Here is a 57,671-nt window from a genome sequence, read left to right as displayed (position 1 = left end):
CGACTGCCGCCATAGCTCACGGGAGGCATTGAGCGCGCCGAACCAGACGCCCCCGGAGGTCTTCAGGACGGGAATCCGGAGCGCGGGGTTGCCGCCATAGTCCGCCGGGTCCCTGGACAGGAGGTCTCGCACCGCCTGGAAGGAATGGTCGACGTGCAGCTCCGCCGCGAAGAGCCGGGCAATGCGCGTGAAATGCGAGCTTGAACGGCCGATGATGACGGGCTTGTCGAGCGTGGACATGGTGCCCTCCGAGCGGAATCCCGTGGCAGGCTACCGCACCCCGGGCCGACGAAATTTGAATCCGTCGTACTGCCTGTCAGGGTAGGGCCAGCTCCCCCGTGACTCCCTCCCACAGGAATTTACCTGCGAGGGGGCGCAATGCAGGCTGCCGCGCCGCCACGCGCAATTGAGGGGGAATCCATCATGGAACGGTTTGGGGAACCAGGCTCGACAGCCCGGCGTCAGCGATTGCACTTCATCAAACAGGCGCGCTCGTGGTGCGTGCTCATCCTGGCCATCGCGGTCAGTGCCTGCGGCGGAAGCTCGACTTCCACCGACACCGTGGCGTCCATTGTCATCGGCGGTGCGCCCGCCGAAGCCATCCTCATCGGTGAGCGCGTGCAGCTCACCGCCACGCCGAAGGACGCGGCCGGTGCCACGGTGGACAGGCCCGTGGCCTGGGTTTCCAGCAACACGGCTGTCGCGGAGGTGAGCGCCCAGGGACGGGTACTCGCTGTGAGCGTGGGCGATGCGGCCATCTCCGCCACGAGCGAACGCGCCACCACCACCGTCATGATCCGGGTGTCGAACCCAACGGAACCCGCGGACACAGTGGCGGCTGTCGTCATCAGCGGCGCGCCCGTCGAGCCCATTGTCACCGGAGAACGCGTGCAGCTCACCGCCACGGCGAAGGATGCGTCCGGCGCCACGGTGGACCGTCCGGTGACCTGGAGCACCAGCAACAGCGAGATCGCCGAGGTGAGCGCCCAGGGCCTGGTGCGGGCCGTGAGCGCGGGTGAGGCGTCCATCTCCGCCACGAGCGAGCGCCATACCGCCACGGTCGCGGTGCGGGTGAAGGTGCCGCAGGTCGCTTCCGTGACGCTCGAGGGCGTGCCCACCGGACCGGTGCGAACCGGCACCACGGTGCGACTCTCCGCCATCCCGAGGGATGCCCAGGGGGCTGCGCTCGCTGACCGCGTCGTCACCTGGAGCTCGGGCGACACGACCCGGGCCCAGGTGGATGCCACCGGCCTAGTGACGGCGCTGAAGGCGGGCCAGGTGCTCATCACCGCGACCAGCGAGGCGAAGAGCGCGTCCGCGACCCTGACTCTCGAGTCTCCTGACATCGCCTCGGTCGCGGTTCTGGCTGACTCTCCCGGGCTCTACGTCGCCCAGGAAGTCCAGCTCCAGGCAGTCCTGAAGGACGCCAGCGGCCGCGTGGTGACGGGTCGTGTGGTGACCTGGACGAGCTCGGATGCCTCCCTGGCGGTGATTGACGCGAATGGCAAGGTCCTGGGCGTGGGCTTGGGCGCGGTGACCGTCACCGCCACCTGCGAGGGCACCTCCGGCACGGCCCAACTGCGCGTGCTCCCCAGGCCCGCGGCCTCATGGACCCAGACGGCCGACTGGGCCACGTTCCAGGGGACTGGCCGGCACACCGGCGCGGTGGAGGCGACGTTGGATCCGCCGGCCTTCCGTTCGCTCTGGTCGCGCCAGCTGGTCCTGGGGGGCGGTGGGCTGAATCCAGTCACCGAGGGCGACGGCGTCGTCTTCGCCTCCAACCCGAGCGGCTACAGCACCCATGGCCAGCAGCTCTTCGCCCTCCAGGCTCGCACGGGCGCGTCGCTGTGGACCTACAGCTTCAACCCCATCGCCTCGGTCCATCCGCCCGCCTACAGCGACGGGTCGGTCTACCTCACCACGGGAGGACACGGGGACTCGTTCCTCTACGCATTCGATGCCGCCACCGGCGACGTCCGGTTCCGCAGCGCGTACGGCAATCAATGGTCGAACTACTACGCCCCCGTCGTCCTGGACGGGACCGTGTTCATGGCCGGCGGCTACTATGGAGGCATGTATGGCTTCAACGCCTCCAGCGGGGAGCACCAATGGTTCCTGGAGACCAACCAGTACGATGCGTGGACGCCCGCGGTGGAGGACAACCAGGTGTTCGCCTACACCGGCAGCTACCAGCCGAAGTTGCAGGTGGTGGATGCCCTCAAGGGCACCGTCACCTATGAGATCGCCGACCCCGGCTTCCAGTGGAACGGCTGGAGCATGAACACGGCGCCGGTGTTGGGCAGCGCTCAGAACGTCCTCGCCATTCAGGGCAAGCGGTTGCTGTCCTTCGACCTGCGGAACAAGCAGGTGGGCTGGACCCGGACGGCCACGTTCACGGGGACGGTCACCGTCGCGGAAGGGGTGTTGTATGTGTTCAACAACCGGCAGGTGGAAGCCCGGTCGGAGGCGGATGGCGCCCTGCTGTGGACCTGGATTCCGCCGGAGGGTGAGCCCCGGGGCACGACCGTCGTGACGGACAACCTGCTCTTCGTCAGCACGGCCTCGAACACGTACGCGGTGGACCTCGCCGCCCGGGTGCAGACGTGGAAGTACCCTGCCGGCGGCCGCCTCGCGCTGGGCAAGGACGGCATCCTGTTCATCGCGCAGGAGAACGGCGTCCTGGCCGCCATCGCGGTGAAGTAGGACGTCAGCCCAAGGCGCGGGTGCGGGCCCCTCTCTGGGATTAGACTTCTGCCATGAATCTCATCCCGGACGAGAAACCGTCTCCCACACAGCAGCTCCATGCGGCAATCACTGGCTACTGGCGCACCCAGGTCATTGGCACCGTGGCCCGTCTGGGAATCGCGGACCTGCTCGCGACAGGCGCCCGTGAGAGTGGTTCGCTGGCGGCCGAGCTCGGCGTCCACCCGGGCGCCTTGTTCCGGCTGATGCGAGGCGGCATCTCCGCCGGCATCCTCGAGGCCGTCTCCGAGCGGACCTTCGCCCTGACACCGATGGGCGAAGGGCTTCGCTCGAACGTTCCCGGCTCGCTGAGGCAGATGGCCATCACCCAGAGCGCCCCGTCGCACTGGTTGCCCTGGGGTCTGCTTCCCGAGGCGGTTCGCACCGGAAGGTCCCCGGTGCAAGCCGCCCTCGGCTCCGACATCTGGGGACACTTCGCCCGGCATCCCGAGGAGGCGGAGCACTTCGCCCAGGCCATGGGCAATCTGTCCGGCCTGGTGGCCAGCGAAGTGACGCACCACATCGACTTCGCCCCCTTCGCCCGCGTGGCGGACATTGGAGGAAGCCACGGCGAGCTGCTCGCGCAGGTGCTGCACGCCCATCCCTCCTGCCGGGGCATCCTCTTCGACCTGCCCCAGGTCGCCGAAGGCGCGAAGACGGTGCTGGAATCCCGAGGCCTCGCCAGCCGGGTGGACGTGGTGGCCGGGAGCTTCTTCGAGCCCGGCATGCCCTCCGCCGAAGCCTACCTGCTCAAACACATCCTCCATGACTGGGAGGATGACCCCTCGCTCACCCTCCTGCGCCGGCTCCACGAGGCCGCCCCCTCCGGGGCCCGGCTCTTCGTGGTGGAGCTGGTGATTCCGGACAACCGGAATCCAGATCCGACCCACCTCATCGACCTCAACATGTTGGTGGTCGCCGACGGGCGCGAGCGCACCACGGACGAGTTCCGGGCGCTGCTCGCCGCGACCTCCTGGAAGGTGGAGCGCATCATCCCCACCCGGAGCGGAGTCAGCATCATCGAGGCGGTGAAGGCCTGAGCGGTTGAACCCGCACGGAAGGGCCGCACTCCTCAAGCGTCACATCCCGAGGAAGGCCTTCACCGCGCCGTCCGCCCCGGTTCCAGGGGCGCTGACGCGCACACGGCCGCTTGAAATAGGTTCACCCGCAGTCATGCAAGTAATCACCCATGGTATTCTCCAGTCCACTGCTCGACACTTCGAGGTCTGGAAAATGCCTGTGGTTCATGGAGCCTTACGGCTCGGGTTGTGCCTGCTCACGTTCGTTCTGGCCTGCGGTTCCACCGAACCCGACCCGAGGCCAGGGGAGGACGACGACAACGACAAGGTCGCCGCCCTCACCCTCTCGCCGAACGGGGCGACGCTCCTGGTGGGCGAAGCGTTGACCCTGGCCGTCCTGGCGGTCGACGACACCGGCCGCGTGCTCAATAACGCCAAGGTGACCTGGTCCTCGTCCCCGCCCGGGCCTGTCACGGTGGCCCGCGGCCGGATGGAAGGCGTGGCCCCTGGCGTCTCGGTCATCACCGCCAAGGCAGGGCTGGCGAGCGCGACCCTGTCCGTGCGCGTGTTGCCTGCCGACCCGTTTCGTCCGTCGAGCGACGAGGTGCTGATGTCCGCGCGTGAGGTCGGCCTCATCAACGACGAAGAGCTGCTGGCCTACCGGGTCTACGCGACGTTCAACGATCCCCGGCTGCCCTCCCAGTACAAGGCCCGGGTCGAACCGGGGGTCCATGCCAGCGCGCTCGAAGCACTGCATGCGCGCTTCGACAGCCTCTCCGCGCCCACGCAGAACGCGCTCGGGATGTACCTGCTGCGCCCGGCGGACCCGGGAAGCTGGCTCAACGCGCCCTTTCCCGACGCCCGGCTGCGCGGCATGGGTCGGCCGAGTTGCAGCTCCACGCCCACCGGATGGAACTACCAGTCGGCCTCCAGCGCGAAGGTCCGGGTCTGGTACCAGGGCACCGCCAAGGTGGAGCGCGAGAAGGCCATGATGCTCTTCGCGGCGATAGAGAATGAAATCTGGCCCAGGCTGACGCGGCTGGGGCTCAAGGCGCCGCTCACCGACGAGGCCTACGACGGCTGCAACGGGGGAAGCCCCCAGCTTGACGTCTACCTGGTCCGCAACATGACCCAGGGTGGACTGACCGTGTCGGAAGACCGCTTCAATCCCAAGCAGGCGGCCACCCACATCCTGCTGAGTGCGGAGCTCGATGAGCCATCCCTCAAAGGTTCGGCGGCGCATGAGCTGATGCATGCCATCCAGTGGTCCTACGCGTCGAAGGGCTCGCAGCTTGAACAGGGATGGATCCGCGAGGCGATCGCGACCTGGGCCATTGATTACGTCTATAACACGCTGCTTGTTGGGAAGACAGACGTGACGCCGTATCAGCTCGAACACGAATTCGCCGCCTGTTTCATGAAAACCCCATTCCTGGCGCTGGAGAGCCGCGAAAAATGTCAGGGTGGCGTTGGCCGCGACTACGGCGCCTATCTGTTCTTCCAATTCCTGTCGAAGAAGTACGGCCCGATTTTCGTGGCGACGACGCTGACGAATCTGACCACGGAGGCCTCCAGCCTCACCGCGTTGGACTCCGCCGTCCCTGACAACCTGTGGCAGGTCTGGCCCTTGTTCGCGAAGGCGCTTTGGAACCAGGCGCCCATCGACACCCAGGCGGAGTCCTTCAATCAATGGGACGCCCTCACGCAGAAGGTGCAATCCATGAGTGGCAGCGCCGACCTGAACGGCCTGCCCGAAAAGCAAGACGACTTCCCTGACGAATTGAGCAACCTGTCCAACCGCTACGTCCAGTTCACGTTCAGCGATCCGGACACGCGCTCCGTGCTGTTCCACAACGGGTGGTTCAAGAACGTCACCGCGTCCGGAGAACCCATCAAGGTGCTCGCGTTCTGGAGCGACGCGAACGGGACGTGGCACGAGGAGGACTGGAGCAGATACGAGTACATCGGCTTCTGCCGCGACCTGAAGTCGCAGCGGGTGCAGGAGCTCGTCATCATCTTCAGCAACGCGAAGTTCGAGCCCGGCGGCGGCGGGACGCTGAAGGCGGCGGCGACGCCCTACCTCAAGCGAAACAACGTGGGCTGCTGGAAGTACCAGGGCTCCTCGAAGTCGGTCTTGAAGGCAGCGAGCTGGTCGGGCCCGGGGACGACCCTCGACGCGAACCTGGAGTTCAAGGTGATGGGAGGCTTCGCGACTGCGGACTTCGCTCATCCGAGCCTTCCGTACACGAAGCGGCTGGGGGCCTTCATGCTCATGCCGTACCAGGGCGATTTCACGATCGACATCGACTACGTGTCCGGAGAGTGCCGGTACACGCACGGGCCCGCGTCGTACGCGGGCATTCCCGAGGGCGGGGCGATGCAGTTGAACCCCTTCAACGAATTGAAGTCACCGGATCCCACCATCCAGGCCTGGCTGTCGCGCCCGGCGCGCGCGTACACGACGGCCATCACCGATGGGCGCCTCGTGAACCTCACGGTCAGCGGTGGCGAGGAGTGCCGGAGACCCGCGATGGATGAGTTCGGGAGCATCCTCGTCACGGACACGGGCTCACCGCCGCTCGTGAAGGCCAATGGCGAGATGTCCGGGACGCTCGTCACCGGGGACACCAGCTATAGCTGGACGCTGAAGCCCCAGCGCGAACCCTGAACAACGGAGAGGGCGCCTTCCCAGGGGGCCGCTCACTCCGCCCGCTTGCGGCGCCGTGACATGATGCGGCTCAGGGCCACCTCGGTGATGCCGAGGTAGGCCGCCACGTCGCGCTGGGGAATTCTTCCCTTCAGGTGGGGATGCTCCTCCCAGAACTTCACGAGGCGCTCCTCCGCGGACAGCTCCAGGAACTCCTGCTCACGGCGCTCCTTGAGGACGAAGTGCTGCTCCGCCACCCGGCGCGCCAGCCGCTCCCAGCACACGTGGCCCGGCTCCATCGCTTCAATCGCGGTCGTCTGACTTCAGTGCGCCGCCGACGCCGCAGGGGCGAGCTGCGGGGCACAGAGGGATTGATGCCGTGAATTCCCCGGGGAAGCCGTGCTACGAAGACGGCATGAACCCACAGGGTTTGTGCCTGCTGCTCCTGACAATGCTTTGCGTCGGATGTGCGCCCCCTCTTCCCACCTTCGCGGGGGCGGTCCTGGCGGCGGAGCCCCATGCCATCTCGGTGGCTGGGACCCTCTGGAAGGTCGCCGCTGGCGCATCCGACAAGGACCTGGTGCAGGTCTACAACAGCGTGAAGGCAGCCCCTGGGTATCCGTCCCGGTTCGAGGCCGTCGAGAAGGGGACGACCCGGAACAAGGTGTCCAACAAGGAGCTGTTGGAGAAGCTTCGGAAGGTCGAGCGGGGGACCTAGCTCAAGGTCTACAAGGACGGCTGGGTGGGCGAAAAGAAGGTGTCACTCCACTACTTTGAAAGTCCCTCCGGGAAGGTTTTCGACTTCAAGGTCAAGCCTGGATGGAGCAACCTGTGAGTGCCCTGGACCCCATGACGCTCCAGGCAACGGAGCCCGAGGAAGTCCAACGCTTCGTGGCGATCACCGCCCTGGGGATGTGCCGTGCAATCCTCCAGGGTGCGGTCTCGCCAGCGTATGCATGCAGCCGGCTCTTTGGACCGGCGCTGCTCACCCGCCTGGAAGCGATGGAAGTGCATCCTGAGCTGCGCCACGCCATCCACCTGGCGACGGAGTTGGAGGACGTGGATCAACTCGTGCCAGAAGCCCTGACCCGCTCCATCGCGGAGATCGAGGACAGGCTCCTGAAGCTGCTCGCGACCCTGCCAGCTCCTACCGCCGATGGCGAAAGGTGGCTGGGAAGGCTTCCTTCCCGGGGGGAGTGAAACCTTCTCAGCCCTGTTTCTCCGCCCCAGCTGTCAGTCGCGGAGGAGCGCTCGCAGGCTCGGACCGGGCCCGATGTGGACCTGTGTCACGACCTGCGTTTCGTTTCCCGCCGCATCCGTGGCGCTCACCAGCAGCGGGACAAAGCCCCGATTGACCATGTCCACCGTGTGGGTGACCGTGCCCGTGCCGCTGTCCACCATGCTGGTTTCCAGCCACTGGGTCGTCACTCGTGTGGGCGTGGCGTCCTGGATGGAGGAGGTCACGACCACCAGGGGACTGGAGAGCGTTTCATCCCCCTGCGGCGACAGGATGGCGAGGACGGGAGGCGTGAGGTCCACCGTCACCGGCATCTGCTTTCGCGTGACGACACCATTCGCATCGGTGGCGGCCAGCTCCACGACATGGGGGCCTTCCTCCAGGTTCAGGAAGGTGAGGACAAAGCCTCCGCTGAGGTCTGGCGTCACGGGGATGGGCAGGCCCCCGTCCACCTGGAAGAACGCCTGGGTGACGGGCGCGCCACCGGGACGGGGCGTGGTCCAGCCGCAGGCCATGAGGGTCGTCTCCCGCGTGTAGCGCGGCAGGCTGCACATCGTGATGTTCAGCACATCGTCCGGTGGCTCCTGCACGGTGACGTGGAAGCCGCACGAGGAGGTATTTCCAGCGGCGTCCCGGGCGTCCACCACCGTCAGCGTCTGGCCCACGGGAAACAGGCTCCCGGACGCGGGCCGGTAGCTCACCGTGACGGCCGACACCGCGTCGGTGGCGGAGGCCGCCGGATAATCCACCGTGGCGCCTTCGGCACTGGCCGCCACCACCGTCATGTCCTGGGGACAGGTGAGCCCGGGCGCGGTGGTGTCCACCACCGCGACGGTGAAGACGCAGGCCGCGGTATTGCCCGCCTCGTCGCGGGCCGTGGCCGTCACGGCCGTCTCCCCCAGCGTGAACGGTCCTCCGCGCGCGGGGCTGTAGCTCACCCCCGGCTCCGGCGTGACGTCGTCCGTGGCCACGGCGTCGGGCCAGGTCGCGGTGGCACCCGCACCGCTCGTGGCCTCCACGATCACGGCCGGAGGACAGGTCACGGCCGGCGACGTCGTGTCGTCGATGCCCTCTCCCACCCGCCACAGCTCGGTGCCCGTGCGCCCGTCATCGGCGGTGAAGTACAGGACGCCTCCGCTGACGGTCAGCTGCTGCGGCGCCGACGAGGCCGGTCCCTCCTGGAGGTCCGCCAGCAGCCGGGTGCCAGCCTCCGTGCCATCGGTCACCCACAGCTCGCGGCCGGAGGTCCCGTCATCCGCCGTGAAGTAGAGCAGGTCCCCCAACACCGTGAGGTCCGCGACAGAGGCCCCCTGTGTGCCGGGACGGATGTCCTTCACGAGCTCCAGATTCGTCGTGCCATCCGTCCGCCACAGCTCCGGCCCGAACGTCGCGTCGTCCGCGACGAAGTACAGCCATTGCCCCACGGACAGCCGCTCACTCGGAAACGCGCCGCTAGGCCACTTCCTCGGCAGCGACATGAGGCGCTCGGTCCCCTCGGACGTGCCATCCGTCCTCCACAGCACGGGCACTCCGTTCTCCAAGCTGATGAAGTACAGGCCTCCCTGTCCGGGCGTCAGGTAGTCGTAGCCAAAGGACTGGGTGGACGGCCACGGCACGACGTTCGTGACCTTGACCGTCCCGGCCTCGGTGCCGTCGGTCCGATAGATGAAGGGACCGCCTCCGCCGTCGTAGGCCACGAAGTAGAGCAGGCCCTCGTAGGGCGTGAGGTCGCTGGGGGAGGAGGGAGCGTTTCCCGGCTGGAGGTCCTTCACGCGCACGGTCCCTTGCGGCGTGCCGTCCGTCTTCCACAGCTCCAGGTCGCCCGTGCCTTCATAGGGCGTGAAGAAGAGCGTCCCATTCAGCGGGGTGAGGTTCTGGGGCACGGAGTGGCCTGGCCCCGGAACGAGATCCAGGACGAGCCGGGTGCCCCCTTCCGTCCCGTCGCTTCGCCACAGCTCCGAGCCCGTCGTCCCGTCGCTGGCCCGGAAGTAGAACGTCCCGTCCCCCATCCCCACGAAGCCATCCGGCGCGACGCCGCTCGCAGGCCCGGGGAGGATGTCCTTGAGCAGGCGCGTGCCTGCCGCGGTGCCATCGGTGATCCATGCCTCGGGGCCTGAGACGCCGTCGTCGGCGCTGAAGACCGCCTTCCCGCCCACGCTCCACATGCCTCCAACGGTGGAGGCCAGCTGGCCCGGCCGGACGTCCTTGATGAGCGCCGTGCTCCTGGGCGTGCCCCGGCTCTTCCACGGCTCCATGCCGAAATCCGGCGTGTAGCCGCGAAGGAAGAGCGTGCCGTCGACGTCCACCAGGCTTACCGGTCCCGAGCTGTGGACCGGCGACGTCACGATGTTCCGCACCAGCCGGGTGCCAGCCCCCGTGCCATCCGTCCGCCACAGCTCGCGGCCCCAGACGCCGTCATCCGCGGAGAACCACGCGAAGCCGTCCGCGGCCCTGGCCAGGGTCGGGCCGGAGCCGACCGCACCGGGCCAGATGTCCTGGACCAGCACTGTGCCCGCTTCCGTCCCGTCGCTCTTCCAGAGCTCCGTCCCGTGGACGTCATCCTGTGCGGAGAACAGCAGCATCCCGTCCAGGCCCACCAGCGGCACGGGCGAAGCGCTTCCGGCGCCGGGCAGGACGTCCCGGATCAGCACGGTGCCCGCTTCCGTCCCGTCGCTCGTCCACAGCTCCGTCCCGTGGACGGCATCTGTGGCGCCGAAGAAGAGCCTTCCGTTCGAAGTCATCAGGTTCGAAGGATTGGAGCCCGTCGCGCCCGGGAAGACGTCCTTGAGGCGCCGTGTGCCGTCGGGCGTACCGTCCGTCACCCACGGCTCCTGGCCGGACGTGCCGTCGTCCGCGGTGAAGAAGACGCGCGAGCCCAGCGCCACCAGGGAAGAGGGCAGGGCGCCCACTGCTCCCGGTTGGATGTCCTTGAGGAGGAAGGTGCCCGCCGGCGTCCCGTCGCTCCGCCACAACTCCACGCCGTGGGTGCCGTCGTTCAGCGAGACGTAGAGCACTCCATCCAGCACCACCGACGCGAGCACGGAGATGCTCGAGTTGGGACCCGGACGGACGTCCTTCACCAGCGTGGTGCCGTTCACGGTGCCATCGCTCCGCCACAGCTCATAGCCCGTGGTGCCGTCGTTGCCGAAGAACAGCAGCGTGCCATTCACGTCGCGCAGCCCGGAGATCAGGGCGCCGGGAGCGTTGCTCCCCGGGTAGATGTCCTTCACCAGCACGGTGCCGCTCGTGGTGCCGTCGCTCTTCCACAGCTCCACGCCGGTGGCGCCACCGTTGGCGACGAAGAACAGCATTCCATTCACCGCCGTCAGCGCCGCGGGCTGGGAGTCGCCCGAAGCGTGGATGTCCTTCACGAGGACCGTGCCGGCTTCGGTCCCGTCGCTCTTCCACAGCTCATCCCGCGAGAAGAACACCGTATTTCCCACGCGGATCAGGTTCCGGGGCTCGCTGTAGAACCCCTGCGGCCAGGGACCGCCCAGGCGCGTCGTCCCGCCCTCGGTCCCGTCGCTCTTCCACAGCCCGGAGTAGGACGGCGTTCCAGTGGAGGCTGTGAAGAGAAGCAAGTCTCCCAGGCGCACCGGGTTGTTTGGAGAGGCGTCGGAGTCTCCAGGCCAGATGTCCTTCACCTGGGAGACCGGCGCCTCCAGGCGCTGGCGGGTGGAGACCGACACGGGCGCGGCCTCCTCCTGCGTTCGTGTCTCGCCGCATCCCGCCCCGACAAACACCGCCACACTCCACCCCCACCACCAACGACAGCCGTCACGCATCGGTTCCTTCTCTCCCTGGATGCGGCCGGCTGGCCCCCTCGTTCGTGCAACCGCCGACCGTGCCCGGAAGCATCTACTCCGACTGTCGACTTCAGGACAACTCGACCTGAAAAGCCAGACATGCACGTTATCAGGGTTGTCCGGTTGGGTTTGCAGCCCATGCGCGTTCCAAAGCGTGTTCAGGCCGCACCCCAGCCCTCTCCCATGGGAGCGGGCGCATTTTACTGGCTGTCTCCACGACCGGGACGGCGCCGCATCCGAAGAAGCACCGAACCACTTCGTCAGGAAACCCACGGGCATCTGCACCTGGCGCACCTGGCCCTCCATCAGCCCGGAAGTCCCAGGGGCCCGCTCACTCCGCCCGCTTGCGGCGCCGTGACATGATGCGGCTCAAGGCCACCTCGGTGATGCCGAGGTAGGCCGCCACGTCGCGCTGGGGAATCCTGCCCTTCAGGTGGGGATGCTCCTCCCAGAACTTCACGAGGCGCTCCTCCGCGGACAGCTCCAGGAACTCCTGCTCCCGGCGCTCCTTGAGGACGAAGTGCTGCTCCGCCACCCGGCGCGCCAGCCGCTCCCAGCACACGTGGCCCCGCTCCAGCTCCTGGAAGTCCTGCGTCTGGAACACCAGCACGTGGCTGGGCTCGAGCGCTTCAATCGCGGTCATCGACGGCAGCCGCTGCAGCATCTCCGCATAGGCGCCAATCAGCTCTCCCTCCGCGCGGAAGGCCTTGATGGACTCGCCCCCGCGTGGCGACACGCGCACGCCCCGGAAGACGCCCTGAAGCACCACGGCGAACCGGTCCGCCGCGTCCCCCGGACGCATGAAGAGCTCCCGCTTCGCGAGCGACTGCTCCTTCGCCACGGCTTCGGCCTTCGCCCACTGCTCGGGAGGAAGCGGGACCAGGGTGGCGAGGCGCTCGAAGAGCTTCGGGAATCTCACGTCGCGGGGACCTGGGCTTGACCTGGGTTAAGGCGGAGGCGGCTTGGAGAAACATATACCGGGGGCATGTCCCTCAACGTCTATGCCGTGGCCACGCCCTTCGTCATTGCCCTGGCCCTGGCGGAGTTCGCCTGGTGCGTGGCGCGACGCAACGGCTACTACAGCTTCCAGGACTCCATCGCGAGCATGGGCACGGCGGTGATGAACCAGTGCGTCAACGTCGCGGTGGCGCTGCTGGTGCTGCCCCTCTTCACGCAACTGGGCCAGTACGCACCGTGGCGGCTCGACGCTTCGTCGCCGCTGTCGCTGGTGGCGCTCTTCCTGGGCGTCGACTTCCTCTTCTACTGGTTCCACCGCTTCGGGCACCGCACCAACATCGGCTGGGCGGCCCACTCGCCGCATCACTCCACCGAGGAGCTCAACTACGCGGTGGCCTTGCGCGCGAGCGTGACGCAGCGCCTCTTCTCGTTCCTCTTCTACTGGCCGCTGGTGCTGGTGGGATTCCCGCCAGAGGCGGTGCTGGCGATGGTGGCCTTCCACCTGGTGCTCCAGTTCATCCCCCATACGCGGGTCATCCCCAAGCTCCCCCGGTGGGTGGAGTCGTGGCTGAACACGCCGTCGCACCACCGCGTGCACCACGCGCGCAACGACGCCTACATCGACAAGAACTACGCGGGCTTCCTCATCATCTGGGACCGGATGTTCGGCACCTACGCGGAGGAGACCGAGCCGTGCTCCTACGGCCTGACCACCCCGGCGAACACGTGGGATCCGACGGTCATCAATTTCCAGGGGTGGGCGCGGCTCGTCGCGGACGCCGTCGCGACGAAGAGCCTGTGGGACCGGCTGCGCCTCTGGGTGATGCCCACGGGCTGGCGGCCCGCGGACCTTCCTCCGCGCGCGTTGGGGTACTGGAAGCAGGAGGGCGCGGAGGTGAAGTACCACTCCCGGGAGCTGTCCGGCGTCCGTGGCTACCTCGTCTTCCAATTGTTCGCGTCGATGCCGTTCATGCTCCTGGTGAGCCACCATGCCTCACCGCTGTCGGGCTGGCAGAAGGCCGCGTTGAGCCTGCTGCTCTGGGCGATGGCGACCGCCTGGAGCGGGATGCTGGAGTCGAAGAGGTGGAGCGAGCCGCTGGAGCTCGCACGTTTGCTCGCCATGGGCGTGGGGGTGACGCTGTGGCTGGTCGGGGCCAGCGCGCCCCCGGCGTGGAGCGCGCTCACGGCGTCGTGGCTGATGGTCTCGCTGGTCTGGCTGCGGGTGGCGCGCGGTGGCGCCGGCCGGAACTCCCAGACGACGCCCTTCCCAGGCTGAGAAGAGCGCTTGCTCGCTCCCCCAGGGGTACTGGTCGAGCGAGGCGCGACCGGCCCTCCCAAGGTCGGCCCGGCACGTGCTCAAGCGCTCCGCGACGCGATGAGCGCGAGGTTGCGCGGAGACAGGCGCGGATCGAAGAGCTGGAGGAGTTCGACCTGGAAGCCCAGCTCCTCCAGGAGGATCGCGCGATCCAGCAGGAGCACGACCTCCAACGCCCTCGCGAAGCGGTCTCTCAGCAGATGGCAGAGCAGGAGATCTCGCGTCTCGGCGCGGACGGACACCTCGAAGGCACCCAACTCAGCGTCCGTCATGCCGGGATCGAGGCCCAGGCGCCCCAGGCGGTCGCGCGCGTAGACGGCGAAGCGTCCGGCATAGAGCGTCCGGGGCGCGTCCCCTGCCCTCACGAAGCCGCGCTCGGGAAAGCGCCGCCTCGACAGGAGCTCGAACGCGAAGCGCCACGCGTACACCTGCTTCATCCGCGCGAACTCCACCTCGGTCTTGTCATGCCGTCCCCGCGTCGTCAGCGCCAGGGCATGCGGGGTGAAGGGCAGCGGATGCGCGCCCCCGAAACGGGAGACGGGGAAGTCCCGCGGGGCCTCCAGCTTGTCGTAGCAGCAGCCGATGTTCAGGACGAAGCCCGCCCCCTGGCTCTTGCGGATCTGCGTGAGGGCGAGCGGCCCGCAGGTGTGCAGACCGATGGAGGCCCGGTCCCGGCCGGAGAAGAGCGGATCAATCCGCGGCTGAAGACCGTCCTCGACGGAGGCTTGGATGAAACACAGGGTGTCCCCGCCCGCGGAGTGGGTTCTCGTCAGCCACCGCCGGCCCTTGTCCTGCAGCGCGGCGTCCCGATCGATGCTGTGGAAGGTCCACCCGAACGTCCGCGCACAGAGGCGGGCGAGATGTCCCATGCCGCCGCCGATATCGACCGCCTCGCGGATGAAGCGCGTTCGCGGCGCGAGCAGGGCGAGCACCCGCCCGAGCTCGTGGGTCTTCTTGACGCTGAGTCCCTGCGTCTGCGCGACCGTCAGCGCGTGAAGGCCCTCGTGCCAGGGCAGCGCCGTCAGTTCCTGGAGCGCGCCCAGGAGCGCGCCCAGGGACAGAGGTGGGACGCCCACGAGCGCCCCCTGGTCCAGCCGCCGCTCGCCTGCTTCATCGAGCGACCGGGCATAGGCCAGCCAGTCCTCGGGATAAGCGGCGCCGGACCCGGGCCAGCCCTGGAGGATGGAGCGGGACCAGAGCGGGGACCAGGGCCGGAGCTGGTGCGTGAGCGCCTCGAGTCGCGCCTGGAAGTCCATGTCGGCGCATTCTATGCGCCGCCGCTCCGACGGTGGGTGATGACGGGGCCGAACTCCCAGGGCTTGGAGGCGAGCCCATGTGGACCTCGGAGTGGAAACGGGAAGGCCCCCGGCCCACGACGAGCGGGAGCGGGGGCCTTCAGGACAGCTCAGGGTCAGCGGTTGGAGTCAGGCGCACCGCATGCGTGTGTCACCGGCCCGGCTCAGATTTCGTGCCGGATGAGCCAGAACACCGCCGTCTGATGCGACACCGGGAAGTAGACGACGTAGACGCTGTGGTAGTCCTTCGCGCCCGGGGCCACCGGCTCGCTCGCGTAGTAGCGCGCCACCTGCGCCACCTCCGTGCCATTGCCCAGCGCACCCGGCAGCGCTGCCACCAGCTCCGGGAAGAACTGCTGCACGTGGCTGCCGAACTCCGCATACGTCAGGTCCGGCTGGCGCTCGAACTGGAGGTTCTGGTTCGCGCTCAGCGCGGGAATGGACGCGAACGCCCCTTCCGCCACGCGGTCCAGGGACACCGGCGTCGTGCCGGCCACGGAGGGCACGTTGAGCGTCCACAGGAACTCATCGCACCAGTTCTCGCCCGTCTTGCAGTGCGTGTGGCCCGCCGCCTGCGCCGCCTGGAGCGTGCTGCTCAGCGGAAGCTGCGTGAGGGGCAGCGGCCCCGCGCCGTAGTAGCGGTAATAGAAGTCCTTGCACACCGGCCACATCTTCGTGGTGAAGGCCGCCTCGCCGTCCGCGCACCAGGGCTTCGCGCCGGAGGACACGACACAGTTCTCCACGAAGGCGTCGTGCGCGTCCTGCGCGTCCGTGCACTGGGGCAGGGCCTGCGCGGGCGTCACGTGCTGCACCTCCACCACGCTCTCGTCACACACCTCGATGCGCGTGGCCACGTCCAGGTCGCACGCCGTGAACAGCGACGGCTCCGCGCACGCGCTGTTGAGGCAGCCCAGCACCAGGCGGAACTGCTTGCCCGCGCCCGTGCCGGTGCTCACCACCGCCAGGTATTCGCCGCCCTGCGCCAGCGTCAGGCTGTTCACCTTGCTGAGCTGGCCATAGCCCGCGTCGTCGTCCTGCGCGCGCAGCGTGGTGCCGTAGCTGCCGTTCGCGTTCTTCGGGCCGTAGATGAACAGACCCGTGTCCAGGCCCATGCTGCTGCCCCCGTGCGTCACCTCCAGGCGCACCTGCGCGCCAGCGGCCACCTTGAAGTTGAAGGACAGGTACTGCGGGTTCGTGGTGAAGCTCGTCTGTACGAAGCTGTTGAGCCCCAGCGGGCCCAGGAACGCCGTGCTGTCCACGATGTTGCCGCTGGACGGCGCGGGCGGCGGATACAGCAACGACCGCTCGCTCGTGCCCACTTCCGGAGACTCGGGGGACTCCACCGGTTCCTGCGACGGACCGCACGCCACCAGCAGCAACGACGGCAGGAGCCACGACGACATCCGATTCCACGCGTGACGCATGAGGCACTTCCTTGGCTTGGGGGAGACAGGGGGCGACCCCGGCGCGTGTTTCACACCCGGGGTCGGACGTTCAAGTCACAACCGGTTCACGGAAGAGACGTGAGGTCCTGGAACCACGTCGCATACGGCGTGTTGCGCACGAGGTGCCGGTTGAAGTCCCGGGCCCCGTCGGTCCACCACGGCGCGCCCCGCTCGCCCAGGCCCACCTTGGCGCGGTGGACGCGGGCGCGGGCACGGCGTTCGGCCTCCAGGTCCTTCGCGCGCTTCGCCCGGCCCACGTCGGCGCGGGCCCGCATCAGCGCGGCCACCAGCAGCTCACGCTGCCGGGGCCCGAGCGCCGGGTTGGAGCGGCGCCACAGCCGTCCCTCCACCACCAGGTAGCGTCCGTCCGGGGTGGTGGGGGGCGGCGCGTGCGTCACGGCACTGCGGGGAAGAGGAAGCGCAGCACGTCACCGAAGCGCGCGGACCAGGCCGCCTCGTTGTGCTGGCCGCCCTGCACCACCGTGTACTTCAGGTCGCTGTCCAGCCCCCAGCCCTTGGCCACCAGCGCGTCGCGCAGCGCCTGGGCATCCGCCACCGTCTCCGCCTGGCTGCCAGAGCCCTCGTTGGTGCCGATGTCCTCCCAGATGCGCAGCGCGGGTTTCGCGCCCAGCGCTTCCACCGTGCGCACGATGTCCCGGTCCGCCCACCACACGGACGGCGACACCACGCCCAGGCGCCCGAAGACCTCCGGGTGCTTCAGGCCCAGCGACAGGGACACCAGTCCGCCCAGCGATGAGCCCGCGAGCCCGGTGGACTCCGGCCCCGTCTTCGTCCGGAACTCCGCGTCGATGCGCGGCTTCAGGTCGTTGATGAGGAACTGGCCGTAGGCGTCCGCGCGGCCCGCGTTCGGGTATTCGGGCGGGAAGGGCACCGGCGTGTACTCCGCGATGCGGTCGGACGTGTTGTAGACGCCCACGATGATGAGCGGCTCCACCTGCCCGCCCTCCACCAGCGTCTGCGCCGTCTCATCCACGTTCCACTCGCCCGCGAACGCGGTGACGACGTCCATCAGGTTCTGGCCGTCGTGCATGTAGAGCACCGGGTAGCGGCGCTGGGTGTCCGCCTCGTAGCCGGGCGGCAGCCAGACGATGACGTCGCGCGGCTTCAGCGTGGTGTCCGTGGGCGTCACGGCGCGCAGGTAGCGCACGTCGCCGGTGAGCGTGGGGTCGGAAAGGTCCGCCCAGCCCTCCACCACCACGGACACGCGCTCGTAGCCCGTGCCCGTCGTGAAGGTGTGGTTGGCCACCTCCGCGCCCGTGGCGCTCTTCTCCACCGTCTCCCACGAACCGCGCGTCACCTTGAACTCCAGGGCCGAAGCCACCGGGAAGGTGACGGCACCGGCATAGGCGTTGTCCACGGCCTTGGAGAGCTCCACCTCCGCGCCGTTCCAGTTGCCCAGCTCCGACTGGTTGCCGGACAACCACACCCGGGCCTCCCGGGGCGTGATGTCCGGCGTCTTCACGATGAACACGGTCCGAGCGCCTGTCTCCCCCTCCGCCGGTCCAAAGCGTTCCACCGAGAGTGCGACACTCTCCTCGTTCTCCTGGGCCGTGACGGTGCGGTCCGCCTCCGGGGCCCCCCCAGCGTCGAGCGCCACCCGGGCGACGGGCGCCGTCATCCGCACCGCGTAGGTGACGGCGGTGCCCTTGGGCAGGCGGGCCTTCAGGCTGAACACCCGACCGCCCTGGTAGACCATCTCCAGGCCCGGTCCCGCAGGTCCCCCGAACGTGGCGCTGGGGCCGGTGAGGTAGATGGCGGCGTCGGCCGGGGTCTCCGGCGGCACCGTCAGGTCGAACTGCACGTCGGAGAAGAGCTGCTCGGCCGGGACCTGGGAGTCGGAGTGACAGCCCCAGAGGGCTGCGAGGCCCAGGACGAGCAGGAGGACGGGCCGCGAAGGCCGGGAGAATGACGAGGAAGACATCGGCGGTGGAGCCTCCGGGGGCCGCGAACAGGGGCCCCACGCGAAGGCGCACCGTAGCAGCGACCTCCGACACCGTCAGGCATGCCCCCGGACACAGGGGAAGCTTCCCCGGAGGACAAGCCACTTGGCAGATGGCGGACAGTGCCTACCTTGCGCCGCGCACAGCGGGCACCGGGACACATACTCCCGGCCCCCTCAAGCGAAGGAGTCGCACCGCATGAAGAAGCTGACGCTGCTGGCCGTGACGCTGGGTTCGCTGGTCGTGGGCGCGGGCTGCCACCGCAACACCCGTGACGAGGCCAAGGACGACGTGGAAGAGGCCGGCGACAAGGTGAAGGACACCGCCGAGGACGCCGCCGACGCCACGGGCGACGCCGTCGAGAAGGCCGGCGACAAGATCGAGGACGCCACCGACAAGTAGGACGTCGCAAGCGGAGGTCCGTGGGTCCGGGGTCGTTGACCGGGGACGGGTCGGGCCGCGCTGACGTGGACACCCTGGACGCCGGACACCTTGCGGGGTGCCCGGTCTCCGGGGTGTCGTCGTTTCCGGACCAGGCGGTCAGCCGGGGGCCGCGCCCAGGACCCAGTGGCGCTTCACGGTCCACCCCAGGAAGCACAGCGCTCCCGGGGGCGCGTCCTTCATCTGTCCCCCGCTCACCGCGTGGCGCAGTCCGAGCATGGCGGGCGCGAGCCGCGAGGCGAGGTCACCTCTCCGCTGCGAGAGCCGGGTCTCCACGTCCTGGAGGAAGGCCGGATGGGTCGCCTCGGGCCGGAGCGAGAGGAAGAACAGCATGTGCCGCCAGGCGTACGCGGCGTTCTTCACGTTCCGGAGCCTGGAGCGATACGCGGGCGGCCGCGCCTCCAGCAGTTCGCACACGCGCGTGAAACAGCGGAGCGCCAGCGCTTCCAGGTGGGGTTCGAGCACGGGCCGCAAGTCCAGGGCCTCCACCAGGGTCGCCAGGTTGTGGGTGGTGAGGATCTGCGCCTGTTCGATGATCCGGCCGTTCGCCGCGACGCTCCACTGCGCGCTGCCTTCGCCATCCTTCGCGCGGGCCGTGCACAGGGCCGCGAAGGCTTCCGAGGTCCTGGGTCCATGCTTGGAGCGCTTCGCGTCGTTCATCACCTGGAGCGCGGAGGGCAGGTCGTAGTAGCGCGCGTACAGCGTCCCCGCGAGCTGCTCCTCCGCCTGACGCGCGGCCTCCAGATACTTCTCCGCGAAGGTGCCCATGAAGATGTCCGCGGCCAGCTCGTCCACCACCGGCACGTGGAGATCCGCGCCCTTGAGCAGGGCCCTGACCTCCTGGAGCAGCTTGTTGGGCAGGAGCACTGCCGGGAACGAGCTCAGCGTGAGCCGCACCAACTGCTCCAGGGTCCGCCTGGACGCTGTCTCCGCCGCGAGCCCCAGCTTCCGGTACGCGTCGATGGCGGCCACCCAGGGCAGCTCCTCCAACTTCACCTGGGACTCCAGGTTCAAGAGCAGCAGCGAGCGCCGCCGGCGGAACGCCGTGTACAGGGCCGAGTAGAGCGAGCGCAGGGAAGGCTGGGAGATGCCGAGCGCCCGGACCTGCGCGGACAGTTGCGGAACGACGCGGGCGAGCGTCTCGCTGGAGCGGATGAGGCGCTGCTCGACCAGCGTCTCCACGGGGGCGTTCAGCGAGAGCCGCAGCTTGTGCTCGATGCTGGCGGGGAAGGCGAAGCCCTTCACGGGCGCGGTCAGTGTCTCGAGTGAGTCGAGCCCCGCGTCCCCAGGCAGTCCGTCCATCCGGCGCAGGGCCTCCCGGGCGAAGTCCACGCCGCTCGGGCGTTCAAGCTGCTCCCGCTGTCTCGTGCGAAGGGCGTCAAGGCGCTCGGAGCCCGGAAGGCCGCGCGCCTGGGAGATGGCTTCGAGGACGCCACGCACGCGCCGCGCCTGTCCTGGGAGCAGGGGCGCGCGCGCCTGGAGCGCATCCTTGAGCACGGTGTGGAGCCGGCCGAAGTTGAGCTGGGGTTTGCGGGGCCAGGCGCACAGGGTGTGTTCCGCGAGCGCGCGGTCGATGTCGGAGAGCAGGGTGCGTGCACGCGGTTCGAAGTCCGCGTCGAAGTGGAAGCCCGGAGGGGCATCGCGCAAGGCCCCCGCCCAGAGCGCCACGAGGCGGTCATACAGGGGCGTCCACACCCGCGCGGACTCCCACTGTCGCTGGAGCTCCGGACGCGAACGGACCCGCGCGAGCGCCCCTCGCGTCTGCTCTACATCCCGCACGTGGACGAACGCGGTGTCCGCCTGGGGCGTCGCGGCCGGCACCGGGTAGAAGCGCAGGCGCGGGAAGAACGGTGCCAGTTGGTCGAGCAGGTCTCGCGCGCGCTCCGCCTGGTCATGGTCGAGCAGCCACGCCACCACGAGCAGCGCGCCCTCTTCGGGGACCTGGATGCGATAGCCGCCCGTCTGGAGCATCCGCCGCAGCTCCGCGAGCCCCGCCTCGCCCAGGTACCACGCGTTCAGCGCCGCCCGCGCGCTGCCGGTGTCCTCCCGTTGGAGCCGGGACAGCAATGCCTGCTCATGCGGTTGCAGCGCCCCTTCCGCCAGCAGGCGCCCGGTGGCGAAGCCGCCCTTGGCGACCTCCAGCGTCGCCCAGGCGGGGACTTCCGCCACGGGCACGCGCGAGCCGACGGTCAGCGTGCCCTGGAGCATGCCGGAGAAGACCTCCGTCCAGGCGCGAACCTTGTCCTGCGCGCGGGCCCGCGCTTCCGCGTCCGGGTGCTCCTGGCTCGTCTGGAGCGCCCGGGCGAGCTGCCCGAGAGGATATTGCGTCCCGATCTCCACCTCGCCGCTGCCATCGTCCTTGCGGTCCACCTGGATCCCCTCGCGTCCACGCACTGTGCCGGCCACCGACAGTCTCGCCCAGGATGCGCCGGACGAAAACCCGACACCCACGGGACGGGGCCCAGCCCTCGGTCCGTGTCGGGCACCCTTCGCGATATGCGACAGGAGGGTTGGGGGACTGGCACTGGCGCCGCATTTCGGAGGGTTGGACCCAGCGCTAGATCTGGGTATGCAAAAACACATCCTCGAAGCAGTGTCTGGTTTGGCTCTTTGCTCCTTCCTCCTTCTGGCCCCCGCCGCGAAGGCGGAGCCGGTGGTGCTGGTCTGCGCCGGTCAGGAAAAGACGAAATACACACCCGGTCTGACCTATGCACAGCGGCAGGTTTCCTTCACCGGCCAGGCCGATTTGGATTGCCCGCTGCTGACGCCAGCCGTTGGCACGGCGACCATCAAGACCTCAGGCTCGAGCATGCAGAGCTGCACCCCGGCGCTCACTTCGGCAAGCTCCCAGATCACGATTGACTGGGGTGACGGCACCCGCAGCGTGGCCCGTGGCTCCACGGTCCTCAGCACGAAGCCCTTGGGCGAGTCCGTGATCACCTTGACGGGCACGGTGGTGTCGGGTCGGTTCAAGGATGCGACCATCGTCCGCACCCTGACCCTGCTGGCCCCGGACCCCGCCCTCTGCAACACCTCCCAGGGCGTCACCCAGGTCGAGGGGCCTTCGACGCTCGAGGTGCTCAAGCTCTTCTAGCGCAGGGCCTTCCGGTGACCCGGCACGGCTGCCTCCGCAGGCGCCACTCATCCAGCATCCCGGATGACTGGCGCCCGCACGGTGTCAGCCCTGTCGCATGACGCCATGCGTGGCCGCTGGGGGGCGTCGCGCGGGCCCTACCGGGCAGGTCCCGGCTTCACTGACAGTCGTGCCCAGCTTGGTCTTCCAGGAAAAATATGGTTCCATCGTACTCCTGTCAGGGTCTCCCAGGAGCGATGCATGTTCGATGTCCACATCGGGTTCATGGACGAGGAGGTCAAACCCGTCCTCAACCAGTTGCTGAAGCTCAATGAGTCACCTCCGGCGACCTTTGAGTCCGTGATGCACCGGCTCTTCCTGGTGAACCGGGACCGGCCCATCTACGTCATCGAGCGTGACGACATCCTGAATGGCAGCAGCCTCTTCCAGATGATCGAGCATCAGTATTCGCTGCCCTGGGACTACAAGGTGGTCGCGGTGCTGCCGGAGACCCGGGAGCAGGAGTTGCCGGCGCTCAAGGTGGCCCGGCGCGGGAAGGACGACAAGGGCCTGGAGTTCGCGTCCCTCATCGCGAAGAAGCTGTCCAAGGCGGCCCAGGACTCGGACTTCGCCGCCCAGGTCACCGCGCTGTGGAATTCGGGGAACAAGACCAAGCTCGCCTTCAAGGGCTCAATGGCCTACACGGTCTACGCCTTCAATTGCAAAAGCAGCGCGGTGGACCACCGCAACCCCGTGGTCATCGTGCGCGCGCCGGAGATGGGCCTCCAGCCGGAGCTCATCCGGCTGAACCTGAAGACCATCATGCTGGCGTTGGGGCAGATCAAACTGCCCGGCAACAAGTCCGACCGCAGCGCCGCGAACGTCTACATGTACGGGGCGGGCGGCGCGATGGGGAGCGGGACGAAGCCCGGCAAGCTGCAACACATCATGGGCAGCGTCTACATCGGGGCGGAGGTGGACAGCGAGAGCCTGGTGGGCAAGGTGGCGGTGGGAGCGACCCGCAAGGAGCGCACCGTGTCCCTGGGGCAGCGGTGGGTGGGGCTGGTGGCCTTCTCCTGCCCGGACTCGCACATCGTCCTCTACCGGTCCGCGTCCCAGGGCACCCACAAGGAAGCCCTGGACCTGGCGAAGGCCGAGTTCAAGAGCCTGCGGCTGATGGCACCCCTGAAGCAGTGCCAAAAGCTCGTCGACAAGCTCTACCCCTCGTATTCCATCAGCCTGACCGCCAGCGACTTCATTGGCGGAGACATCAAGGCCGCGGCCCGGGATCAGGGCCTGGGGGGCGACTGCAACATGGAGGACTACCACGTGCTGCGCATCCTCCATGAGATGCGCTTTGGCGTGGGCATGCCCCAGCTCTTCAACCATGGACTGGCCCGCATCGACTGCGATCCTCCCCACATCCCGCAGGCGCTGTTCACCACGTTCAAGACGTGGGCCCAGGAGGCCCGCTGGACGAAGGCGCACTACATCGAAGGCATCCTCTGGGGGCTGCGCGGTATCACGGCCGCTTCCGTGAGCTGGGACCATGCGCACTGGGGCTTCAAGGACCGGGTCGCGGCGCTCAACCTGGGGAGCCTGGACAAGTATTTCTATCTGGTGGGCGACCGGGTGCTCTGCCCGTTCTTCACGGAGCTGGCCTGTGACCTGCTGGAGACCGCGGCCACCGCGACTTCGTCGTCGGCGGTCTTCGGCTTCCCCAACGCAGCCGTGGCCAAGTTCAGCACCCTTCAGTACCGGGCGAAGATGATCCAGGCCCTGGGCGTGGCGCTGATTGGCCAGCCCGAAAAGCTGGCCGGATTGAGGAGCGCGATTGGCGCCTTCATCGACACGTTCGGGGAGATCCTGGAGGACGCCGGGCTCAAGGAGCGCAATGTCGACGTGTGGCCCATCTGGGCCCGGCCCGGCTGGGGCGGCGACAAGTGGAAGGAGGCGGGCTCCTGGGCCGTGGTCCACGTCACGAACGTCGGCACGGCACAGGCGATGGCCTCGGTCTGGGATGAGCACTTCCCCGTCACGAATGCGCCCAATGGCAACCTGGACCGGGCGCTCTACAAGTCGACGAACATGATGGCGCTGCAGGTGCTCGCGCCGTCGGGTGGCGCGAAGGTCGTCCGCGACCACGCATGGTCGAACGTCATGTCCGAACTCACGAGCAAGCACGAGACGCAGTGGAAGCCGCGCATCGCAGCGAAGGACTGGAAGGCGGTGGACGCGAGCTTCGAGGCACAGCGGACGAGTCTGGGGGATCAATTGCGGCAGGAGCGCTTGGCGTACCTCGAGGATCTCGCGGGCGTCATGGCTCTCATCCAGCGGCTGCGGGCCTCGAACTCCTGCAAGCCTCCCTCGCCGTTCATGAACGACGGTCCGCCGCCGCCGCCCCCGAGTGGCACGATGGTCATGGCCTTCTGACGAAAGCGATTGCCCGGTGCCACTGCCTCACATCCAGGACGGCGACATCGTCGTCCCTTCGTATTGGCCCAGCCGCGGCTGGGCGCCGTGGCCGGACAACCCGGCCTTCCAGGTGGCGGAGCTGCCGCGAAGCTCGCAGATGTTCCAGGCCCTGGCGCGCTACATCAACGGCAACATCCAGGCGCGCTCCTTCCGGGCGAAGAAGGCGGAGCGCACCCGCATGCAGCGGGCGGAGGCCATCCTCAATGACACCACGGGGCGCTACAGCTCCCTGTGGCGGCAGCGCGCCGCCTACCGACTGAAGGAGAAGCCGGACCTGGGGGGCACCACGCCACCGCCGGAGTCGGGCCCGGTCGACGTGTCGAAGATCCTCATCATCCAGAACGAGGCGCTCTGGGAGAAATACGAGCACAAGCGCTACCAGCTGCGCTCCCGCGCCGGCACCAGCCTGCGCTCCATGGTCGTGGAGCCGGAGCAGACGCGCTCGAAGCCGGGCTACAACACCCTGGCCCCCGTGCAGTGGACCTATTCGGTGGAGCACCCCTGTCCGGGCTGGCGCTCGCTGCCCGTGCTGGATGTGCTGCGCGGCGAGGTGCTGATGTTCCACGGCACCTCCAAGGACGTCATCCCGCTCATCGCCGCCGGAGGCTTCGACCCCAATCGCTGTCAGAACCGGGGAACGGTGACGCCGGACTACGGCCTGCTGGGCAAGGGCGCGTACTTCACGGATTCGTTCTCCAAGTTGATGGTGTACACCGGTTGCAACAAGTGCGGCGAAGCGGAGTGTGATTGCGTGTCCGTGAAGCAGGGGTTGCCCACGAACCGCTACTCGCTCATGTGTCGGGTGGTGCTGGGCAGCCTCAAGCGCCGCAAGCCCTACGAAGACCTGCTGTCGGATGAGATCCGCCGCGAGGACCTGGACTCGTTGAATGGGTCCGCCTTCGACTCGGTGATGGGCGTGGGGCCGGACAACCGGGTGGACACGCAGATCAACCCGACCAATGAATTCATCATCAAGGACGCCGCGCAGGCGTACCCGGAGTTCATCATCTACTGGCGCCGGCGAACGCTGACCCCGACCTTCAAGGTGTCGAAGCTGTAGGCGCGTCCACCGTGCTACAAGGGAAGGGTGATTTCCGCCCTTCCCGACCCGAGCGCGGAGGCCGCCTCCGAAGGTCGTGCGGGCGTCGCGCGGCTCGCCTTTGAACGCTCCGGCCCGCGCACCGTGGTGCGCACGGCGCTGGCGCACAGCCCGCTGCGGCTGCTCACCCCGCGCAACCACGGCCACGCGGCCTGGGCCTACACGAGCTCCTTCGGCGGCGGGCTGGTGGACGGCGACCACCTGCGGCTGGACGTGGACGTGGCGGCCGGGGCCACGGCGCTGCTCGCGACCCAGGGTTCCAACCGCGTATACCGCTCCCCCAACGGCTGTCGCAGCGACCTGCACGCGCGCGTGGGCGCGGACGCGCTCTTCGCGTGGGTGCCGGACCCCACCGTCTGTTTCACCGACGCTCGCTATTCCCAGACCCTGGATGTCTCACTCGCGGCCGGTGCCTCCCTGGTGCTCGCGGACGTGGTGACGGCCGGGCGCAGCGCCCGGGGCGAGCGGTGGGCCTTCCTGCACTACGCCTCGCGCCTGCGCGTCGCGCTGGAAGGACGCGCGCTGCTGGATGAGAAGTGGGTGTTGGATCCCGCGCACGGTGCGCTGCCGGCGCGCCTGGGCCGCTTCGACGCGCTGGCCACGGTGCTGCTGGTGGGGCCCGCGCTGGCCTCCGCGAGAGAGGGATTGGCCGCGCGGGTGGCGGGCCTGCCGGTGAAGTCGCGCGCGGAGGAGGTCCTCTCCGCGAGCCCACTGGGGGAGGACGGGCTGCTCCTGCGCGTGGCGGCGGTCTCACTGGAGACCTTGCTTTCCACCACGCGCGAATGGCTGTCATTCCTGCCGGGTCTGCTGGGCGACGATCCGTGGGCCCGCAGGGTGTGAGCCGCCCGGGGGGCTGACCTCCGCTGACGGCACCGCCACCCTGGAGGTCGTCGGCGGCACGTGAGGGCCGGTCTCCCGGGCCCTCCGTACAGGGCCCGGGCGGGGGGCGTCAGTTGTAGCGGGTGAGGTCGAAGGCCTTGTAGTCGGGGTACAGCCGGTCGATGTGCTCCGCCGTCAGGTTGACCAGGTCCTTGTGGCCGTTCGTCTGCCATTCGGCGGTGTTGGCATCCATCAGGCGGCTCTTGCCGTCGGTCTTGTGCAAGCCGATGACGTGGCCTTCCGCGGACTCGCCCGCCTTGCGCAGGCCCATCCGGTAGTGGCCGTCCTCCTTCGTGCCGTCGAACAGCTTCTGCGCGAAGGAGTCCCCGTCGATGGGCTCGAAGTCCTGCACGCGCACGCCCGGGTTGCCGCCGCCGCGGCCCGTCCGGAAGGCGTCGGTCAGGCTCTGCATCGTGTCCTGCTTCTTGGCGATGGCGTCCTTGTCCTGGTTCAGCTGGGCCATCCCCGCCTTGAGGTCCTGGGTCAGCTCGGCGCGCTGCGCCTTCAGGCCCTGGCGCTGCTCCGGCGACAGGGTCGGGTCGGTGAGCAGCTCGTTGATCTGCTTGCGCTGCGCGCTCTTGCCCTGGAGCTGCTCCACGCTGCCCTGGAGCTTCGAGATGTCGGACAGGTGTTCGTTGTTCAGCTTCGTCAGGGAGCTGCTCTGGAGCGACTCCGCGTGCTGCTTGTCGATGAGGCCGCCGAAGTGGTTGTCGGTCAGCTTGCCGAACGCCTGGGAGCCCTTCTTCGGGTCGCCGCCCGCATCGATGCCGGTGCGGATCCACTCGGACGTCATCGCGCTGCACACGCCCGCGTCCGTGCCGGAGGGAAGGCCTGGCTTCTGCAACATCGGGTGGCCGCCCTGGTCCGTGTAGCGAAGGATCTCCGAGCCCGGAATCTCCGCCTTCATCTCCTCGGCCACCTTCTGGATTTCAGGGCGCACCGGCGCGGACTTGCCCTTGCCCGGAGTGCGGCCCATCGCCAGGTCCTGCACCTCGCTCTCGGAGAGTTTCGGCGCCTGCACCTGCGGCCCCTGGAGGTCATGCGCGTTGATGTTCGGGCGCGATGACGACGAGGACGCCTCCGCGTTCGGCGTGGGCTTCTTGAACGAGTCCCCCTGCGGCGTCTTGTCCGGCCCCGCCGGCTTCACGGGCGCCGTCGGCTTCGACACGGGCTGGGAGCCCGAGGCGTTCTTCCCCGGGGCCACCGTGTTGTCCACCTTCGGCGGGGCGGGGGGCGCCTTGGGCGTCTTGGGGAGGCTGGGGGGCTTGAAGCTGCTCGACTTGAAGCTCTTCATGGGGGGGCCTCGGGGGAGGGAGCGGCCGAACGACACGACCGTTCGCGCATCCTGGCCCAGGGTGACGCGTCGCGCTAGGGTCGGCGCGGTCGGCGCACCGCACCCGGACGAATTGAGGGAGTTGGGCTCATGCATCTGTCCCCCCGAGACGTGGACAAGCTGCTCCTGCACCAGGCGGGCGTCGTCGCCCAGAAGCGCCTGGCGCGAGGACTGCGGCTCAACTACCCGGAGGCGATGGCGCTCATCGCCACCCAGTTGCTGGAGTTCATCCGCGACGGCCGCAGCGTGGCGGAGCTGATGGACCTGGGGCGTCGTTTCCTGGGGCGCGCGCAGGTGATGGATGGCGTGCCGGAGATGATCGCGGAGGTGCAGGTGGAGGGCACCTTCCCGGACGGCTCCAAGCTCGTCACCGTGCACAACCCCGTGGTGGCGGAGCACGGGGACCTGACGCTGGCGCTCTATGGCAGCTTCCTGCCGGTGCCGTCCCTGGAACGCTTCACCGTGCCCGCCGCGTCTCCCGAAGGCCCTCCGGGACGGGTGAAGGCGGAGGGGGGCATGCTGGAATTGAACGCGGGCCGCGAGGCCATCACCCTGCGCATCACGCACCGGGGCGACCGGCCCATCCAGGTGGGCAGCCACTACCCGTTCGCGGAAGTGAACCGCGCGCTGGTGTTCGACCGGGGCCGCGCGTACGGCCACCGGCTGGACATCCCCGCTGGTACGGCGGTGCGCTTCGAGCCGGGCGAGGTGAAGACGGTGTCGCTGGTCCCCATCGCCGGTGAGCAGGTGGTGCGCGGCGGCAACGCGCTGGGCAGCGGCAAGGTGTCCGACGAGGGCCGCGAGCGCCTGCTCCAGGCCGTGCGCGAACAGGGCTTCGGTCACGAGCCCGAGAACCCGAACCCGGAAGGTCGCTCATGAGCCGCGGAATGGATCGCCGCCACTACGCCGACATGTTCGGCCCCACCACGGGAGACCGGGTGCGGCTGGGCGACACCGGCCTGTGGCTCCAGGTGGAGAAGGACGCCACCGTCTACGGCGATGAGTGCAAGTTCGGCGGCGGCAAGGTGCTGCGCGAAGGCATGGGCCAGCGCGCGGGCGCGGGGGACGCGGACGCGCTCGACTGCGTCATCACCAACGCGCTCGTCGTGGACTGGACAGGCATCTTCAAGGCGGACGTGGGCCTGAAGGCGGGGCGCATCGCCGGCATCGGCAAGGCGGGCAACCCGGACGTCATGGCGGGGGTCACGCCGGGCATGGTGGTGGGCGTCACCACGGAGGTCATCGCGGGCGAGGGGCTCATCCTCACCGCGGGCGGGCTGGACACGCACATCCATTTCATCTGCCCGCAGCAGGCGGATGAAGCCATCGCCAGCGGCATCACCACCTGGGTGGGCGGCGGCACGGGCCCCGCGACGGGCACCAACGCCACCACCTGCACGCCGGGCGCGTGGAACCTCCAGCGGATGCTGGAGGCCACGGACACGCTGCCCCTGAACATCGGCCTCACCGGCAAGGGCAACACATCCCTGCCGGACGGCCTGTTGGATCAGGTGCGCGCGGGCGCGATTGGACTCAAGCTGCACGAGGACTGGGGCACCACGCCCGCCGCCATCGACACGTGCCTCACGCTGGCGGACAGCGAGGACGTGCAGGTCACCATCCACACGGACACGCTCAACGAGTCCGGCTACGTGGATGACTCGCTGGCCGCGTTCAAGGGCCGCACCATCCACACGTACCATTCGGAAGGCGCGGGCGGCGGCCACGCCCCGGACATCATCCGCGTGTGCGGCGCGCCCAACGTGCTGCCCAGCTCCACCAACCCCACGCGGCCGTACACGGTGAACACGCTGGATGAGCACCTGGACATGCTCATGGTGTGTCACCACCTGGACCGCGAGATTCCCGAGGACGTGGCCTTCGCGGAGAGCCGCATCCGGGGAGAAACGATTGCCGCGGAGGACATCCTCCACGACCTGGGCGCCATCAGCATGATGGCCTCCGACAGCCAGGCCATGGGCCGCGTGGGAGAGGTCATCACCCGCACGTGGCAGACGGCGCACAAGATGCGCGAGCAGCGCGGACGCCTGCCGGGTGAGCAGGGCGACAACGACAACCTGCGCATCCGCCGCTACGTGGCGAAGTACACCATCAACCCCGCCATCGCCCACGGGCTGTCCCACGAGGTGGGCTCCGTGGAGGTGGGGAAGCTGGCGGACCTGGTGCTGTGGCGGCCCGCGTTCTTCGGCGCGCGGCCGGAATTGGTGCTCAAGGGCGGTTTCATCGCGTGGGCGCAGATGGGGGATGCGAACGCGTCCATCCCCACGCCACAGCCGTACATCATGCGCCCGATGTTCGGCGCGCGCGGCCGGGCCCGGGGTGCCACCAGCATCGCGTTCGTGTCCGGACGCGCGCTGGCGGAAGGCACCGTGCAGGGCCTGGGCCTCACCAAGCGGCTGTCCGCGGTGGTGGGTTGCCGGAAGCTGGGCAAGAAGGACATGCGGCTCAACGACGCGCTGCCGGTCATCACCGTCGACCCTGAGACGTACGAGGTGCGCGCGGACGGAGAACTCTTGCGCTGCGACCCCGCCACCTGGCTGCCCCTGGCGCAGCGCTACTCGCTGTTCTGAGCGTTACGCCATGGGCACGGGCTGGAGGGTGTTGCAGCTGGCGGACTCCGGTTTCCCCACCGGGGGCTTCGCGCATTCGGGCGGGCTGGAGGCCGCGGTGCAGCAGGGCGAGGTGCGCGGCGCGGGCGACGTGCGCCGCTTCGTGGAGGCGCTGCTCTGGCAGGCGGGGCTGGGCGGCCTGCCGCTGGTGAACGCCGGATGGCGCGAGCCCGCGTCGCTGCCCGCGTGGGACGCTCGGGCGGATGTGTTCCTGTCCAACCACGTCGCGCACCGGGCCAGCCGCACGCAAGGCAGGGCCTTCCTGGACACCTGCGCGCGCATCTTCCCGGACGCGGTGGGGCCGGTGCGCGAGGCGGCGCGCGCGGCGGGCGTGAAGTTCCACCATGCGCCCGTGTTCGGCGCGGTGCTGTGCGCGCTGGAGGTGGACCTGGAGGACGCGCAGCGGCTGTTCCTGTCGCTCACGCTCCGGGGCGCGCTGTCCGCCGGGGTGCGCATGGGCGTCATCGGCACGCACGAATCGCATCAAATCCAGCACGGGGCCACGCCGCTGCTGGACACGGTGCTCACGCATTGCGGCGCCCTGGGCGTGGAGGACCTGGCGCAGCCCTCGCCGCTCCTGGACCTGCTGGGCGCTTCACATGACCGGCTGTATTCGAGGCTGTTCCTGTCCTGAAGGGACGAAGGGAAAGCGACATGCACGACGACGACCACCGCGGCCATGGGCAGGACGGGCACGAGCACACGCACGAGGAGCTGGACCACCCGGGCCACTTCGACGCGCGCGACAAGCCGCACCGGCGCGACTATTCGCAGCGGGCCTTCACGATAGGGATTGGCGGCCCGGTGGGCAGCGGCAAGACGGCGCTGGTGCTGGCGCTGTGCAAGAAGCTGCGCGACCAGTACCGGCTGGGCGTGGTGACCAATGACATCTTCACGAAGGAGGACGCGGAGTTCCTGGTGCGCAACCAGGCCCTGCCTCCTGAGCGCATCAAGGCGGTGGAGACGGGCGGCTGTCCGCACGCGGCCATCCGCGAGGACATCAGCCACAACCTGCTCGCGCTGGAGCAGCTGATGGAGGAGCTACACCCGGAGCTGCTCATCGTGGAGAGCGGCGGCGACAACCTGGCCGCGCAGTACAGTCGGGAGCTGGCGGACTACACCGTGTACGTCATCGACGTGGCGGGCGGGGACAAGGTGCCGCGCAAGGGCGGGCCGGGCATCACGCAGTCGGACCTTTTGATCATCAACAAGACGGACCTCGCACCCCACGTGGGCGCGGACCTGGGCGTGATGGACCGGGACGCCCGGAAGATGCGCGGCGAGGGGCCCTTCGTCTTCACCCAGGTCACGCGGGACGTGGGGGTGGACACCGTGGTCGGCCACCTGCTGGACGCCTGGCGACGACGCTAGGTACTGGACGGGCGAGCGGCCTGGCAGCCACTCCGGCACCGACAACCGGGGTGGGTTGTGTACTCTGCGCCCGTGGGCATCCTGGAGCGGGCACGGGTTGAGTGGTTCGCGGCGGCGTTTGGACTCGTCGTGGGGACCACGATGGTCTTCGTGCCCTATGAGTTCGGGGCCGCCCTCTTCCAGCACATCTATCCGCACGTCCGTCCGCTCGGCAGCCTGTTCCTCGTGGGCTCGGCGACGATGCTCGTCGCGATGCTGTACCCCGGATGGAACGCGTTCGTGGGGTGGGTGGGCCGGGCGCTCTTCGTCGGCGCGGTCGCCTTCTACTGGTGGTCCACCGCCGTCCTGAACAGCAGCCTGACGGGAAGCATCCTCTACCCGCTGATGGTGGGGGCGCTGCTGCTGGAGCGGACCGCCCGCTTCCAGGGGCGGGGCCTGCTGGGGGTGTTCATCGCGTGCGTGGCGCTGAGCTTCGGGGGGCTGATGGCCCTGAACCCCCAGACCTATCAGCGCTTCTCGCTGCTGGAGTCCGTCCCGCTCGTGCGGTGGATGGGCGTGCTCTTCCTGGCCATGGGGGCGTTGCTGGCGGTGGGGGCGTGGCGTCAGCGGCCAGGGGCCTGCCGGCTCGCGCTGGGGGGCCTGGGCGTCCTGTTCGTGAACATGACGTTCGCGCTGGGGGCGCGGGCCTCGTGGGCGGGCATGGGGGTGTACGCGGTGCTCGCCGTGTCGTGCCTGGTGTTGCTGCTGCTGCGCCGGGTGCCGGCGCCGGCGGGGGTGCGCTGGCGGTTGTTTCGCGGCATGGCGCTGGCGTCGGTGCTGCCCATCCTGGGGCTGGGCGCGGTGACGTCCACGCTCGCGCAGAGCGCCCTGGAGGTGGAGCTGCGGGAGAAGGCGCGGCAGGCGGTGGCCGCGGAGACGGCGTGGCTGGACCAGACGGCCACCGTGGCGAGCTCGATGCTGCGTGCGCAGAGCCGGGACGCGGCCTTCGTGGCCGCGGCGCGCGCGGGGAACCGCGAGGGCCTTCGCGAGCGGGTGGACCTGCTGGAGAATGACTCCGGCCTGTTCGACGCGGCCTGGGTGCTGGATGCGACGGGGGAGACGCTGGTGGCCTCCTCGCGGCTCAAGCGCTCCGGCAACTTCTCCGACCGGGAGTACTTCCAGCAGGCGCTGAAGGGGGGCGACGAGGTGCTGTTGTCGCGGCCCTTCCTCACGCGCGCGGGCCTGCCCTTCGTCGTCTTCACCGCGCCGGTGGACCTGGGCGGGGGCGGGCGGCTCATCCTGGTGGCGGGGTTGTCGTTGCAGCGGTTGGGTTTGCATCCGACGCTGGCCTCGCGCAGCTACCACGTGGAGCTGTTCGACCGGCGCGACGGCAGCCTGCTGCGCGAGACGAACCGGGGCGACGTGCTCACCCGGGCGCCCGTGCTGGGGTTGCTCTCGCCGGAGTCCCTGGCGGCGCCCGAGGGCATGGCGGAGGCGTTCGACGCACGGGGACGCCGGTTGATGGTGGCGCACGCGCAGGTGACGGACACGCCCTGGACGGTGGTGGTGACGGCGCGGCTGCGCGAGGCGTTCGCGCCGGTGACGCGCATGGGGGCGTGGGTGGTGGTCATCGCGGCGTTGGCGGGCGCCATCGCGCTGGTGTTGTCGCAGTGGGTGGGGCGGGACGTGGCGCAGCGGCTGGAGGCGCTGCGGGACGGCTTCGCCTCGCTGGGCACGCCGGCGCTGGAGGGCGGCCAGCGGGTGCAGGCCCGGGGCGACGACGAAGTCACCCAGCTGGCCTCGGGCTTCAACGACATGGCGGCGCGCATCGACCGCACACAGAAGGAGCTGCGCGAGGCCATCGCCATCCGGGACCAGTTCCTGTCCATGGCGAGCCATGAATTGCGCACGCCGCTGACGCCGCTGAAGGCGACGCTGGAGTTGCTCATCCGCCAGTCCGAGGCCGGCCAGGAGCTGAACCCGGAGCGCAAGCGCGCGACCTTCGCGCGACTGAACCGGCAGGTGGACCGGCTGACGCGGCTGATTGGCGACATGTTGGATGTTTCACGGCTGCAATCCGGGCGCTTCACGTTGACGGTGGCGCCCATGGACCTGGGGGCGCTGGCGCACGAGGTGGTGGAGCGCATCCAGTCCTCCCGGCCGGAGCGCCAGGGCCTGTTGTCACTGGAGCTTCCCCAGGCGCCGCTGGTGGGCCGGTGGGATGAGCAGCGGTTGGATCAGCTCCTCACGAACCTGGTGGAGAACGCGCTGCGCTATTCGCCGCCGGAGACGCCGGTGCGGATCCGCGTGGTGGAGGAGCCGGATGGGGTGCGGGTGGACGTGGAGGACCGGGGCATCGGCATTCCGCGGGAGAGCCTGTCGCAGCTCTTCACGCCCTTCTACCGCGCGCACAATGCCACCGAGCACTACGCCGGAGGCCTGGGGCTGGGGCTGGCCATCTGCCGCGAAATCGTGGAGCGCCACGGGGGACTCATCCAGGTGACGAGCGCGGGGCCGGGGCAGGGCTCCTGCTTCACGGTGCGGCTGCCCCGTGCCGCCGTGGTGGAAGCCGCCGCCTGATGCGCTACGTGGAGGTCCTTCCGTGCGCGGCGCTGGCGCCGTACGTGCGGTGCTACTGGGCGATGGAGACGTCGGGGCCGCTGCCGGGGCCGCACCGGGTGCTGCCGGACGGGTGCCTGGACATCCTGGTGGACCTGTCGGACGGGGTGCGTCCGAGGGTGGTGGGGGCGATGCGGACGGCGTCGGTGGTGCCGCTGACGGCCCCCACGTCCATCGTCGCGGTGCGCTTCCGTCCGGGGGGAGCGCAGCCGTTCCTGAGGCTGCCGTTGCAGGAGCTGACGGACGCGCAGGTGGCGCTGGGGGACCTCTGGCCGCGCGTCGCGCGCGAGGGGTGGGAGCGGCTGGGGGACGTGGGCGGGATGGCCGCGCGCTTCGCGCTGCTGGAGCGGCTGCTGCTGCGCCGGCTGCCAGCGCGGGTGGAGGACGCGGGGGTGGCGCACGCGGTGGGGCTCATCGAGGGCGCGAGGGGGCAGGTGCCGGTGCGCTCCCTGGAGCAGGTGATGGGGGTGGGGGCGCGGCAGGTGGAGCGGCGCTTCCAGGCGGTGGTAGGCCTGTCGCCGAAGGTGCTGTGCCGCATCGAGCGGCTCCAGCACGCGCTGGCGCTGCTCCAGGGGCCGCGCAGGGTGGAGGGCGCGGAATGGGCGCTGGCGGCGGGGTACTACGACCAGGCGCACCAGGTGCGGGAGTTCCGGGCGCTGGCGGGGCTGACGCCAGGGGCGTACGCGCGGGAGCGGGCGCGAGCGGAAGTCGGATTCGTACAATCGCCGGACGCGGCGGGTGCGTAACGTAGGGGCGTTCCCTTCCTGGAAGAGAGGCCTCCCATGTCCACGACCCCCGAAGCGCAGCAGGCAGAGCAGCACCACCGCATCGACTACATCGAGTTCCCCACCCGGGACACCGGGGAGGCGAAGCGCTTCTACGGCGACGTCTTCGGCTGGAGCTTCGAGGACTACGGCCCGGCCTACACCAGCTTCAAGGACGGCCGGCTCAATGGCGGCTTTGATGCGTCGCTGCCGGTGGGCAAGGGGGGCGTGCTCGTCGTCCTGTATTCCAAGGACCTGGAAGCGACGCACGCCAAGGTGCTCGCGGCGGGAGGGCGCATCGTGAAGGACACGTTCTCGTTCCCCGGCGGCAAGCGCTTCCACTTCGCCGACCCCACGGGTAACGAACTGGCGGTGTGGACCGAGCCTTGAGACACGGGACACATGGACGTCTGGCATTGGCGCGGCGCCGTGACAAACATGTGACAAAACCTGCTTAGTCCGAAATATTTAGAAATTTGAATCTCAGGGGATTTTTCGGCACAAAGCGGAACACGTTCGTCCGACCGTACCCGACGGTCGGCGAGCGTGAGCCATGGGCGTCCCTGGATTGATACCGGGGATGACCTGTTTGTGTTTGCCGCCTGCGTCCAAGGATCCCACACCCATGTTTCACTCCCGCACCGTCTCCGTGCGCGCCCTGAAGGGCGCGTTGCTGTCTTCCCTGTTGCTGTCTTCCAGTGCCTTCGCTGAAGAGGAAGTGCACTGGGGCTATGTCCAGTCCGTGAGCCCGGAGCACTGGGCCGAGATCCCGGGTGACGCGCTCTGTGGTCAGGGCGTGATGCAGTCGCCCATCGCGCTGGTGACGGCGGGCGCCGCGCATCCCCAGCAGGCTGTCCCCAGCTTCCACTACGCCACGAGCCACGTGCGGATGGTGAACACGGGCCACACGGTGCAGTTCAACTACGACGTCGGCAGCACGGTCCGGGTGGGCGCCAACGAGTACAAGCTGGCGCAGTTCCACTTCCACACGCCCAGCGAGCACACGAAGGACGGCGTGGAGTACCCGCTGGAGATGCACCTGGTGCACACGGACGCGAACGGGACGCCCGCGCTGGTCGTGGGCGTGCTCATCCAGGAGGGCTCGGTGAACGCGGCGCTGTTCACGGCCTTCCGGAACCTGCCCCGGCACGCGGGGGAGCAGAGCTCTCCGGTGGGCGCGCTCATCAACGCGAGCATGCTCCTGCCGCGCGACCGGGCCTTCTTCCAGTACGCCGGTTCGCTCACCACGCCCCCGTGCACCCAGGGGTTGCAGTGGTACGTGATGAAGAACCCCATTGAGATGTCCGACGCGCAGATCGCCGCCATCGAGCGACTGCCGCACCTCAACCCGAACAACCGCCCCCTGCAGCCGCTGAACGGCCGCACCGTCAGCGCGCACTCCGGGCACTGAGGACTTGGCTGGGGCGAAGGGCGGGAAGTACACTCGTACATCCATGCGGCACTGCGTGACATGCTGGCTCTTGCCTGTCTTCCTCATGGCGCTGGCCGGCTGTTCTCCGGCCGGTCCTGCTCCTGGCGTGTGGCGGCCCGCGCCGGGTGCGTCTCCGACCACGCCCATCCCCGGTCCGCTGCCTGGCTTTGGCCCCTTCCAGTCGTTCTCGGAGGCGTTGCAGGCAGCGTGTCCGTTCATCCTCTCGAAGCCCAATGCCGTCGCGGGTTACCTGCGGGACCGGGACCCGCGACTGGCCTTTCGGGCGTCGACCGAGTACTGCGCGTGGCTTTAATACCCGCCGGATCATCTCTACGAGATGAGCATGCTGACGGATCAGGCCGCATCCGACGATCTGGTGTCGGGAAAGCGAAGCTGCATCCTTCCCGCCACGGTGGCGGATGCCCGCTACGCGCCGGGAGAGCTCAAGTACATCTTCGCACTGCACAACCATCCGTTTGGTGGGCCTCCTTCTCCTGGGGACCTCCGCTTCACGGGTGAGATGGCGCGTGTGCATGCCTGGGCCATTGAGACGCAGGACAGCAAGGTGTTGCTGTCCATCATCGCCTTCTTCTCGAACTCGGGAGACGCCGAGAACCCGACCTGTGATGGCTTCTACCAGTACGTTCCCGCGACCCGAGACATGTTGAAGTGGACCCGTGCCGACAAGGGGTGGTCTCGTGAGGCGCTGGGCACGGTGACCTGGTTCAACACGACGACCTATCGCCTCGACAAGAAGCCGCGTCGATGACCACGGACCTGGACTCCCGATGACGATGCGACAAGGCAGTCTCCTGGTGGTCATCCTGTTCGTGGGCTGTGTTCGAGGCTCCCGGCCCGAGCCCGTCCCCGTGGAGGACGACAGGTCCATCGTCTTTCCGTCGTTCTCGGACGCGGACGTCGCGGAGGTCCAGCCTTCGCAGCGCCCCTATGTGCTGGAGGGCGCGCTGCTTCAGGCGCTGATGGTCGCCACGCAGGACTTCCTGCCGCCGACCTCGAAGGACGTTCCCTGTCAGCACAGGCCCGAGGCCCAGCGGTACCAGGTGCTGCGTCGGGATGACCTCTACTTCATCCACATCTCCGAGGACCCGACGGTCTGCGGCAAGACCTACCCGTCGCTGGACTCGGGCGCCTGGTACGCCATCGGCCGGGACGGACGGATCCGTCGACGTGTCCTGGACGGCATGCCGGATGCGCCGGTGGACGCGCTCACGGATGGTATGGAGGCTCCCCGCAGAATGTGAACTGAGACACGCCTGGCCGGCTGCCCTCCTGGATGGCAGCCAGGCCCATGTTGCGGTCTCAACAGTTTCCAGATCCGCGCGCCCGGCCCCTTCGAAAGGATGGCGGGATCCACGCGGTCCGGGTTTTCGCACCTCCCAGACGCACGGTAGAAACCCGCCAGACCGTCCCTGGGAAAGTCGCTCGTGATCGCCACCGCCACCGCCACCATCCTTCACGTCAACGACACACCCGCCAGTCTCTACCTGGGCTCCTACTCGCTGCGCCGGGCCGGCTACCACGTGCTGGAGGCCGTGACCGGCGGCGAGGCCCTGAAGGTCGCGCTCGAGGGGCGCCCCGACGTCGTCGTGCTCGACGTGAAGCTGCCGGACATGAGCGGCTACGAGGTGTGCCGCCTCCTGAAGGCGGACCCCCGCACCCGGGAGACCTCCGTCATCCACACGTCGGCGACGTTCATCACCGCGGAGAAGAAGGTCATCGGCCTGCGCGCGGGCGCGGACGTCTACCTGACGCAGCCGTTCGACCCCGAGGAGCTCATCGCCACCGTCAACAGCGTCCTGCGCCTGCGACGCGTGGAGCGCGAGGCCCTGGCCAACGCGGCCCGCCTGGAGGAAGCCGACCGCAAGAAGGACGAGTTCCTGGCCATGCTCGGCCACGAGCTGCGCAACCCCCTGGCCGCCATCGCCCTCGCGGTGCAGATGCTCGGACAGAAGGACTCGAACGGCCTGTCCGAAGCGGATTCGCGCCGCCGCTCCATCATCGAGCGGCAGGTGAGCCACCTGCGTCACCTGGTGGACGACCTGCTCGATGTCAGCCGCATCACCCGGGGCAAGTACTCCCTGCGCCGCGGCCGGTTGGACCTCAACACCGTCCTGCACCATTCGCTCGCCGCCGCCCGGCCGGTGATGGAGGAGCGCCTGCTCGTCCTGAAGGAGGCCCTGCTCGCGGAGCCCTGCTGGGTGGACGGAGACCGGACGCGGCTGGAGCAGGTCTTCACCAACCTGCTGGACAACGCCGCGAAGTATTCGCCCGAAGGCAGCGTCATCACCGTGGGCGCCCACGTGGACGCGGACCACCGCGTGTGCGTGTCCGTTCAGGACACCGGCATCGGACTTCCCCCAGGTGAACAGGAGCGCATCTTCGAGCTCTTCGCGCAGCTGGACACGGGGCTTGCGCGCAGCCGGGGCGGGCTGGGCATTGGCCTGACGCTGGTGCGCCACCTGGTGGAGGAGCACGGCGGCCAGGTGTCGGTGTTCAGCGAAGGCCCCGGTCAGGGCAGCACCTTCACCGTCACGCTGCCCCTGCTCGCGGACGCCGTGCGGCCCGAGGCGCACGTGGAGCGCGTGGAGACGCAGAAGGGCGAGTGGCGCATCCTCCTGGTCGACGACAACCCCGACGCGCGCGAGGGCCTGAGCGAGATGCTCCAGATGTGGGGCCACACCGTCGTGGTCGCCTCGGATGGCCACGAGGCGCTCAGTCTGGCGACCCCGGGCTCCTACGACGTCATCATCCTGGACATCGGGCTGCCCGGGCTGAGCGGCTACGAGGTGGCGGAGGAGCTGCGCCAGCGCGTGGCGTCCGACGCGCACCTCATCGCGCTCACCGGCTACGGGGCGCCGGAGGACCGGGCCCGCAGCGAGGAGGCGGGCTTCGACCTGCACCTGGTCAAGCCCGTGGAGCTGGTGGAGATTGGCCGCGTGCTCGCGCAGTTGGGCCCGGTGAAGCGCGGTGCGCACCCCCGTCAGCGGGTGCGCGCCAGGAGCGCGTGAGTCGCCGCCACGGCGCGAAAGCAGGGCCCCGCGCCGGGCCTGCCGTTTCAGCGCGCTGGGACGCGCAGCACCTTGCCGGGAGGCAGCGTGTTCATGTCGTCCGAATAGCCTCCCCAGAGGGTGAGGGTGCCATCCTGATGAAGCACGGCATTCGCGTGGTCCGACCCCATGGCCAAGGCCACCACCTGCGTCTGGACGGGGGGCGGCAGGCCATTGCGGCTGCCGTTCAGGTTGGTCGACGATTCTCCCCAGGCGATGACACTCTCATCCGAGAGCACGGCCAGTCCGTGGTTGTCGCGGCGACTGAGGGCCACGGTCCGCACCCCCGTCAGTCCCTGGGGGAGGGGCCGCTCCGGTGAGTGGGTGCCCCAGGTCACCAGGCTGCCATCCACCTTGCGCGCGACACTCGAAACGGTGCCCGCGGAGACCTCCACCACGTCCGTGAGTCCCTGCGGGACCGTGGCCGCGCCATGGCTGTTGTTGCCCCAGGCGACGACGGTGCCATCCGCCCGGAGCGCCAGGGCGTGGGTGCGGCCCCCGGAGATGGCGATGACGTCCGTGACGCCCGGAGGCGCCTTCGAAGCGGGGCTGTCGACGCTCCCCCACGAGACCAGGGTGCCGTCGTTTTTGAGGGCCACGGCGAAGCCGTAGCCCGTGGTGATGGCGACCACACCGGACAGGCCCCTGGGAGGGTCACCCACGTGATCGGTGTTGTAGCCCCACCAGTCGACCGTTCCATTCTCCTTGAGCACCATGCCGTAGTCGTCCTCCGCGGCGATGCTTACGATCCCCTGCTTCAGGGACGCGGGCGCGTTCGACCAGACGCTGCTGTCCGCGAGGTGCTGGACGGTGGCATCCGGGAGGATGCCCAGGCCCCAGGAGTCGCCAATGGCCAGCGTCTTCTGGGCCACCACCCGGACCTGCGCCGTGAGTGTCTGCTGGGGCACGCCTGTCTTGAACACCACCGGGTGGATGCCCGGAGGTACTTCGTAGGGCATCCGCACGACGACGCCGGTCTGGCTCCAGGAGATGACCTGCGCCGGAGCGCTTCCGTTCACCGTCACCTGGGAAGAGCCTGGCGCGTCACCCAGGTTCGTGCCGGTCAGGGTCACCCACCCGCCCTGCACCGCGAGCGAGGGGATGGACGTGAACGTGGGCGGCGGCAGGCGGGTGAGCTGCAGCGACACGTTCGTCGTCGCGTTCGCGCTCACCGTCACCGACTGTTCGGCCTTCGCATAACCCTCCTTGAGCGCCTTCAGCACGTAGCCCCCCGTGGGCAGCCCCACCAGCGCGAAGTGGCCCTGGGCATCCGGCGTGATGGGCGTGGCGAGGCCGCTCTGGAACACCGTGATGCCCGACAGCTCCCCTCCATCCGAGAGCACGACCTGTCCGACCACCTGCCCGCGCAGTCGGGACAGTTGGAGGGACACGGAGACGGACTGTTTCGCCACGACCGTGACGGACGCGCGCTGCTCCGCGTGGGTGGACCGGCTGGCCCGCACCTCGTACGTGCCCACCGGCACGCCCGCGAGGGTGAAGGTGCCGTCCGCCTGGGTGGTGGCGCGCAGGGAGGTGCCCGTCAGCGTCACCTCGGTGCCGTCGAGGCTTCCGGCCGCGACCTCCTCCAGGAGCACGGTGCCCGTCACGTCGCCCCGGAGGAGGCTCATCGTGATGTTGGTGCTGCGGGAGTCATCCAGCGCGACACTCACCGACACGTTCACGGTCTCGTACGGGCTCAGGGTCGCCTGGAGCGAGTAGTCCCCTGGCGGCAGGCGGGTGAACTGGAAGCTTCCCGACGCGTTGGTCGTGACGGAGTCGGTCCGCCCCACGAGGTCGATCCGCACGCCCGAGTGGTTCGTGCGGCCCTCCAGCGTCACGCGGCCCTGGATGGAGCCGTAGCGCCGCTCCAGGGTCATGGACACGGACGCCGTCGCATCCGCCTGCACCTGCACCAGCGGTTGGGGCGACGTGTAGCCGGCCCGGACCGTGTCCACGAGATAGGAGCCCGTGGGCACGCCCTCCAGCACGAAGCGCCCTTGCGCGTCCGTGGTGGTCACCCCGGTCAAGCCTCGCAGCGACACCTGGGTGCCCGCGGGGTCCTGGGCGTCATCCAGCAGCGCCACGCCCTCCACGCGGCCCCGGCTGCGCGCCAGGGTGAGCGTCACGGACGTGGAGGCGGCCTCCTTTACCTCCACCGCCTGGCGCGTGGTCGTGTAGTCGGCCTTCGTGGCCAACAGCGCGTAGCTGCCCGTGGGCACGCCCGGAAGCGTGAAGCGACCCTCCGCGTCCGTGGCGGTGGACGTGGCCGTGCCCTCCAACTGGAGGGCGATGCCCGAGGGGCTGACGCCGCCTTCCAGCAGCACCTGACCCACGAGGTCTCCCCGGCTCAGGATGAGCGGGAGCGTGACGGTCGTGGTCGCGTCCTGCGTCACCTCCACCGACTGGCGCACGGTCGTGTAGCCGGTCTTCGTGGCCACCAGCACGTAGGTGCCCGTGGGGACACCGCCCAGCGTGAAGCGCCCTTGCGAGGTCGACGTGGTGACCGCGCTCGTTCCTTCCAGCATCACCGTGACGCCCGGGGCCTGGGTGGCGCCGTCCAGCGTCACCTGTCCCTGGAGGGTGCCCCGGTGCCGGGTGAGCGAGAGCGTGACGGACGAGGATCCGGTCGCCTTCACCTCCACCGACTGGCGCACGGCCGTGTAGCCCTCCTTCGAGGCGACCAGCGAGTAGGTCCCCGTGACCACGCCCTCCAGCGCGAAGCGACCCTGGCTGTCCGTGGTGGTGGCCGTGTCCGTGCCCTCCAGGGCCACGGCGACGCCCAGCGCGGGGGCGGAGTCACTCAGGCGCACCTGGCCTTCGATGCGGCCCCGGTAACGGCCGAGCAGGAGCGTGAGGAGCGTGTCGTTGCCCTCCGTCACCTCCACCGGCTGGCTCACGGTCGCGTAGCCGGTCCTCGAAGCCTTCAGGACGTAGCTGCCCGTGGGCACGCCCTCCAGCGCGAAGCGCCCTTGCGCGTCCGTGGTGGCCGTCTGGTTCGCGCCTTCCAGGGTCACCGTGACGCCCGAGCCATCCGTGGAGCCTTCCAGTGTGAGGACGCCACTCACCCGACCGCGGGCGCGCAGCAGCGCGAGCGACACTTCGACGGAGTCATCCGCGTCCACGGACAGGGACTGGCGCGCCTGCGTGTAGCCGGTGCGCGCGGCGGTGAGCTCATAGGTTCCCGCGGGGACCTTCTCCAGGACGAAGGCGCCCGCCGCGTTCGTGGTGGCGCGCAGCTCCGTGCCGGTGAGGGACACCTGGACGCCCGCGGCGTTCGTCGCGCCCTCCAGGGAGACCGTACCCACGACCCGGGCCGGACCGCTCGGGTCGGTCGGGTCGACCGGGTCGACCGGGTCGACCGGAGTGGGCAGGGGGGGCGGCGCGGGCGACATCCCTGGCTCCTGGCAGGCCGCGAGGGTGAGCATGAGACTCAACAACAAGACAGACGGCGACAGGCGCATCGGGAATTCCTGGAATGGGCGACAGGGGATGGGGCTCGCTCCGGCGGGGACCGGAACACGCGAGGGTTGGACGCGCCGAGCCCCCGGTCGACGTAAGGCAGCCTGCCGGTATTCAGGCCAGACCGCATGTTCCCAGGTCGTTGTGCAGCAGTGCCCTACCTCGACGGTCTTGCCTCAATGCCGCGTCAGGGCTGTCAAGGGCAGCTCACGGAACACCAGGTCGCCAGGCCCGAGTCGCAACGCCGCCTGGACGAAGCGCTCGGTGACCACGAGGTGTCGTGGGGCACCACATCGCGGATGGGGGCTCCGCCGTGAGGATTGACTCACACCAGTGGCTGGATGCCTGGCTCCGCCTGCCTCGCACCACGTCCCGCCCACCGCGCGCGAATCCACCTGCGCGCGGGCTTCTCCACCCACTGGTGCGCGAGCACGCACAGCACCAGGACGCCCACCGTCAGCACCACCACCGCCCCCACGGACGTGGTCGAAACGTCCAGCCGCTTCATCACGGACTTCCACGTGAACAGCAGCGGCATGTGCAGGATGTAGAGCGAATAGCTCGCCTCCCCGAGGAAGCAGAACGGACGTGAGGCGAGCGCGCGCGCCACGAGTCCCTGGCTCCGGGGCAGCAACACGAGCAGCGCCGCGAACACCGGCGCCAGCAAGCCATTGTGCATCAGCGGGAAGGGCAGGGACGCACTGCCCATCAGCGCCGCGAGGATGACCACCCCTAGCGCCGTCAGCACGACCGGACGCGAGCGTGGAGCGGTGTCCGCGCGCAGCAGGAAGTAGCGGCCCGCGAAGAGGCCCAGGATGAACTCCGGCAGCCGCGCCACGGGGTTGAAGCGCAGCGCCCGCATCCACGGGCCGGAGTGATACGAGGACGCCGGGCCGTGGTCCGGATCCACCAGCAGGTAGAGCACTGGCAGCAACAGCGCGAGCGCATACGCCACCCCCGCACCCAGCGCGAGCGCCCGGGGACCTGTCTGGCCCAGGCGCACCGCGAGGAAGGGGAACACCGCGTAGAACACCGCCTCCACCGCCAGCGACCACCCCGCGCCGTTCCACGCGAGCGCCGTCCACGGCACCCAGCTCTGCATCAACAGCGGCGCGAGCACGAGCGCCCCATCCAGCCGCCACAGCTCCCCCGGTGCCTCCACCCACGCCGCGTGCAGGCCCTTGAAGAACGCGGGCGCGGCGAGCACGAGCCCCAGCGCGTAGAGGGGATACACGCGCGCGAAGCGGGCCACCCAGAACGCCTTGCGCGCCTCGCGCGTGGCGGGCGGGCGCTCCAGGTGGTGGTAGCCCAGGATGAAACCCGACAGCACGAAGAAGAACCCGACGCTCACATAGCCGCTGTCGAGCAGCCCGTGCAGCCCCGGCGGCGCCTCCGTGCCGGTGAAGACCATGTGGTACAGGTGGTACGCGCCAATGTGCGCGGCCGCGAGGAATCGCAGCCCGGTGAGGACATCCAGGTACCGCTGGGAAGAAGCCATGGGGCCTGTGAGTCTGGCAGCCCTGTTTTCATGTCTCAATCACCCAGGGCATCGCCTGCCTGCCTCGTTCGAGCGAGGATGGAAATGGGAGGCCCCCCTTTGGCGTAGAAGGGGCCTCATGCTCAGCCTGCGCAATCTGGTGAAGGTGTACCCGGGGCCGGTGACGGCCCTTCGCGGCGTGGACCTGGAAGTGCCCCTGGGGATGTTCGGCCTGCTGGGCCCCAACGGCGCGGGCAAGTCCACGCTGATGAAGATCCTCTCCGGCCTGCTGGAGCCCACCTCCGGCGAGGTGACGCTGGACGGCCTGGACCTGGTGCGCCACCCGGAGGCCCTGCGCCCCCACCTGGGCTACCTGCCCCAGGAGTTCGGCTTCTACCCGTACCTCTCCGGCCAGGACATGCTGCGTCACCTGCTGGAGCTCAAGGGCGTCACCGCGCCCCAGGGCCTGAAGGCGCTGTGCGCGCAATTGCTGGAGCGCGTGAACCTCACGTTCGCGGCGAAGCGCAAGGTGAAGGAGTACTCGGGCGGCATGCGGCAGCGGCTGGGCATCGCCCAGGCCCTGGCGGGCAATCCCAGACTCATCATCGTGGACGAGCCCACCGCGGGCCTGGACCCGGAGGAGCGCCAGCGCTTCTACCGGCTGCTGGCCGAAATCGCGCACGAGCGCACGGTGCTGCTGTCCACGCACATCGTGGAGGACGTGGCCATGCTCTGCCCGCGCTTCGCCGTCATCCGCCAGGGCCGCGTCGTCGCCATCACCAGCCCCAGCGAGGCGAAGGCCGCCCTCCTCGACACCCTCTACGAAGGCACCGTACCCCCAGCCGACATGGACAGCTTCCAGCAGTCGAACCGCGTCACCCAGGCCGTGCTCTTCGAGGGCAAGAACCGCGTGCGCATCCACGCGCCTTCGGGCACCCCCGTCCCGCCGGGCTTCGAGCGCACCCCGCCCACGCTGGAGGACGCGTACCTGCTCCTGATGAAGGACCTGCCCGCGTCCCCGGCGCCCGTGCCCGTCTCCACTCCAGTGGTGGGCGCGTGAACCCGGCCCGCCTCCTGCGCGTGGCGCGCACGGAGTTCCGCCACCAGGTGCGCCGCCCGCTGTTCTGGGTGCTGCTCGTGCTGCTCGTGGCCCTGGTGTGGGGCACGTCGTCGGGCAACGTCACCATCGCCGCGGGCAGCTCCGAGGTGGGCGGCAAGAAGGCGTGGATGACCAGCGCCTTCGCCGTGGCCCAGGCGGTGCTGCTGATCAACTTCCTGGTGTTCACCTTCTTCGTGTCGGTGGGCGCGGGCATGTCCGTCATCTCCGACGACGAGGCGCGCGTGCAGCCGCTCCTGCACACCACGCCGCTGACGCCCGCGGAGTATGTGTGGGGCAAGTTCCTCGCCGTGCTGGGCGCGTACGTGCTGGCGTTCGGCGTGCTGATGGGGCTGCTCGTCTTCTTCCACCACGTCGTGCCGGCGGGCGACGGCGCGGAGTTCCGGGGCCCCTTCGTCCCGGGCGGCTACGTGAGCGCCGCCGTGTGGTTCGGCCTGCCGCTCATCGTCTTCATGGCGGGGTGCGCCTTCGCGGTGGGCGAGCGCACGCGCCGCGCGGTGCCGGTGTACTTCCTGCCGGTGGGCCTGTTCTTCCTGTGCGCCTTCTTCCTCTGGGACTGGGCGCCCGGCTGGCTGGATCCGCGCATCAACCGGTTCCTCATGGCGGTGGATCCAGGCGGCTTCCGCTGGCTCACCGAGACGTGGATCAAGGTGGACCGGGGCGTGGACTTCTACAACACGCAGCCCGTGGGGCTGGACGCGCTCTTCGTCACCAGCCGCATCGCGCTGATGGCCCTGGGCCTGGGCGCGGTGGCCTGGAGCGAGCGCCACTTCCGCAAGGCCCTGAGGGGCGAGGTGCGGGTGCGCTCGCCGCGCAAGGGCCCCTCTTCCCTGGACGCGCCCCCGGAGCAGGTGGCGTTGTCGCACGCGGAGGCGCCGCTGTCCGCGCTGGGCATGGCCGTGCGGCCGCCGGGCTTCTGGACCGGCCTGGCGACGGTGGCGCGCTCGGAGGCGCGGGGCCTGTTGTCGCAGCCGGGGCTCTACCTGTTCCTGCCGCTGCTGCTGTTGCAGATGGTGTCCCAGGCCGCCACCGCGCTGGGGCCCTTCGACACGGAGCTGCTGCTGGTGCCGGGGCGCTTCGCGGTGCGCTCGATGAACTCGGCGTCCGTGCTGGTGTGCCTGTTGTTGATGTTCTACGTGGTGGAGTCGCTGGAGCGCGAGCAGTCGTGCGGCTTCGCGCCCATCCACGACGCGACGCCGGTGCGCACGCTGTCGGTGCTGTTGGGCAAGGCGCTGGCGAACGGCCTCATCGCGGTGGTGCTCATGACGGTCATGGGGCTCGCCGGCACGCTGGTGCAACTGTCGGAGGGCACGGTGCCGCTGTCGCTGACGCCGTACTTCCTGGTGTGGGGGCTGCTGCTGGGGCCCACGTTCATCCTGTGGAGCGCGTTCCTCCTGGCGGCGCGCGCGGTGACGGGAGGCCGCTTCGGCACGTATGCGCTGGCCCTGGGCGTGCTGGGGCTCAGCGGCTTCCTGGCCGTGCGCGATGACCTCACCTGGGTGACGAACTGGCCGCTGTGGGGCGCGGTGCGGTGGACCGACCTGGGCGCGTTCCAGGTGGACCGCCCAGCGCTGGTGCTCAACCGGGTGGCGGCGCTGGGGCTGGCGGTCTTCTTCACCGCGCTGGCGGCGCGGCTGACGGAACGCAGGGCGCGGGACTCCGTGACGGTGCTGGAGGCGCTGCGGCCTTCGGGGCTGGCGCGGGGCGTGTGGCGGCTCGGGCCGTACCTGGTGGTGCCCGTGGTGGCGCTCGTGGCGGTGGGGGTCCTGGTGGGCCAGGGCCACCAGGGGGCGGCCGCGAAGAAGCGCGCGAAGGAGTACTGGCAGCGCAACCTGGCGACGTGGAAGGGCGCGCCCCAGCCCTCGCTGGCGGCGGTGGACCTGGACCTGGACCTGGAGCCGGCGGAGGGCGCCTTCCGGATGAAGGGCACGTACACGATGATCAACCGGCACGCCGAGCCGCTCGCGCGCTTCGCCTTGAGCGGCGGTGACGCGTGGACGGACGTGCGCTGGACGGTGGATGGGAAGGACGCGGCGCCGGAGGACCGCTCCGGGCTGTATGTCTTCACGCCGTCCGCGCCGCTGGCGCCCGGCGCCACGCTGACGGTGGGCTTCCAGTACCAGGGCCACGTGCCGGACGGCGTGTCCCGCTCGGGCGGCGCGCTCAGGGAGTTCATCCTGCCCTCGGGCGTGGTGCTCACCAGCGAGGAGCCCACCTTCGCGCCGGTGGTGGGCTACCAGGAGGAGCGTGGCATCGACCCGAAGGAGAACCGCTACGAGCCGCGCGTGTATCCGGATGACTTCTACGTGGGGCCCACGGAGCCCTCGTTCGGCAACGACACGCCGTTCCCCTTCCGGATCCGCCTCTCCGGGCCGGAGGCCTACACGCTCAACTCCGTGGGCGTGCGCGAGAGCGACACGGTGAAGGACGGCCGCCGCACCACGGTGTGGAAGAGCGACCACCCGGTCAGCTTCTTCAACGTCATCGCGGGGAAGTGGGCTCGGCTGGAGGGCGAGGGCACGGTGGTGTTCCACGACCCGGCGCACGGCTACAACGTGAAGGAGATGTCGCGGGGGCTGGTGGCCGCGCGCAAGTACTACTCGGAGTGGTTCCACCCGTATCCATGGGCGGAGCTGAAGCTGTCGGAGTTCGCGGGCCTGGACAACTACGCGCAGGGCTTCCCCACGGACATCACGTTCTCGGAGTCCATCGGGTTCCTCACGCGCACGACGCCGGAGTCGAACGCGGTGATGCTCGTCACCGCGCACGAGGCCGCGCACCAGTGGTGGGGCAACATGCTCGTCCCCGGCAAGGGACCGGGCGGCAACGTCCTGGCGGAGGGCATGTCGCACTACTCGGCGCTGAAGCTCATCGAACAGTTGGACGGAGAGGAGTCGCGCCGGCAGAACGCGCGGCGCATGGAGGAGCGCTACGCCAAGGGCCGGCGCGTGGACGGGGAGCGACCGCTGGTGAAGCTGGACGGCTCACGCGAGGAAGACGGGGTGGTCTTCTACGAGAAGGGCGGCTGGGCCTTCTGGATGCTGGAGGACCTGATGGGCCGGGACGCGATGCACGCGGGGCTCCACGCGTTCCTGGACCAGTACATGGCCAACGCGGACCACCCGGTGGTGCAGGACTTCCTCGCGGTGATGCGCCCCTTCGCGCCGGACGCGGCGGCCTTCGACGCCTTCACCCGGCAGGCCTTCTTCGAGGTGGTGGTGCCCGAGTACCGCGTCACCGACGCCCGCGTGACGAAGGAGGGCGCGCGGTGGGTGACCACGGCGACGGTGACGAACGTGGGCACCGGCCGCATGCCGGTGGAGGTGGCGGTGGTGAAGGGCGAGCGCCCCAAGACGCCTCCGGGCGCCGGTGACGCGAAGCCGCCCGCCACGGACTTCCACGAGGCCCACGTGCGCGTGGAGCCGGGAGCGGGAGCGGAGGCTCGGGTGACGGTGCGCTCGGACTTCGCGCCGGAGCGGCTGGTGGTGGACCCCGACGTGCGCGTGCTCCAGCTCCGCCGCGAGCAGGCCCTGGCTCCGCTCACCGCGCCGTGACGCGATGACATGACACGCTGACAGGTGCGCGTTCGCGCGCGTTTGACACGCTGTCGCGGTGCCGGGCTCCACGCTCGGTCGCTCCCTCTGTGAGCGCGCTGGCACATGGCTTGCGATGGGCTCCCCGCACGACGGACCGCGACGGTCCGGATTCGTTTCGGGGGTTCAGCACATGGTGGCGATGCGGAAGTGGGGGCTGTTGCTGTCGTTGGTGTCGACGTCGGTGTTCGCGCAGGAAGCCATCGCGACGGGCCCGGTGCCCATGGCGCGGCGCAACGTGTTGTCTGTGTCGGTGCCGGTGAGCGCGCAGTCCCGGGTGGAGCTCGAAGGGGAGCACGTGCTGGGCGAACGTGTCTCCGTGGGGCTGGGGGTGTTCGTGTCCCTGCATGAGAACCGTCAGCGGTGGGCGGACGAGCCGGCCACCGAACTGGAGGGGCAGAACTACAGATACTTGCAGGCGGGCCTGGCCCCGGCGGTGCGCTTCTACCTGACGGGCACCGCGCCCCAGGGCCTGTGGGTGTCCCCACGACTGGAGGTGGGCTACGGGCGTGACTCCCTCAAGACGACGGGCACCGAGGTGGTCAACCAGGCCTTCAATGAGAGTCAGAATGAGGCCTGGTTCCTGGGGGGCTCGGGGGTCCTGGGCTACAGCATGGTGCTGGAGTCTGGCTTTACCGCCCGAGCAGGGGTGGGGTTGGGCGTCCGGCGTGAATTCGCCTCCTACGAGTACCTCTCTCAGGACTCGCAAGGCCGCACTTCTCTCCACAAGTCCAAGAATAGCAGTTGGAGCCTCACGCAGCAGCTCCTGCTCAACCTGGGCTGGGCCTTCTAGGGCTCGCGAGGCTGCGCGCTCACGGCCCATGGCGTGCGCGTGGTGTCTACCAGCAGCAACTGGAGGTCCCAGGCGCCCGGTGCGGCCCCGGGCAGGTCGGTGGAGACGGCGAAGACGCGCGTGTCCGGCTGGGGTGTCACCTTGAAGGTCGCGCGCGGCGAGCGGTTGGCATCGTTCGAAGGCACCACGCCCAGCGTGACGGTGCCGCCAGACGGCAGGGGCAGCCCGTCCTGCGCGGTGGCGCCGGCGAAGGGCACGCCGAGGAAGGGCGCGTCGGGCAGCACGCGGCGCTCCGAGCCCAGCGGGCCCACGTCCACGGTGGGCGTGTCCGACGCCGCGTGCACCCAGCGCAGCCGCAGGTTGGTGGGGTCGTTCGCGAAGCGCTCCGTGAGCGGCAGCAGGGTGAACGCGGGCGCGGAAGGCCCGGGCGGTGTGACGTATCCGGAGGCGACCATCAGGTAGCGCTCGCCCGGGACGAGGACGGGCGTGGTGGCCGACGCCACCGGAGTCGTCGCGGGCCGCGCGTTGCCCGGCGTGTTGGCGAAGAAGTCGAGCACGTAGGTGCCCGGCGGCACCTGGAGCGACGTGGACAGCGCGCCGTAGGGCAGGGCGTCGGTCAGCTCGCGGTCGCTGGCGAAGAGGTCCAGCGGCGGCGCATCCGGGGACGCGTTCAGCACGTACAGCGTCGGGTTCTGCCGGAGGATGGCCAGGGTGCCGTCGCGGCCGGCGGTGAGCAGCGAGAAGCTGTCGCCCGCGCGCGCGGGTTCGGCCCAGAGGCCGGTGAGCACGAGCAGCGTGTCCGTGCCCGAGCCGAGCGCGGGCACGGTGAAGGACGTCAGCACCCGGTCGGTGCCGCCGGTGACGAGCCCCACCTGGAGCGCGGCGCCGGAGGGCACCACCAGCGCTTCGTCTCCCGAGGTCTGGAAGCGCGACAGGGACGCCACCTCCACGGAGCCGTCCTGGCCCAGGTCGACGCCCACGTCCCGCATGTCCGAGCCCGCGTGCACGATGCGCACGCGGGACAGGCCCTGGTCCGCGGGCACGGGGTTGTCGCGCAGCAGCACCGTGCGCAGCGCGGCCTCCGAATCCGACGACTGGAACTGGCCGGCGGTCACCACCGTCCAGCGCGTCCCTGCCTCCAGGCGCACCGGCGTGGAGGCCACGGGCTGTGAGTCCGGGGACGCGCCCGTGGGACGCAGCTCCACCGTCACACTGGCCGGCTCCCGCGTGAGGTAGGGCGTGGTGGTGCCATAGGCCACGGCGCGGGCCAGGGGCGTGGAAGTGCCGGCCAGGTAGATGTCCATCGCGGGCGCGCCCGGCGCGGCCTGCACGATGCGGAGCTGCGCCGTGGTGGGCGGGACGATGACCGGCCCGTCCTGGTCGGGCGGCGTGTCGGAGTCCGCCCCGCTGCCTCCGCCGCACGCGGGCGCGAGCAGGCCCAGCGACGTGAGCGCGACGGCGAGCAGTGTCTTCCTCCGCATCCAGACCATGTCGAAGTCCCCTCCTCGGCGGTCCGCGGACGCGGCTCGGCACCGATATCGACGACGGTAGGGTGGGACCCCTGCCGCACAGGGGCTACCCCCCGAGAAGCTTTGACTGTCGCTCCCCGACGTTGTCCGCCGGAGCACGTCGCAACCCCCGGGCATCCTGGGACTTCGGGCCGGAGGACGTGGAGCGCGGCATGGCGGTCCGTTGCCGGAATCGGACCGCCACGGCTGCCCGGTCGCCGCACGGCGGCGGGCCGCGACGTGTTCAGCAGGCGTCATGGGGCACGGCCGGGAACGTCACGGGTCGATGTCGGGGGGGACGGCGGCGCTGGTAGGGTCGGAGGCACCATGACCTTCGCGTCCCTTCCGCTCCTCGTGACCCTGCTCACGGCGCAGACGCCCGCGCCGACGAAGCCCGCCCCCGCGCCCGCCGCCGCGAAGTCGCCGTCCGCCGTCGCCGGCATCGCGCCGCTGCCCGGCCTGCCCAACCTGTGGGCGAGCGGTGTGCCGGCGGTGCCGCCCGCCCTGTCCCAGCGCGTCCAGCAGTACCTGGAGTCGCGCTCCGCGCAGCTGCTGGACGTGAGCGACGACGGGCAGCAGGTGCTCATCGCGACGCGCTTCGCGGACGTCAACCAGCTCCACCTGGTGGAGATGCCGCTGGGGGCTCGCACGCAGCTCACCTTCACGAAGGAGCCCATCAACCGGGCGCGCTTCCTGCCGGGCAATCCGCGCGTCATCTTCTACCTGCAGGACAAGGGCGGCGGAGAGTTCTTCCAGGTGCTCAAGCTGGACCGGGGCACGGGGCGCTCGGAGCTGCTGACGGACGGCAAGAGCCGGCATCAGGACCTGGTGGTGTCGAAGGACGGGCGCTGGCTCGCGTACGCGGGCACGGGGCGCAACGGCAAGGACACGGACGTGTACATCGCGCCCACGGCGGACCCCCGGCAGGCGAAGCGGGTGACGGAGGCCGAAGGGAGCTGGAGCCCCGAGGACTTCTCGCGCGACGGCTCGAAGCTGCTGGTGCGTCAGTACCGCGCGGCGGACGACGCGGACCTGAGCGTGGTGGATTTGAAGACGAACACGCGCACGCAGCTCACGCCGAAGGAGGGCAAGGGCAGCGTGGGGGCCGCGGTCTTCACGCACGACGGGCAGGGCGTGTACCTGGCGACGGACCGCTACAGCGACTTCGCGGAGGTGTACCGGCTGCCCCTCACCGGCACGCCCCCGGCCACGCCCGCGTCGCTCACGAAGTCGGTGCGTTGGAACGTGGAGCGCCTGGAGCTGTCCTCGGACGGGCGGAAGTTGGCGATGACCGTCAACGAGGAGGGCTACGGCCGGCTGTACCTGCTGGACGCGCGCACGCAGGCGCTGTCCGCGGTGGAGACGCCGAAGGGGGCGATGGGCGGGCTGCGCTTCGCCGGGAAACGTTCGGACCGGGTGGCGTTCTCGCTGACGTCGGCGCGGGTGCCGCTGGATGTCTTCATGGTGGACCTGCCCACGAAGAAGACGACGCGCTGGACGCGCTCGGAGGTGGGTGGGTTGGATCCGGAGACCTTCGTGGAGCCGGAGCTGGTGCGCTACCCGTCCACGGATGGGGTGACGGTGCCGGCGTTCCTGTACCGGCCGAAGAACGCGAAGGGGAAGGTGCCGGTGGTGGTGGTGTTCCACGGCGGCCCGGAAGGGCAGAGCGTCCCCAGCTTCAGCTCGCAGACGCAGTTGATGGCGACGGAGCTGGGGCTTGCGGTGCTGTTGCCCAACGTGCGCGGTTCGGAGGGGTACGGCAAGGCGTACCGGGCGATGGATGACGGCGTGAAGCGGGAGCGGAGCCTGGCGGACATCGGGGCCACGCTGGACTTCATCGCGTCGCGGCCGGAGCTGGATGCGTCGCGGGTGGGCGTGTACGGCGGTTCGTACGGGGGCTATCTGACGCTGGCCACGGCGACGTTCTTCCCGGAGCGCATCAAGGCGGCGGTGGACGTGGTGGGCATCTCGTCGCTGCCGTCGTTCCTGCGCAACACGCAGGCGTACCGCAGGGACCTGCGGCGCGCGGAGTACGGCGACGAGCGGGACCCGGCGGTGCTCCAGGTACAGGAGCGCATCTCGCCCCTGGGGTCGGTGGGCCGGATTCAAGCGGCGCTCTTCGTGCAGCAGGGTGCGAACGACCCGCGCGTGCCGCAGTCGGAGGCGGAGCAGGTCGTCCAGGCGGTGACGAGGAAGGGCTCGGACGTCTGGTACCTGCTCGCCACGGACGAGGGCCACGGGTTCCAGAAGAAGAGCAACCGGGACCTGGCCCAGACGACGGCGCTGATGTTCTTCGAGAAGCACCTGCTGGGGCCGGTGAGCGGGCAGGGGCCCGGGGCGGGTGGGAAATAGCCATCACCGCGCAACGAAATTTCGCGCGGCCGGCATGTCAGCGCCGGGAGGGCGTTACACCTTGTCGGGGAATGATGACGTGGGCCCCACGTGGGCCGGGAGGACGGTGTCCATGAAACGCCAGGGTCAATCATTGCGTCGGGGGGCTGTGGTCCTGGGGGTGCTCGCGGGCCTGGGAGGGGCCGTGGCCGCGGAGCCTCGGGAGGCGATTTCGGTGCGCCTTCCTCGGGCGAGCTATGACCTGCTCATGACGGAGGACAACGTCACGGGGCAGGCGTTCCAGCTGTCCCGGATGCCGGGAGCGCTGCGCGGTCGGGTGGGGGAGACCCCGGTGTCGTTGCAGCTGAAGGACCAGCAGGTGAAGGGCAACATCGGCACGTCCGTGGCGAACCTGGAGGTGAAGAAGGAAGGCGAGGTGGTGAAGGCCAAGGGAGGCTTCGGAGGTCGCCCCGTCACGCTGACGCTGTCGCCGCAGGAGTTGACGGTGTACGTGAACGACTGCACGTACCGGCTGAAGGCGACGGAGCAGAGGAAGGTCTACGAAGGCCGGCGCAGTTGTGACGGCTCCCTGATGCCGCCCTCGGTCGTATCATTGCCGGACACGTTCCTCGTGGCCTCGCCCGAGGAGCAGGTGTCCCTGCTGCTCCTGGCGCTGTAGTTCCCGTAGGGTCGGGAGGCGATGAGGCTTCCCGCAGGGGTGGTGGCGAGGTCCTGGTACCGGATGCCGCCGGTGCTGGGGCTGTCGTGGGTGTTCGGGCTGTGGGCGTGCGCGAGCGAGGGTGCCTTCGACGGAGACGTGGTCGCGGAACCTGTCGGACAGTCGGACAGGTTTCTGGGAGATGACACCCCGGGCGAGCGCGCGGGCCTGGGGTTCACGTCGGAAGGACTGTTGGAGCGTGCCGGCCCCGTGGGCGATGAGCGCGCCCGGCGGGCCGAAGCGGACCGGGTGGTGCGCGAGCTCTGGGCGGTCGCGGGTGAGCGTGGCGTTCCGGGCGAGGCGTGGACCTTCGACTACCAGTCGCATGGCGGCGCGCTGACGCTGCTGTCCTTCCGCCGCACGGCGGTGGGACGGGAGTCGGGCGCGTCCGGGGATTGGAATGGGTTCGCCCGGGAGCTGACGCGGAGTCTGTCCACGCTGGTGGGCACGAAGAGCCGGCGCCTGCGCTTCACGCTGGAGCGGGGCCCGGAGCGCTGGCGCTTCAGCCTGGAGGCGGTGTCAGGACGGATGGCCGAGCAGGCGCGGACGGTGCCGGAGTCCCTGCCCGGAATGGCCCAGCCCCTGCTGTCCGATGCGTTGGCGGTGACCCGGCAACTGCTGCCCGTCCCGGGAGTTCCGAGGGAGGGGAGGGTGCGTCAGCAGGCGCGGCTCCACTTCGAGGGCATGCGCCTGCTCCAGGAGGGCGAACCGGGGGTATTCGAGGTCCAGGAGGGGTTGGGGCGCCAGGAGGTTCCCGCGAGCGGAGATTCACGCATGCCGTTGGTCCAGGCGGTGCTGCCCTTCGGGCACGCGGTGGGGCGCCGCACGGTGGAAGTGGAGCTGGAAGGGCGGCACGTGCGCGGCGAGGCCGGGGCACGGTGGCGGGTGGTGGCGGCGAAGACGCTGGAGCCCCCGGCGCCACCGGAGGCGATGGAGGACATCGCGAAGGAGTATCGGGCGATGCACGAGGACATCCTGCGCCACTGGCGGCAGGAGGTTCGGGATGACGTACGGCTCGCGGGGGCGTGGTCCTTCGAGCAGCTCGCGTACTGGTACGTGGGGGGATTCATCGCGAGGGGCACGCTCGGGATGTTCGAAGCCGTGGCGCCCACGGTGGTGGCGGTGCTGGGGAGGGGCGGGGCGAAGGCGGCGCAGTGGTTCCGCACGGTGTTGATCCGCACGCCGCCTGGAGAGCGCGAAGCCCTTGAGCGCATCTGGATGAAGGCGGAGGCGGAGGGCGTGGCCGCGCTCGGAGCGGGGGAGAAGGCAGAACTCCAGCGCATCCTCTCCCTCCTGGAGGACTCACTTCATCAGCCACTCGATCGACAGGCGAAGAAGCGGCTGCGGCAATGGGCACGGCGTGAGTACTTCGAAACCGTGAACCCCCGGCTGGCCAGGGAGTTGGGGCCACTGCGGATGGAGAACTACGAAATCCACCACCGCATCCCCCTGGAATATTCGCGGCTGTTTCCTCGCATGGACATCAACCAGGGAGCGAACCTGATCGCCGTCGAACGAACGGTCCACAGGAGCATCAACCGGATCTGGGAGTCCGTGGGACCGCATGCCCAGCGATTGAACAGCAAGCAGGTCGAAGAACTCACTCGGACGATCGATCAGCATTACGGTTCATGGTTCCATCGTGTCCATGTCCCGGCGGAATCCGCTTCAAGGCTCGTGACAGCGGAGCAGAATGCGCTTCGCGCGGTGAAGACGTTGCTGGAGCGATGAAGGGAGCGCGGATGGAGTCATCACTCAAGGGCCTCGAGCGACTGATGGCGTCATGTCGCGAATATGGGCTGCCGTTGCGAGAGGGCCTTCCCGCGTCGCAGGACTGGACGTCCCGGGAGCTGTTTTCGGGACAGCCCGTGGACCCCTTGCTCGCGGCCGTCTTCAGGCGGATGGGCGGTGCGAGGATGGCGGAAGTCGCACTGCACGGACCTGAAGGTGAGAACGGGCTCGTGGCCACCAACGTGATGCTCCGGGAGCGGGGAGAAGCCCCTTTCCCGTCGTGTCTTGTGTTCGGGCAGGTTCCGAGTCTGGCCTACCGGTTCGCGCTCGTGCCCGGGCTCGCGGATGCACTGGGGCTGCAACCCGTGGTCTTCATCGATGACCACATCGACAAGGAAGTCCTTCCGGTCGCATCGAATCTCGACCGATTCTTCGACACCTATGCGCGCGGCATCGAACGCTTCGCTAGCGGAAGAACTCTTGCGGCGGACGAATGGATCGACCTGGACTTTCCGCGCTTCACGCCCGAACTCGTCGCGCAGGACCGACCCCTCGTGGACATGATGCGTGCGGGTCGCTTCGACGGGCTCGTGACCCGGGACGAGGAGAGTCAGCGGTGGATGCAGCAGGTGCTCGCGGCGAGCCCCAGCCGATGAACCCCAGGGGCCCCCGGTGAATCCGCGCACCCTCTGCATCCTCATCGCCCTGCTCGCGGGTGTGTTCGCGGTGGGCACGGCGGTGTGGCTCGCGTGGCCGGGGCCGGACCTCACCTCCCAGGCCGACCTGCTCGAACGGCCCGTCCATCTGGACCTGGAAGACAGCGACGCACCGGACGACGATGCCTCCGCCGGGGCCCTTCCTCCCGGCATCGTCGTCCTGAGCAACGGCGTCCAGCTCCCCTTCGAAGTCCCCTCCAACTGCCGCGCGGACACCCAGGCTTCACTCTCCTGTACGGACCTCTGCGACGCGGACGACGCGTGTCCCCCAGGCAGGGTGTGCGCGCGCAACCGGGACTACGGCTTCCGCGAATGTCGCTTGCTGCGCAGCTTCTGCGACGACACGTCCGAGTGCACCTCCGCGGAGACCTGCCACCCCGTGGACACCTCCGCATCCGGTCTGAGCCTCCGCCGCTGCACCCGCCTGGGCCTGCGCGGTGCCGGAGAGAAATGCTCGCCCTCCGGTCCGGAGCCGGAGGACACCTGCGTCCCGGGACTGCACTGCGTCCAGGAGCGCTGCGGCACGCCGTGTGACGTGCACGCCTCCGGCACCTGCACCCTCGGGACGGAGTGCGCGGCGAATCCCTTCCGCGTCCTGGGCGCCTGCATCCCCAGCTGCCGCGACCGTCCCTGCGCCCAGG

The 57,671-nt window shown here is 69.4% G+C and carries 43 protein-coding genes (2 of these 43 only partly in view); 30 read left to right on the top strand and 13 right to left on the bottom strand.

What is annotated here, in order from left to right:
• Positions 1-240 carry the 5' end (the start) of a glutathione S-transferase N-terminal domain-containing protein gene (locus OV208_RS04280; RefSeq protein WP_267572509.1) on the bottom strand. Its footprint begins 393 nt before the window's first position, so only the first 240 of its 633 coding nucleotides appear in the window; it begins with the start codon at positions 238-240; its stop codon lies beyond the left edge, outside the window.
• Between the two features lie 183 nt (positions 241-423).
• Here OV208_RS04280 and OV208_RS04275 point away from each other — a divergent pair, with 183 nt between their 5' ends.
• From OV208_RS04275 to OV208_RS04265, 3 genes are all read left to right on the top strand, one after another.
• Positions 424-2,703, top strand: a complete 2,280-nt coding sequence (locus OV208_RS04275; RefSeq protein WP_267572508.1) for an Ig-like domain-containing protein — start codon at positions 424-426, stop codon at positions 2,701-2,703.
• Positions 2,704-2,756: 53 nt separating this feature from the next.
• Positions 2,757-3,782: a methyltransferase gene (locus OV208_RS04270; protein ID WP_267572507.1), complete on the top strand. Its 1,026-nt coding sequence runs from the start codon at positions 2,757-2,759 to the stop codon at positions 3,780-3,782.
• Positions 3,783-3,975: 193 nt separating this feature from the next.
• On the top strand, positions 3,976-6,429 hold the full coding sequence (locus OV208_RS04265) for an Ig-like domain-containing protein (protein WP_267572506.1): 2,454 nt from the start codon (positions 3,976-3,978) through the stop codon (positions 6,427-6,429).
• A 32-nt stretch (positions 6,430-6,461) separates the two neighbouring features.
• Here OV208_RS04265 and OV208_RS04260 read toward each other — a convergent pair whose 3' ends face one another.
• Positions 6,462-6,707, bottom strand: a complete 246-nt coding sequence (locus OV208_RS04260; protein WP_267572505.1) for a hypothetical protein — start codon at positions 6,705-6,707, stop codon at positions 6,462-6,464.
• Between the two features lie 230 nt (positions 6,708-6,937).
• Here OV208_RS04260 and OV208_RS04255 point away from each other — a divergent pair, with 230 nt between their 5' ends.
• Both OV208_RS04255 and OV208_RS04250 read left to right on the top strand, forming a co-directional pair.
• Positions 6,938-7,126: a hypothetical protein gene (locus OV208_RS04255; RefSeq protein WP_267572504.1), complete on the top strand. Its 189-nt coding sequence runs from the start codon at positions 6,938-6,940 to the stop codon at positions 7,124-7,126.
• A gap of 113 nt (positions 7,127-7,239) precedes the next feature.
• Positions 7,240-7,608 (top strand): DUF3969 family protein, encoded by a 369-nt coding sequence (locus OV208_RS04250; protein WP_267572503.1) that lies wholly within the window; start codon positions 7,240-7,242, stop codon positions 7,606-7,608.
• A gap of 33 nt (positions 7,609-7,641) precedes the next feature.
• Here OV208_RS04250 and OV208_RS04245 read toward each other — a convergent pair whose 3' ends face one another.
• Together OV208_RS04245 and OV208_RS04240 are read right to left on the bottom strand one after the other, a co-directional pair.
• Complete coding sequence (locus tag OV208_RS04245) at positions 7,642-11,334, bottom strand: ELWxxDGT repeat protein (protein WP_267572502.1); 3,693 nt, start codon at positions 11,332-11,334, stop codon at positions 7,642-7,644.
• Between the two features lie 448 nt (positions 11,335-11,782).
• Entirely contained in the window at positions 11,783-12,370 is a 588-nt protein-coding gene (locus tag OV208_RS04240; RefSeq protein ID WP_267572501.1) for a Crp/Fnr family transcriptional regulator, read from the bottom strand.
• A 66-nt stretch (positions 12,371-12,436) separates the two neighbouring features.
• Between OV208_RS04240 and OV208_RS04235 the strand changes: the two genes are divergently transcribed.
• A complete protein-coding gene (locus OV208_RS04235; protein WP_267572500.1) occupies positions 12,437-13,684 on the top strand; it encodes a sterol desaturase family protein in 1,248 nt (415 codons plus the stop codon).
• An 80-nt stretch (positions 13,685-13,764) separates the two neighbouring features.
• On the opposite strand, the gene OV208_RS04230 is transcribed toward OV208_RS04235, so the two are convergent.
• From OV208_RS04230 to OV208_RS04215, 4 genes are all read right to left on the bottom strand, one after another.
• The gene (locus OV208_RS04230) at positions 13,765-14,979 is read right to left on the bottom strand and encodes a methyltransferase (protein ID WP_267572499.1); all 1,215 of its coding nucleotides are present in this window, start codon (positions 14,977-14,979) and stop codon (positions 13,765-13,767) included.
• Positions 14,980-15,182: 203 nt separating this feature from the next.
• Positions 15,183-16,442 carry a hypothetical protein gene (locus OV208_RS04225; protein ID WP_267572498.1) on the bottom strand — a complete coding sequence of 420 codons (1,260 nt, stop codon included), beginning with the start codon at positions 16,440-16,442 and terminating at the stop codon, positions 15,183-15,185.
• Between the two features lie 86 nt (positions 16,443-16,528).
• The gene (locus tag OV208_RS04220; RefSeq protein WP_267572497.1) at positions 16,529-16,861 is read right to left on the bottom strand and encodes a hypothetical protein; all 333 of its coding nucleotides are present in this window, start codon (positions 16,859-16,861) and stop codon (positions 16,529-16,531) included.
• Positions 16,858-18,405, bottom strand: a complete 1,548-nt coding sequence (locus OV208_RS04215) for an alpha/beta hydrolase-fold protein (RefSeq protein WP_267572496.1) — start codon at positions 18,403-18,405, stop codon at positions 16,858-16,860. The genes OV208_RS04220 and OV208_RS04215 overlap by 4 nt, the downstream gene beginning before the upstream one ends.
• A gap of 217 nt (positions 18,406-18,622) precedes the next feature.
• Between OV208_RS04215 and OV208_RS04210 the strand changes: the two genes are divergently transcribed.
• Positions 18,623-18,826 carry a YtxH domain-containing protein gene (locus OV208_RS04210; RefSeq protein WP_267572495.1) on the top strand — a complete coding sequence of 68 codons (204 nt, stop codon included), beginning with the start codon at positions 18,623-18,625 and terminating at the stop codon, positions 18,824-18,826.
• Positions 18,827-18,964: 138 nt separating this feature from the next.
• Here the strand turns inward: OV208_RS04210 and OV208_RS04205 are convergent, their stop codons facing one another.
• The gene (locus OV208_RS04205) at positions 18,965-21,235 is read right to left on the bottom strand and encodes a hypothetical protein (RefSeq protein ID WP_267572494.1); all 2,271 of its coding nucleotides are present in this window, start codon (positions 21,233-21,235) and stop codon (positions 18,965-18,967) included.
• A 199-nt stretch (positions 21,236-21,434) separates the two neighbouring features.
• Here OV208_RS04205 and OV208_RS04200 point away from each other — a divergent pair, with 199 nt between their 5' ends.
• The 4 genes from OV208_RS04200 to OV208_RS04185 all read left to right on the top strand — a co-directional run bounded on the left by OV208_RS04200 (position 21,435) and on the right by OV208_RS04185 (position 26,352).
• A complete protein-coding gene (locus OV208_RS04200) occupies positions 21,435-21,959 on the top strand; it encodes a hypothetical protein (RefSeq protein WP_267572493.1) in 525 nt (174 codons plus the stop codon).
• A 240-nt stretch (positions 21,960-22,199) separates the two neighbouring features.
• The gene (locus tag OV208_RS04195; RefSeq protein WP_267572492.1) at positions 22,200-24,371 is read left to right on the top strand and encodes a hypothetical protein; all 2,172 of its coding nucleotides are present in this window, start codon (positions 22,200-22,202) and stop codon (positions 24,369-24,371) included.
• Between the two features lie 16 nt (positions 24,372-24,387).
• The gene (locus tag OV208_RS04190) at positions 24,388-25,473 is read left to right on the top strand and encodes a hypothetical protein (RefSeq protein WP_267572491.1); all 1,086 of its coding nucleotides are present in this window, start codon (positions 24,388-24,390) and stop codon (positions 25,471-25,473) included.
• A 27-nt stretch (positions 25,474-25,500) separates the two neighbouring features.
• Positions 25,501-26,352 carry an urease accessory protein UreD gene (locus tag OV208_RS04185; protein WP_324291341.1) on the top strand — a complete coding sequence of 284 codons (852 nt, stop codon included), beginning with the start codon at positions 25,501-25,503 and terminating at the stop codon, positions 26,350-26,352.
• A 109-nt stretch (positions 26,353-26,461) separates the two neighbouring features.
• On the opposite strand, the gene OV208_RS04180 is transcribed toward OV208_RS04185, so the two are convergent.
• Positions 26,462-27,685, bottom strand: a complete 1,224-nt coding sequence (locus tag OV208_RS04180; RefSeq protein WP_267572490.1) for a hypothetical protein — start codon at positions 27,683-27,685, stop codon at positions 26,462-26,464.
• A 129-nt stretch (positions 27,686-27,814) separates the two neighbouring features.
• On the opposite strand from OV208_RS04180, the gene ureA reads away from it, so the two are divergent.
• From ureA to OV208_RS04125, 11 genes are all read left to right on the top strand, one after another.
• The gene (ureA, locus tag OV208_RS04175) at positions 27,815-28,603 is read left to right on the top strand and encodes an urease subunit gamma (RefSeq protein WP_267572489.1); all 789 of its coding nucleotides are present in this window, start codon (positions 27,815-27,817) and stop codon (positions 28,601-28,603) included.
• A complete protein-coding gene (ureC, locus tag OV208_RS04170; RefSeq protein ID WP_267572488.1) occupies positions 28,600-30,315 on the top strand; it encodes an urease subunit alpha in 1,716 nt (571 codons plus the stop codon). Before ureA ends, ureC begins: the two co-directional genes overlap by 4 nt.
• Before the next feature lie 10 nt (positions 30,316-30,325).
• The gene (locus OV208_RS04165; RefSeq protein ID WP_267572487.1) at positions 30,326-30,988 is read left to right on the top strand and encodes an urease accessory protein UreF; all 663 of its coding nucleotides are present in this window, start codon (positions 30,326-30,328) and stop codon (positions 30,986-30,988) included.
• A gap of 20 nt (positions 30,989-31,008) precedes the next feature.
• A complete protein-coding gene (ureG, locus tag OV208_RS04160) occupies positions 31,009-31,725 on the top strand; it encodes an urease accessory protein UreG (protein ID WP_267572486.1) in 717 nt (238 codons plus the stop codon).
• A gap of 57 nt (positions 31,726-31,782) precedes the next feature.
• Entirely contained in the window at positions 31,783-34,284 is a 2,502-nt protein-coding gene (locus OV208_RS04155; protein ID WP_267572485.1) for a sensor histidine kinase, read from the top strand.
• On the top strand, positions 34,284-35,069 hold the full coding sequence (locus tag OV208_RS04150; RefSeq protein WP_267572484.1) for an AraC family transcriptional regulator: 786 nt from the start codon (positions 34,284-34,286) through the stop codon (positions 35,067-35,069). The genes OV208_RS04155 and OV208_RS04150 overlap by 1 nt, the downstream gene beginning before the upstream one ends.
• Before the next feature lie 36 nt (positions 35,070-35,105).
• A complete protein-coding gene (locus OV208_RS04145) occupies positions 35,106-35,477 on the top strand; it encodes a VOC family protein (protein ID WP_267572483.1) in 372 nt (123 codons plus the stop codon).
• Positions 35,478-35,712: 235 nt separating this feature from the next.
• A complete protein-coding gene (locus OV208_RS04140; protein WP_267572482.1) occupies positions 35,713-36,498 on the top strand; it encodes a carbonic anhydrase in 786 nt (261 codons plus the stop codon).
• A gap of 364 nt (positions 36,499-36,862) precedes the next feature.
• On the top strand, positions 36,863-37,288 hold the full coding sequence (locus OV208_RS04135; RefSeq protein ID WP_267572481.1) for a hypothetical protein: 426 nt from the start codon (positions 36,863-36,865) through the stop codon (positions 37,286-37,288).
• A 19-nt stretch (positions 37,289-37,307) separates the two neighbouring features.
• On the top strand, positions 37,308-37,781 hold the full coding sequence (locus OV208_RS04130; protein WP_267572480.1) for a hypothetical protein: 474 nt from the start codon (positions 37,308-37,310) through the stop codon (positions 37,779-37,781).
• A gap of 183 nt (positions 37,782-37,964) precedes the next feature.
• Complete coding sequence (locus OV208_RS04125; RefSeq protein WP_267572479.1) at positions 37,965-39,548, top strand: response regulator; 1,584 nt, start codon at positions 37,965-37,967, stop codon at positions 39,546-39,548.
• Positions 39,549-39,595: 47 nt separating this feature from the next.
• Here the strand turns inward: OV208_RS04125 and OV208_RS04120 are convergent, their stop codons facing one another.
• Together OV208_RS04120 and OV208_RS04115 are read right to left on the bottom strand one after the other, a co-directional pair.
• Entirely contained in the window at positions 39,596-43,048 is a 3,453-nt protein-coding gene (locus tag OV208_RS04120; protein WP_267572478.1) for a carboxypeptidase regulatory-like domain-containing protein, read from the bottom strand.
• Positions 43,049-43,371: 323 nt separating this feature from the next.
• A complete protein-coding gene (locus tag OV208_RS04115) occupies positions 43,372-44,544 on the bottom strand; it encodes an acyltransferase family protein (protein ID WP_267572477.1) in 1,173 nt (390 codons plus the stop codon).
• A gap of 118 nt (positions 44,545-44,662) precedes the next feature.
• Between OV208_RS04115 and OV208_RS04110 the strand changes: the two genes are divergently transcribed.
• The 3 genes from OV208_RS04110 (at position 44,663) to OV208_RS04100 (ending at position 50,026) form a co-directional block, all read left to right on the top strand.
• Positions 44,663-45,583 (top strand): ABC transporter ATP-binding protein, encoded by a 921-nt coding sequence (locus OV208_RS04110; RefSeq protein ID WP_267572476.1) that lies wholly within the window; start codon positions 44,663-44,665, stop codon positions 45,581-45,583.
• Positions 45,580-49,194 carry a M1 family aminopeptidase gene (locus tag OV208_RS04105; protein ID WP_267572475.1) on the top strand — a complete coding sequence of 1,205 codons (3,615 nt, stop codon included), beginning with the start codon at positions 45,580-45,582 and terminating at the stop codon, positions 49,192-49,194. The genes OV208_RS04110 and OV208_RS04105 overlap by 4 nt, the downstream gene beginning before the upstream one ends.
• Before the next feature lie 172 nt (positions 49,195-49,366).
• The gene (locus OV208_RS04100) at positions 49,367-50,026 is read left to right on the top strand and encodes a hypothetical protein (protein WP_267572474.1); all 660 of its coding nucleotides are present in this window, start codon (positions 49,367-49,369) and stop codon (positions 50,024-50,026) included.
• Here OV208_RS04100 and OV208_RS04095 read toward each other — a convergent pair.
• Positions 50,023-51,516: a DUF4397 domain-containing protein gene (locus tag OV208_RS04095; RefSeq protein ID WP_267572473.1), complete on the bottom strand. Its 1,494-nt coding sequence runs from the start codon at positions 51,514-51,516 to the stop codon at positions 50,023-50,025. The genes OV208_RS04100 and OV208_RS04095 overlap by 4 nt on opposite strands.
• A gap of 345 nt (positions 51,517-51,861) precedes the next feature.
• On the opposite strand from OV208_RS04095, the gene OV208_RS04090 reads away from it, so the two are divergent.
• From OV208_RS04090 to OV208_RS04070, 5 genes are all read left to right on the top strand, one after another.
• Complete coding sequence (locus tag OV208_RS04090) at positions 51,862-53,886, top strand: alpha/beta fold hydrolase (RefSeq protein WP_267572472.1); 2,025 nt, start codon at positions 51,862-51,864, stop codon at positions 53,884-53,886.
• 214 nt (positions 53,887-54,100) lie between these two features.
• Positions 54,101-54,544, top strand: a complete 444-nt coding sequence (locus tag OV208_RS04085) for a hypothetical protein (protein ID WP_267572471.1) — start codon at positions 54,101-54,103, stop codon at positions 54,542-54,544.
• A 21-nt stretch (positions 54,545-54,565) separates the two neighbouring features.
• On the top strand, positions 54,566-56,314 hold the full coding sequence (locus OV208_RS04080; protein ID WP_267572470.1) for a hypothetical protein: 1,749 nt from the start codon (positions 54,566-54,568) through the stop codon (positions 56,312-56,314).
• 230 nt (positions 56,315-56,544) lie between these two features.
• A complete protein-coding gene (locus tag OV208_RS04075) occupies positions 56,545-56,970 on the top strand; it encodes a hypothetical protein (RefSeq protein ID WP_267572469.1) in 426 nt (141 codons plus the stop codon).
• Between the two features lie 16 nt (positions 56,971-56,986).
• On the top strand, positions 56,987-57,671 hold the 5' portion of the coding sequence (locus OV208_RS04070) for a hypothetical protein (protein WP_267572468.1). Its footprint extends 347 nt past the window's final position; the window shows 685 of its 1,032 coding nt (coding positions 1-685); the start codon lies at positions 56,987-56,989; the stop codon falls past the right edge of the window.

Origin of the sequence: Corallococcus sp. bb12-1, from assembly GCF_026626765.1 — a bacterium.
Lineage (GTDB): Bacteria > Myxococcota > Myxococcia > Myxococcales > Myxococcaceae > Corallococcus > Corallococcus terminator.
Note: the sequence above shows the minus strand (reverse complement) of the source record. Positions and strands in the feature narration are given on the sequence as shown.

Coding starts and splice junctions, on each gene's coding strand:
- OV208_RS04275 (WP_267572508.1), top strand. CDS start 424: ATGGAACGGTTTGGGGAACCAGGCTCGACAGCCCGGCGTCAGCGATTG.
- OV208_RS04270 (WP_267572507.1), top strand. CDS start 2,757: ATGAATCTCATCCCGGACGAGAAACCGTCTCCCACACAGCAGCTCCAT.
- OV208_RS04265 (WP_267572506.1), top strand. CDS start 3,976: ATGCCTGTGGTTCATGGAGCCTTACGGCTCGGGTTGTGCCTGCTCACG.
- OV208_RS04260 (WP_267572505.1), bottom strand. CDS start 6,707: ATGGAGCCGGGCCACGTGTGCTGGGAGCGGCTGGCGCGCCGGGTGGCG.
- OV208_RS04235 (WP_267572500.1), top strand. CDS start 12,437: ATGTCCCTCAACGTCTATGCCGTGGCCACGCCCTTCGTCATTGCCCTG.
- OV208_RS04230 (WP_267572499.1), bottom strand. CDS start 14,979: ATGGACTTCCAGGCGCGACTCGAGGCGCTCACGCACCAGCTCCGGCCC.
- OV208_RS04225 (WP_267572498.1), bottom strand. CDS start 16,442: ATGCGTCACGCGTGGAATCGGATGTCGTCGTGGCTCCTGCCGTCGTTG.
- OV208_RS04215 (WP_267572496.1), bottom strand. CDS start 18,405: ATGTCTTCCTCGTCATTCTCCCGGCCTTCGCGGCCCGTCCTCCTGCTC.
- OV208_RS04210 (WP_267572495.1), top strand. CDS start 18,623: ATGAAGAAGCTGACGCTGCTGGCCGTGACGCTGGGTTCGCTGGTCGTG.
- OV208_RS04200 (WP_267572493.1), top strand. CDS start 21,435: ATGCAAAAACACATCCTCGAAGCAGTGTCTGGTTTGGCTCTTTGCTCC.
- OV208_RS04195 (WP_267572492.1), top strand. CDS start 22,200: ATGTTCGATGTCCACATCGGGTTCATGGACGAGGAGGTCAAACCCGTC.
- OV208_RS04180 (WP_267572490.1), bottom strand. CDS start 27,685: ATGAAGAGCTTCAAGTCGAGCAGCTTCAAGCCCCCCAGCCTCCCCAAG.
- ureA (WP_267572489.1), top strand. CDS start 27,815: ATGCATCTGTCCCCCCGAGACGTGGACAAGCTGCTCCTGCACCAGGCG.
- ureC (WP_267572488.1), top strand. CDS start 28,600: ATGAGCCGCGGAATGGATCGCCGCCACTACGCCGACATGTTCGGCCCC.
- OV208_RS04165 (WP_267572487.1), top strand. CDS start 30,326: ATGGGCACGGGCTGGAGGGTGTTGCAGCTGGCGGACTCCGGTTTCCCC.
- ureG (WP_267572486.1), top strand. CDS start 31,009: ATGCACGACGACGACCACCGCGGCCATGGGCAGGACGGGCACGAGCAC.
- OV208_RS04150 (WP_267572484.1), top strand. CDS start 34,284: ATGCGCTACGTGGAGGTCCTTCCGTGCGCGGCGCTGGCGCCGTACGTG.
- OV208_RS04145 (WP_267572483.1), top strand. CDS start 35,106: ATGTCCACGACCCCCGAAGCGCAGCAGGCAGAGCAGCACCACCGCATC.
- OV208_RS04140 (WP_267572482.1), top strand. CDS start 35,713: ATGTTTCACTCCCGCACCGTCTCCGTGCGCGCCCTGAAGGGCGCGTTG.
- OV208_RS04135 (WP_267572481.1), top strand. CDS start 36,863: ATGCTGACGGATCAGGCCGCATCCGACGATCTGGTGTCGGGAAAGCGA.
- OV208_RS04130 (WP_267572480.1), top strand. CDS start 37,308: ATGACGATGCGACAAGGCAGTCTCCTGGTGGTCATCCTGTTCGTGGGC.
- OV208_RS04120 (WP_267572478.1), bottom strand. CDS start 43,048: ATGCGCCTGTCGCCGTCTGTCTTGTTGTTGAGTCTCATGCTCACCCTC.
- OV208_RS04115 (WP_267572477.1), bottom strand. CDS start 44,544: ATGGCTTCTTCCCAGCGGTACCTGGATGTCCTCACCGGGCTGCGATTC.
- OV208_RS04110 (WP_267572476.1), top strand. CDS start 44,663: ATGCTCAGCCTGCGCAATCTGGTGAAGGTGTACCCGGGGCCGGTGACG.
- OV208_RS04100 (WP_267572474.1), top strand. CDS start 49,367: ATGGTGGCGATGCGGAAGTGGGGGCTGTTGCTGTCGTTGGTGTCGACG.
- OV208_RS04095 (WP_267572473.1), bottom strand. CDS start 51,516: ATGGTCTGGATGCGGAGGAAGACACTGCTCGCCGTCGCGCTCACGTCG.
- OV208_RS04090 (WP_267572472.1), top strand. CDS start 51,862: ATGACCTTCGCGTCCCTTCCGCTCCTCGTGACCCTGCTCACGGCGCAG.
- OV208_RS04080 (WP_267572470.1), top strand. CDS start 54,566: ATGAGGCTTCCCGCAGGGGTGGTGGCGAGGTCCTGGTACCGGATGCCG.